The following is a 43,547-nucleotide window of genomic DNA, read 5'->3' on the forward strand; positions in this document are numbered from 1 at the left end:
GTCTGTAGCCGCGGCGAGGCGGGAGCTGCGGGCGCCGCCATGATCGCGGCGGTGGCGACCGGCCTCTATCCGGACATGACGGCCTGCGCGGATGTGTGGGTGCGGCCATATCTTGCGACGCCGCAAACGCCGGACGCGGCATTGGCGTCGCATTATGGACGGCTGTTTCCGGCCTATCTGAATGCCAGGCTCGCGGCGCGGCCGGTTTGGAAGCAACTCGCGGCCGTGCGTGCGGGAGCCGGTCATGCCTAGCAAGATTGCCATCGTCGGGGATCGCTTCATGCTGCCGAAGGTCTTTGCCGAACGGATCACGGCAGCCTGTGGCAACGCCATCGACATCCGCGTTCTGGAGCAGCCATGGCCGGACGAGCCGATGGAGCATGGCTATGCCGGCTCCAAGCTCGACGGACTGAAGGAGTTCATGGGCGATCCCGATGAAGTCGTGAACTTCATCGGCGACGCCGCATTGCTGGTGACGCATCTTGCGCCGGTCTCGCGATCGATGCTGCAGCGCCTGCCGGGCCTCAAATTCATCGCGGTCTCGCGCGGCGGCCCCGTCAATATCGACATGCAGGCCGCGCGCGACTACAGGGTGCTCGTGGTCAACACGCCCGGCCGCAACGCCAGCGCCGTGGCCGAGTTCACCATCGGCGCGATTCTCGCTGAAACGCGCCTGATCCGCAGCGGGCATGAATCCCTGCGCGGCGGCGAATGGCGCGGCGACCTCTATCGCGCCGATCGCACCGGGCGCGAGCTCGGCGAGATGACCGTCGGCATCGTCGGCTATGGCGCGATCGGCACCCGCGTCGTAAAGCTGCTCAAGGCGTTCGGCTGCAAGATCCTGGTGACGGACCCCTACGTCCAGCTCAGCGCTCAGGATCGTAATGACGGCGTCGAGCATGTCGGCCTCGGCGAGCTCCTGGCGCGCGCCGACGTGATCAGCCTGCATGCGCGCGTGACCGCCGAGACCACCGGCTTCATCGATCGCGCGGCGCTGGCGCAGGTCAAGCCCGGCGCCATCTTCATCAATACGGCGCGTGGCCCCCTGGTCGACTACCAGGCGCTGTTCGAGGCGCTGTCTGTCGGACGGCTCGGCGGGGCCATGCTCGACACCTTTGCCGTGGAGCCGGTGCCGGCCGACTGGCCGCTGCTGCAATTGCCCAACGTCACGCTGACGCCCCATATTGCGGGAGCCTCGTTGCGCACCGTCACCATTGCCGCCGATCAGGCGGCGGAAGAGGTTCGCCGCTATCTTGCCGGCGAGCCGCCGCTCAATCCGTGTTGAAGACGAAAGGTATCTTGCCATGACCCGCGAGGAGCGACAGTTGCGCGAGGCGATCATCGCCAAATGTCGGTGGATGAACGCATCGGGCCTCAATCAGGGCACGTCGGGCAACATCTCCGCCCGTTACAAGGACCGGATGCTGATCACGCCGTCCGCGACGCCCTATGACGCGATGAAGCCGGAGATGATCGCCGCGATGCCGCTCGATCGCGACGACGGCTCCTGGGACGGGCCATTAAAGCCGTCGACCGAATGGCGCTTTCATCTCGACATCATGCGCGGCCGTCCCGATGTCGGCGCCGTCGTCCACACCCATTCGACCTATGCGACCGTGCTCGCGATCGCGCGCAAGCCGATCCCGGCCTGCCACTACATGATGGCCGCGTTCGGCGGCAATGACATCCGTTGCGCCGGCTATGCGCGGTACGGCACGGCGGAATTGTCCGAGCTGGCGCTCGTCGCGCTCGAAGGCCGTAACGGCTGCCTGCTGGCCAATCACGGCATGATCGCGGTCGGCGCCAACCTCGACAAGGCGATGTGGCTGGCGGTCGAGCTCGAGACCATCGCGCGCCAATACTATCTCTCGCTTGCATTGGGATCGCCGCACATTCTCAGCGAAGCCGAGATCGCCGACACCGCGAAGGGCTTCTCGACTTACGGTCTCCAGCAGCCCGAAGGTTCCAAGTCCAAGGCTGCCAGGCCGAAGCCGGGCAGGGCGGGCGCATCGGCAAAGGCGGCAGCGCGGCAACGGGTCGAGAAGAAGCGCAGCAGGACGTGATGACCGGGGCTGCGCCGTACGCGGGCAGGGATCACGGTCTGGTCGACATCGCGATCATCGGCGGTGGCATCAACGGGGCCGGCATCGCGCGCGATGCGGCGGGCCGCGGCCTGAAGGTTCTGCTGTGCGAGAAGGGCGATCTTGCCGAGGGCACCTCGTCGCGCTCGGGAAAGCTCGTTCACGGCGGGCTGCGCTACCTCGAATATTACGAGTTTCGCCTGGTGCGCGAAGCCTTGATCGAGCGCGAGGTTCTGCTCGCCTCCGCGCCGCACATCATCTGGCCGATGCGTTTCGTGCTGCCGCACTCACCGGAGCAGCGCCCGGCCTGGCTCATTCGAGCCGGGCTGTTTCTCTACGACCATCTCGGCGGCCGCAAGCATCTGCCGGCGAGCCATGGTCTCGATCTCACGCACGCACCGGCGGGCGCGGCGCTGCGCCCCGAATTTCACCGCGGCTTTGAATATTCGGATTGCTGGGTCGACGACTCCCGGCTCGTGATCCTCAATCTGGTCGATGCCGCGCGCAACGGCGCCGTCGTCCTGCCCCGCACCCGCGCGGTCAGTGCGCGCCGGGAAGGGGACGCATGGCAACTGGAGATGCAGGCGGACGACGGCGGGGTGCGGATCGTCCGGGCGCGCGCGCTGGTCAATGCGGCCGGGCCGTGGGTCCAGGACGTCGTCCAGGACGTCATCGGGCTGAGCGCCTCGCACAATGTGCGCATGGTCAAGGGCAGTCATATCGTGGTGCCGAAATTCTGGAGCGGGCCGCAAGCCTATCTGCTCCAGAACGAGGACCAGCGCGTCATCTTCGTCAACCCTTACGAGAAGGATCTGGCGCTGATCGGCACGACGGACATCCCTTATGACGGCCGTGCGGAGGACGTCGCGATCGACGACGGCGAGGTCGCCTACCTCCTGGGCGTGTTGCGCCGCTATTTTCGAGTCCCGCCGGAGCAGCGCCAGATCGTCCATGCCTTTTCCGGCGTCCGGCCGCTTTACGATGACAATGCCGCCAATCCGTCGGCGGTGACGCGCGATTATGTTTTCGAGGTTCATGGCGCGCCAGGCGTGCCGCCGCTGCTTTCGATCTTCGGCGGCAAGATCACCACCTACCGCCGGCTCGCAGAGCAGGCGTTGCAGCGTCTCACGCCGTGGTTCCCGACCATGGCGCAGGCCTGGACGGCGGGACGGCCGCTGCCGGGTGGCGACTTCGGCCGTGACTTCGATGCCTTCATCGTCCAGCTAGCGCGCGAATATCCCGATCTGCCGCGCAAGCTGGTCCACCACTATGCCCGCCTGTACGGCACGCGGGCGCGCGAGCTGCTGGGTCCCGCCCGCGTGTCGGCCGATCTCGGCCGGCATTTCGGCGGAGACTTCTACGAACGCGAGGCCATGTTTCTTCGCGAGACCGAATGGGCCAAAGGGCCCAGCGATTTCCTGGATCGGCGCACCAAGCACGGCTTGCGCCTGACGGCGGCGCAACGGAACGCATTTGCGAGCTTTATCTAACCGTCGGCGCCATGCCCCTCAACCGTACCGGTGCTGTAGGCGATCTGTGCATGAAAGGCCAATGGAAGTCTTCGCTAGCTCGAGATCGGAAGCTATCCGTCAGGCTGGAGCTGCTTAGATGTCGGAGTAGCTCAATTGGAGTGACTGCCCGCCTTCTCGCGCGTAAAGCTGATCACCATTGACCAGCCTCGATCTTTTTGGCTGAAGCTGGCTCAAATTGGCCCATGATGGCTGGAGCGAGAGTCTAAGTCTTTCAATAGGTTAGAAGGCGGCGTGTGCACGACGTGTGCACTGGGACATCAAGAAAAAGCCTGTCAGAGCCAGCGTGAGCGGACCATTTGAGATGGGGGGGACCATCTCAAATCAGTCGAAAGCATTCCGCAGAATCAGCGGCAGCAGCCCACCAACCTGAAGAATCTCGCACTCCAGATTCGTCTCGATCGCAGCCGTTGCGACGAAGCAGTCCCGCGCGACACCGTCCGTCACAATCCTCACACTCACCGGAGCTCGCGGGGCGATTGTGCCAGGGTCGGCGTCGATCTCCAGATCGTCGCCGGGCCTCAGTCCGAGATCTTGCGGCCGACGATCCCTTGGCAGGCGCAGCGGCAGGATACCCATTCCGATCAGGTTCGAGCGGTGGATCCGCTCGAAGCTCAGCGCGAGAATGGCGCGAATATCGAGCAACGCCACCCCCTTGGCGGCCCAGTCGCGCGAAGAGCCCATGCCGTAGCGCTCACCGGCCACGATGACGAGAGACCGTCCCTCGGCCGCATAACGCTCGGCAGCAAGCCGGAGCGACATGCGTGCGCCGGAATCCGCATGGATGGTCGTGCCGGGCGCTAGATCGCTCGCCAGCAGGTTGCGCACGCTCTTGTTGGTGAAGAGGCCGCGTAGCATCACCTCCCAATTGCCCCGTCGCGAGGCGAAGACGTTGAGATCTTGCGGCGTCTCGCCACGCGCGACGAGGTATTCGCCCGCATCGCTGCTTGCTGGAATGGCCCCCGCCGGCGAGATGTGATCAGTCGTGATATCGTCACCGAGCACAAGCAACGGCGTCGCGGCATAGCGGCCGAGGCGCGTGCCCTTGCCGATGCCAGCAAACGGCGGCCGGCGGATATAGGTCGAGGCTTGGTCCCAAGGGAACAGGGGGGCCTCGGTGGGCGCATCGAGTGCGGCCCACGCGGCGCTGGCTTCTGCGGCATCGTAGGAGATTGCATAGTCGGTCACGTCGCGCGCTTGCGCCAGTGCTGCATCGATTTCGGCGCCGGACGGCCAGAGATCGGAAAGATGAATATCCCGGCCGTCCATGTCGCGCCCGATCGCATCATGCAGAATGTCACGCTCTGCGTCGCCCGCAAGCGCGAAGGCGACGACGAGCGGCGGCGAGGCAAGAAAGCCGTTCTCGACCTGCGTGTGGACGCGGCCAGGAAAATTGCGGTTGCCGGAGAGCACCGCGACCGGCGCGATTTTCCTCGAAGTCATGGCCTCGGCCATCACGGGCGCGAGCGCGCCGGAATTGCCGATGCAGGTGGTGCAACCATAGCCGACGATGCTGAAGCCGAGCGCCTCGAGATCGTCCAGCAGGCCAGCGCGACGCAAATAAGTGTCGGCGGTGGGCGAACCTGGCGCGAGTGACGTTTTCACCCAGGCCGGCGGCTTGAGGCCGAACTGCCGCGCTTTGCGCGCGACGAGGCCGGCCGCGATCAGCAGGCGCGGGTCGGACGTGTTGGTGCAACTCGTAATCGCGGCGATTGCGACCGAGCCATCGCTGGGGCCCTCAGTCGGAGATGCGGCAGCGGCTAGGCCAAGCGCTCCCGCAGTGCAGCTCGCTGCTATGCGATCCTGCGGGCGGCGCGGACCGGCGACGCTGACCTCGACTTCGTCGAGATCGATAGTCAAAGTGTCGGTGTAGCGGGGGACGGCCTGCGGATTGAACCAGAGCTGCTGCCGGCGGGCATAGGCCTCGACCAGCGCGATCTGCTCGACCGAGCGGCCTGTCTGCACGAGATACTCGATCGTCCTTTGGTCGATCGGGAAATAGCCGGAATTGGCGCCGAACTCCGGCGTCATGTTGGCAACCACGGCGCGGTCGCCCGCGGACAGAGTGGAGACGCCAGGGCCGTAGAATTCGACGAAGCGATCGGCCAGATCGATGCGGCGCAGGCGCTCGGTGACCGTGAGCGCAAGATCGGTGGCGAGGACGCCCTCGCGCAAGCAGCCGGTGAGGCGCACACCGATCACATCGGGCACCCGCAGCATCACAGGCATTCCGAACATCACGCTCTCAGCTTCCAGCCCGCCGACGCCCCAGGCAAGCACCCCGATGCCGTTGATCATCGGCGTATGGCTGTCGGTCCCGATCAGCGTGTCCGGCGCTGCCCACGGCGTGCCGTCACGATCGAATCTGGTGACGACGTTCGCCAGGCGTTCGAGATTCAGGGTGTGCATGATACCGGTGCCTGGTGGATGCACGCGGACGCGTGACAGCGCCGACGTCGCCCATTTCATGAAGCGGTAGCGCTCGGCGTTGCGCTTGAGCTCCTGCTGCATGTTCTGCTGGAGCGCGTTCTTGTGCGCGAACACGTCGACGCCGATCGAGTGATCGGTCGAGACATCGACCGGCAACACCGGATTGAGCCGGGCCGGGTCGCCGCCGGCTTCGGCCAGCGAGGCCCGAAGGCCCGCGATGTCGACCAGGGCGGGGCCGCAGGTGGTGTCGTGCATGAGGATGCGCGAGGGCTGGAAGGCGATCTCGCGCTCGCTCGTGCCATTTCGCAGCCAGTCACGTATCGCAGCGACGGCATCGTCGCGTTCCCGCCGGGCATTGCGCAATACGTTTTCGAGCAGGATACGCAGGATCACTGGCAGTCGCACGAGATCGTCGCCCGCGACGCCTGCAATATCGGCGATGCGATAGGTCTTGCCTGCGGCCGAAAGCGTGGTGACGTCGCCCATACCAAAGGTCCTCAAGCGTGCTGCTCGGCCGGCTTGGCGCGCCCGGCAGCAGTGTTTTCCATCCGGGCGAACCAAGTCATCAGGAAGGAGACGAACAGGAGACCGCTGAGGCACAACAAGCCGCCATAGGTGCTGCCGGTCCAGTCCTTGATCGCACCGATCGCATATGGCCCGGCAAAGCCGCCGAGATTGCCGATCGAATTGATCGCGGCGATCGAGACCGCCGCTGTGGAGCGGCTGAGGAACAGACCCGGCAGCGACCAGAACGGCGACTTGAAGGCGTAGATGCCGGCGAGCGCGAGCGAGATCAGCGCCATCGCAACGGCCGGCTGAACGAACAGGCCGGTGAGGGCGAGCGCGACGGCGCCGAGCAAAAGCGGCAGCGCCGAATGTTTCTGCCGCTCGCCCGTGCGGTCGGAATTGCGCGACCACAGCACCATCACAACCGTTGCAAACGCGTAGGGCAGCATGGCGACGAGGCCGATCTCGAAATTGGTCAGCGAGCCCGACATGCCCTTGATGATCTGCGGCATCCACATGCCGATGCCGAGATTGCCGACCTGGTAGACGAAATAGATCACCGAAAGGAATAGCACCTTCGGATTGGTGATCGCGGCGATCACGCCGAGATGCTCGACATTGGGGCGCGTGGCGTGGTCCTTGCGCAGTTCTCCGGTCAGCCAGTCGCGCTCTTCCACGGTCAGCCAGCGCGCCTGCTCCGGCCTGTCGGTCATGATGAAATAGTTGGCGATGCCGGCGATCACGGCGGGGCCGCCCTCGAGCAGCAGCATCCAGCGCCAGCCGCTGAGGCCGAACCCGGAGACGTGATCCATAATCCAGGTGCTGAGCGGCGCGCCCAGGAGATACGACACTGGGATCGCCGCGGTGAACAGCGCGACCGTGGTGGCCTGCTCCTTGGCGCGGAACCAGTAGGTCAGGTAGATGATGATGCCGGGGAAGAAGCCGGCCTCCGCGACGCCGAGCAGGAAGCGCAGCACGTAAAGCTGCGTCGCACTCTGCACGAAGGCGGTCGCGGTCGCGACGATGCCCCAGGTGATCAGGATTCGCGAAATCCAGATGCGCGCGCCGTATTTGTTGAGCGCGACGTTGCTCGGCACCTCGAACAGGAAATAGCCGATGAAGAAGATGCCGGCGGCGAAGCCGAAGGCCTCGCTGGTCAGCGCCAGCTCCTTGTTCATCTGGAGCGCCGCGTAGCCGATATTGGCGCGGTCGAGATAGGAGATCACGTAAAGGACGAAGCAGTAGGGCACGATGCGCCAGAACACCTTGCGCGTTGCGGACTGCTCGACTGATGTCGCGGACATGGCGGCGCTTCCCCGGGCTTGTGGATTTGGCGCGCTTGTCCGTCTCTCCGGCAGCCGCCTTCGGGAAGCGTTATTGCATTTTAAATTATAAAAGACAATAAGCCCAATGTTGCGCTACGCGCGGGGGATCTTGATCAGCCCCGCGCCGGAGATATGGACTCGAAGGAAGTCGGCGGCCTCCTGGCGGAGGCCTTTCTCCAGCAAATCCAGGATGTTGATGTGCTCGCGGCACTGCTGGGGCAGGCGGCTGCGGTCCACTGTGATGCGATATTCGACGAGGCGGCGCAGCCGGTTGACGCGTTTCACCGCGTCGAGGAAGAACGGATTGCCGCTGCACGTCATCAGCATTTCGTGGAAGTCGTTGTTGGCGGCGAAGATTTCCGCGCGGGAGGCACGCTTGTAGGCGCCGTCGAGCAGCCATTGCTGCTTCTCCCGCGCTGCGGCGAAGGCCGTGCGATCGACCTCGAAGCTCGGCAGGGTCAGTGCCTGCGGCTCCAGCGCGATGCGCAGCTGATAGCCTTGCTGGTAGCTCTCGCGCGAGGTCAGCAGCGGCCCAAACTCCCAGCCATTGCCGGGCAGACGCTCGATCCAGCCCTCATCGGAGATCTTCGTGAGAATCTTGAGCAGGCGCGTGCGCGACAAGCCGTAGCGCCGCATCAGCTCGCTTTCGCTGACACGCTCGGGGAGCTTGCCGGACAGCCGGTCTTCCGCGATCGCAAAGTACCATTCATCCTCTTGTTCCTCGGCGGTGTGCGGGATCTGCGGAAGCTCGCGCGCGCTCTTGACCAGGAAGAAGCCACGGTTTGGCTCAGACCGCACGACGTTCATGTCCTCCAATATCTGGAGGGCGGCGTTGATCGGCGCGCGCGAGACGCGGAGCGCATCTGCCAGCACTTGGCTCGGCAAATGATGATCAGCCTCGAGATCGTTGACGCGGATGTAGTCGAGGATCCGCGTGGTCATCTGGGTGGCAAGGTTGGGACGGGGCATGCAAACGACTCAAAGGGCGACTGGAGCATGGATCATTGGCCGACCCGCCCGGTCGGCACAAGCGTAAGGAAGACCGTTGTGCTCGTCACAGAATTGTGTTTTAAGCGATAAAAAGCAATATAGGGAGAGAGCAATGGCGCTTGGGAAACGGCCGCTCGAACTGTCCCGGCGCAGGCTGGCGCATCTTGCGATCGGCGGTGCGTTCGCGGCCGCTGCGCCGTCATTGCGCGCACAGGCGCGCCAAGTTTCATGGGAGCAGACCATGCCGGAAGGATCCACTTCGTACGTCTATGTCGGCGCGCGCACCACAAAGGAACGCAACGCCCGCGGCGACGGCCTGAATGTCTATCGCATGGACAATGCGAGCGGGGAGTGGACCCATCTTCAATTGCTCGGCGATCTCGTCAATCCCTCGTTCCTCGCTTTCGACCGCACCCGGCGTTTCCTCTACACCGTCCATGGCGATCTCAGCGACATCACCGCGATGGCAATTGATCCCGCAGATGGAAAGCTGCGGGTGATTAACCGCCAGAGCACAGAGGGCAAGAACCCCGTGCATCTCGCAATTGATCCGAGCAACCGCTTCGTCGTGGTCGCCAACCACATAACCTCGACATTGGCGCTGTTGCCGCGCAACGACGACGGCTCACTCGGTGCGGTGATCGACCTGGTCAAGCTGGAAGGCAAGATCGGCCCGCACCGCGTCGAGCAGCCGTTTGCGAAGCCGCATCAGGTGGAGTTTGATCCGTCCGGAAAATTCATTGTAGTGCCTGACAAAGGGCTCGACCTCGTCTTCACCTACCGGATCGATGCGGAGAAGAGCAAGCTGGTGCAGGCCGTTCCGCCGGTCCGTTCCCGTGAGGGGGCAGGGCCGCGGCATGTAGCGTTCCATCCCGCCGGTAAGCTGGCCTACGTCGTCAATGAGCTGGATTCCACGGTGACGGCGTATCGTTTCGACCCGGCCAATGGTGCGCTGACGCCGTTGCAGGTGGTCTCGGCCGTGCTGGATACCTACACCGGCGACAGCCGCGCCGCGGAGATCGCAGTCTCGGCCGATGGTCGCTACGTCTATGCGTCAAACCGAGGCAATGACAGCATCGGTATTTTTGCGATCGACGCTGCGAACGGACGGCTCTCGTCGGTGGGCTGGACGCTCAGCGGAGGCAAGACGCCGCGGTTTTTCGCGCTTGCTGTATCGGATAGATATCTGTTCGCGGCCAACGAGGATAGCGACACCGTTGCGATGTTCAATCGTACCGTGGATGGTCGTCTCGTAGCCACCGACAAGGTGGTCAAGGTCGGAAGCCCGGTTTGCATTCTCTTCAGACAGGCTTGAACCAGAGCTAGAACTTCTTCGATCACTGATGTGAGCCAGATGGTCAGAGGCGTCATCTGGACCGGCTCGAGGCTTCATCATCGTGAATGATCTCCCGGGCGCGTGTTCACGGCATAGGGTGCGATTCTTCACGAGGGGACGCTTGCACCCCAAGGCGCGTTCGACCTCGTCGAGCAAATTCGGGCGCTTATGCGGATACTAGACCGAGGCAGAGCAGCGTGCCCTGTGCGTTGATTGGGATCGATGGGCACGAAGACGGCTCCCAGCATCGCACCTGCCACCACGGCTTCGACGAATTCCGGATGGTTGGCCATCATCAGGGCGAAGGCGTCGCCCCGCCGAAGGCCAAGCGCGGCCAGTCGCTTGGCGAGCGCCGCGCCGTTTCTTTCCAACTGCGCGTACGAGCGCTCCTCTGTCCGATACCCACCGTCAGCCGTCACGTCCACGAATGTCAGGGCGGTCTTGGCCGGAGTTTTCTCCGCATGAGCGGCCACGAGGTCGGCAATGGTCTCGAGCGGAGCCGGGATGTTCAAGGGTCTATCCCCCGAAGCCATAATAGTCACGCACCACCGGCTCGCGGAGCTTGCCCGGCTCGAACACCTCGATGACGACGCCGTCCGGCGCGCCGAGCATGAAATAGCCGCCGCCGCCGAGACGGCGAATGGGATTGGGAATATGAAGGTCCGCTGCCTTCATGCGGTCGTAGAGCTCGTCGATGCCGACGACCTGCATGCCCAGGTGGTGGACGGCGTTCTTGCCTTCTCCGCGCGGAAGCTGGTCGTAAAGATGCAGCGCGCCGATACCGACCTTGATGAAGACGTTGCGCGCACCGGCGACATCCCCGTCCCACATCACCTCGGCGTCGAACCACTTCTTGTAAAAATCGATGGTCGCATCGACGTCGGAGGCAAAGAGATGCACGTGCTGGAGGTGGTAGCGCTGCTTGGTGCCGTAGGGATATTGCCACTCGCTCTCGGGTGTCGTCATGGTCGTCCTCGGGTGTTGGAGTCAGGGTCTGATGTCGTGTCAGCGCTTCACGAGCGGGCAGGTGCTCTCGGCCAGCGGAATGGTCACGTCTTGAGCCGGGATTGTCCGGAGAATCTTGTAGAGGTCCCACTCTCCCTTGGACTCCTTCGGGGTTTTGACCTCTGCCAGGTACATGTCGCGAATGACGCGACCGTCCTCGCGGATCGTGGCGCCATGGGTGAAGGCGCTTTCGATCGGCGTTGCGCGCATCTTCGCGATCACCTTGTCCGCGTCGTCCGAACCGGTTGCCTCGATGGCCTGCAAATAGTGACGAACAGCCTCATAGACGCCGATCTGCATGAACGTTGGCCGCTGCCCTTTGCGCCGGGCCGCGAACTTGTCCGACCAGGCGCGGGTCTGTTCATTGAGATCCCAATAGAAGGGGGTCGTGAGGAGCGTGCCCTGTGTCGCCTGCAGGCCGAGCGAGTGGACGTCGGTGAGCAGCAGGAGCATGGCCGCCATTTTCTGCCCGCCCGCCGTCAGGCCGAACTCTTCAGCCTGCTTGATCGTTGCGACGGTATCTCCGGCGGCATTCGCGAGCCCGACGATGCTGGCTTTCGAAGCTTGCGCCTGGAGGAGGAAGGAGGCGAAATCAGTGGTCCCTTGTGGGTGCGCCGAGGCTCCCAGCACCTTGCCTCCGTTGGCTTGAACGACGGTGCTGGCATCCTTCTGAAGCTGATGACCGAAAGCGTAGTCCGCGGTCACGAAGTACCAGGTCTTGCCGCCACCCTCGACCACGGTCTTGGCCGTTCCCCGGGCAAGGGCATAGGTGTCGAACGTCCAGGCGACGCTGGTCGGAGAGCAGAACTGGTTCGTAAGTGCGGTTGTTCCAGGCGAGGAGAACAGCATGACGCGCGACCGTGCCCGGGCGACCTCCTGAACCGCGAGGGCGACGGCCGAGTTCGGAACATCGGCGATGGCGTCAACGCCCTCCTGCTCGAACCATTTGCGGGCGATGCTGGCGCCGACGTCGGGCTTGAGCTGATGGTCCGCGAAGACGATCTGCACGGCCTTGCCGGCGACGCGGTTGCCGAATTCCTCTGCGGCCAGTTGAGCGGCGACGACCGAGCCTTCGCCCGTGGCATCGGAAACGATGCCCGACATGTCGGTCAGCACGCCGATCTTGACAACGTCGCCGGAGATCTGCGCGCCGGCCGGTGCGCTTGCCCCGATTGCCAGTCCAGCAACGAGCATTCCGAGTACCAGCTTCATCGAGCGTTTCCCCGTCATGATTTGATGGCAGGGTCTGTGTCAGAGCCGGTTCAGGCTGGCAAACGAGGTTTTCTCGGTGTGGCTTGAGCGAAACTCAACTCTCAATCGGGAGAACGCTTTCGCGTGGGTGTCTTGGCTGCTGTCTTGCTCGTGCTCTGCTGTTTGCAGATGCCGGACAGCCAATTAGCAAACGCTGCGACCGCAGTGTCGTCCGCCATGCGTTGCTCGTATTCGAGCACGAAGTGACGCCGCGTCGGCCGGACGATGGGATGTGCTCTCACGAGATTGAGGTGGGCAAGATCCGGAGCCAGCAGGCTCTCGATGGCGATGGCGGCGCCTAGCCCGGCCGCCGCGGCTTCGATGGCGAGGCCGAGATTCTCAAAACTGCTTCCGCCGCGGACAGGCACCTTGGTGAGCTGCGCATGGTCGAGCCAGCGACGCCAGTCGTCCGGTCTTGGCCTGTTGTGCAGCAGTGGAACGGTCGTGAAGTCCAGTACGCCGCCCTTTAGCAAGGCAGGCGAGCAGACCGGCACGGTGGCGATCGGTAGCAGAGGCCGCGTGACCAGGCCCGCTCTGGGTTGCCCGTCCGAAACCGCTATGACCGCGTCGTAGCGGCTCGCAAGAAGGTCGACGGGGTTCGCGCTGGTGTGCAGATCGATCTCCAACTCGGGATGCGCGGCCGTGAGGCCGGGCCACATCGGCAGGAGGAAGCGCGATAGGAAGAACCCGTACACGCCGACGGAGAGCCGTCTGAACTGCCGGAGGTGCAGGCCTTCGGCCGCGTCCGCAATGCGGTCCAGCGCTTCGCGCGTGGAATCGGCGAAGGCTTTGCCGGCGGAGGTCAGGACCAGGCCCCGCGATCCCCGCAGGAACAGCGCCGTGCCCATGCGTACCTCGAGTGCGCGGACGTGCCTGCTGACAGCTCCAACCGTGACGTTCAGCTCGTCGGCGGCGCGCGTGATCGACAAATGTCGCGCGGCCGCTTCGAACGCGCGTACGGCATGCAGCGGAGGAAGTCGTCGTGAAGCCATGATCGTGCGCCCCGCGGGATGACCGAGCCTTGACTCTCGCTCAAGGCCCCAGCCCAAGAAGTCGTTTGCGCGAAGCGCTGTCAAGTCATACCCGGAGCCTGGCCGGGTCCGTCCCGGCCCAAGAGCGACAATCTGGAGGGAAGCTCATGACCGCTCATGCCGGTTTGGCTCGTCGCGAAGCGTCGTCTCGACGCTCCGAGGCTTTGGCGCCCACCTGTCGTGGGTTAAATTACTATGCCATCGACCAGAGCGTACGGGACTTGCTTCCCCTGTACTTGGAAGCGCCGCTGCTGGCGCATCTCGAGCCGCATCTTGCTGAGCTCGGCGCGCTCGCTGGAAGCAAGCTTTATGATCTGTCCGATCAGGCCGAGCGCCACCAGCCGGTGTTGCATCCCCGCGACGGCTATGGCCGCGACGAGGAATGGGTCGAATACCACCCGGCTTACCGGGAGCTGGAGCGGATCGCATTTGGCCAATTCGGCATGCACGCGATGTGCAACCGTAGTGGCGTGCTGGGCTGGCCCTCGGCGATGCCGCCGATCGTGAAATACGTGTTTCACTATCTGTTTTCGCAGGCCGAGTTTGGCCTGCTCTGTCCGGTGAACTTGACCGACAGCTCATCCGAGCTGGTTCGCCGCTTCGGCAGCCTCGAGCTTCATGAGCGCTATCTTTCGCGTATGTGGAGCCAGGACCCGGCCACGCTGCTCAAATGCGCGCAGTTCATGACCGAGAAGGCGGGTGGGTCCGATGTCGGTGCGGCCGAACTGACCGCCGTGCGCGATGGCGCGCACTGGAAGCTCTATGGCGAGAAATGGTTCTGCTCCAATGCAGATGCGGAACTAGCTGTCTTGCTTGCGCGACCGGAGGGAGCGCCCGCCGGGGGACGTGGCCTCGGCCTGTTCCTGATGCCGAAGACGCTGCCGGATGGCGGCCGTAATGCCTATCGGATCATGCGGCTCAAGGACAAGCTCGGCAGCCGCACCATGGCGAGCGGCGAGATCGTTTTCGATGGCGCGGTGGCCTACCAGCTCGGTGAGCTAGATCAGGGCCTGAAGCACATGCTGGTGATGGTGAATTCCAGCCGCGTCTCGCATCTGGCACGTGCCGCCGGTATGATGCGGCGCTGCCTCAATGAAGCGCTTCAGGCCTCCCGTCACCGCAACGCCTTCGCTCGCGCGGTGGTCGATCATCCCCTGATGCGCCGGCAACTCGCGAAGCTGATGGTGCCGACCGAGCAGGCGCTGTCCGCGCTGCTCTATTCGGCAACCGCGCCGGAGAAGGTGCTGCGGCTGCTGACGCCGATCGTCAAGTACCGGGCCTGCCGCGACAATGTCACGGTGGCGACCGGTGCGATGGAGGTGCGCGGCGGCAACGGCTACATCGAGGATTGGCCGAACGCGCGGCTGGTGCGCGATGCCCATCTCGGCCTGATCTGGGAGGGTACCAGCAACATCAACGCGCTCGATGCCGTTCAGCGCGCGGTGGGTAAGGTCGGCGCGCATGCCGCCTTGCGCGATGATCTCCTCAGCCGGCTCGGCGACACGCAAGGAGTTCCTGGTCAATTCCGTACCCGTCTCGAGAGTGCAATCAACGGCGCGCTGCGGTTTGCCGAAGAGGTCGCCTCACGCGAGGAGAACGAGCGATTCTGCCGGCTTGCGGCGGGCAAGCTCTATCACGCTGTCACCGCCGCGCTGTTCATCCAGGAGGGCCTGCGCCTGGGCACATCCGGCGGTGATGCCCGCCGCCTTCTGCTCGCCCGCTTTGTGCTGGAGCACCGCTTGCAAGAGCCGAACACGCTGAACCTGGAGAGCCAGCGCTGGGAGGACGAGGCCATCGACTTGCTGCTGGGTGAGGCGCCGGTGCCGCTGTCGCGCGCGGCCGCGCTCCTTGTGAGGTAATCACAATGGACCAGTCGACCCAACGCGAACTTGCCGGCCTCCTTGCCGGAAGGGCAGCGCTGCTATCGCGCTGGACCATCCGATCGTGCCGGTGACATGGCTCGCCAACGAACTCTCGCGGACCGGCATCGGCCTGAAGGCGGGGCAGATGATTAGCACCGGCACGGTGACGGGAATGTTGAGACCGAAAGCCGGCGAGACGTTCGTCGCTGATTTCGGGCGGACAGCTTCCTGGAACAATAAGTCGGACGTGCTGCACGACAGGATCGCCAGACTCAACCGGCGAGGAGTTGGAAAACGGCATGGCGTCAGCCTTGCGGGGAGGGGAGGAGCCTATGGAGTTCATCGGTCTTTGCCGCAAATTACTTCTTGCGTCGTCCATTGCGTTGTCCATGCCCGCGATAGCGTGGGCGGAATTTCCCGAGCGGTCGATCAAATTCATCGTACCATTTGCGGCCGGCGGACCGACGGACGCATTGGCGCGGTCTCTGGCCGAGGGCGTCAGAACCAAGCTTGGCCAACCCGTCATTGTCGAAAACCGTGCCGGTGCCGGCGCCAACGTCGGAGCAGACTTTGTCGCCAAGTCGCCGGCCGATGGATATACCCTCCTGTTCGGAACATCGGGCCCGCTCGCCATCAATGTGAGCCTGTACACGAAGCTCAGCTACGATCCGATCAAAAGCTTCGATCCGGTCATCATGATCGGAAAAATGCCAAACGTGCTCTCGGTACATCCCTCAGTACCGGCGCAGAATGTGCAGGAATTGATCGCGTATGCGAAAGCGAATGCGGGAAAGTTGAGCTTCTCCTCGTCCGGCAATGGCGCATCCACTCACCTCGCGGGTGTCATGTTCAACGCCATCGCCGGCACCGACATCCTGCATGTGCCCTATCGTGGCGGCGCGCCTGCGATCAACGATCTCATCGGCGGCCAGGTTCAGATGAGCTTCGCTGACATTTTCGTTTCCGCCCCTCACATCAAGGCGGGCGTACTTCGTGCGCTCGGCGTGACGACGATCGAGCGGACGCCGGTGCTGCCCGACGTGCCGACCTTCGATGAGCAGGGACTCAAGGGATTCGACGTCAGCGTCTTTTTCGGCGTCGTTGCACCGAAGGGCGTACCAGCGCCGATCGTTGAGAAGCTCAATGCGGCGTTCGTGGCCGCCATGAACGACAGTTCCATCAAGCCAATTCTCGATGCACAAGGGATTATTCCGGCGCCGTCGAATAGTCCCGCATATCTGGCGAACTTCATGGCACGGGAAATTCCCAAATGGCGAGACCTTATCAACTCGATCGGATTGCGAATTGAATGAGCCCAAGGCGTTAAACCAGCAACCCTGGCGCGACGATTAGGGCTTTTCGCGAGTTCAAGTTCGTGGCTGACTTGCTCCAAAGGCTCCGCGCTCCGCGCGGCCCACCGGCGCCGAGATAATGCGGGCAGAACTTCTTTCCCGACGCAGGATGTCGCGGGCGATGCTCGCGCAAGCCGACAGCCCGCCCCATTTGGCGATGTCGGGCTGGACGACATCGAGCACCGGCTCACGCAGCACCTCGGCAAAGCCGGCGTGGCTTGCGATGTTCTCGCCGGCTGCGAGCGGAAAGCGAATGGCCTCGCGCAGCTGCGTCCATTCCTGCCGCGGGCGATCCGCGCGGATCGGCTCCTCGAGCCAGGCGAGACCGAAGCGATCGAGCTGCGGTGCAAGTTCCAGCGCCTGCGCAATGGCTCCGCCGAGCAGCTTCCAGAGCGCAGTCCGGCGACGATGGCGACAAGCACAAGGCCGGTCTCGCGATTGCGCACGAAATTGCGCAGGAACAACGGCAGCGGGCGAATGCCAGGAGCCGTGGCCGGCTTCGCGGGATGGGATGCCTGCGCCATCCTATGCCGGATCCCGCAGCGGCTCGAAGCGTACGACCCGGAAACCAATATTGCTGGATGAGGAGTCGGGCGTGTTGGAGCTTCGCGCCGCGACGCGGTAGCGGTTACAGTAGGACTCGTGGCAGAGGAAGGATCCCCCGCGCATCGATCGGTTGGGCGCCGGCTCGCCGTTCAGAGGATCTTGCGATGGCGTGAGGCGGTGATAGCTCGGCGAGAAATAGTCCTCGCACCATTCCCAGACATTTCCGGCGGCATTGTGCAGGCCATATCCGTTGGGCGCAAAGCTGTGAACGGGCGCCGTACCGAAATAGCCGTCATCCATGGTGTTGCGGTCGGGAAAGTTGCCCTGCCAGATATTGCAGCGATGCTCGCCGCCGGGCTGCAGCTCGTTGCCCCAGGGGTAGGTGGCCTGGTCCAACCCGCCGCGCGCGGCCATCTCCCATTCCGCTTCGGTCGGAAGGCGCGTGCCGGACCATTGGCAGTAAGCTTGTGCGTCGTTCCAGGAGACGTGGACGACGGGATGATCGAGCCTGTCGAGAATGCTGCTCGACGGTCCTTCCGGCTGCGCCCAATAGGCGTGCAGCACGGGAATCCACCATGGTGTTTCCTGAGCACGGGTCGTGCGGGCGTTGCGCGTCGCTCCCGGCAACAGCCCGTCGAAGACAAAGCTCCAGCCGTAGCGTTCTGCGTCCGTCGTGTAGCCCGTGGCACGGACGAAGTCGCCGAATTGCAGATTGCTCACGGCGTGGCAGGCAATGGCAAACGGCGACAGCGTCACCAGCCTCACCGGGCCTTCGCCGTCTTCGACGAAGCCGATGTCGGCCGATCCCATGCGAAACGTTCCGCCGATCAGCGAGCTCCAGCGGCGCGGGATCGGGGTTGGACTGGGAAGAATCGCTGCTTGCGCATCCGCGCCCGTCGCCGGCCCGCCGTCGGCGGCGCGCTGGGTGCAACAGTGTGAGCGACCTTTCGTCATGTCCTATATCTGCTTCTCTTCCTCCCAGAAGGCCGTGCCGCCTTCCGACTTCATCAGCTCGAGAATCTTTTCGCGCGGGATCACGCCGCAGCGATTGGCCCATTGCTGATACTGCGCCGTCATCTCGCGGACGCGATCCGGATGCTGCGCGGCGAGATCGTTCATTTCGGTGCGATCGGTTTCCATGTCGTAGAGTTCCCAAGGCCCGGGATATTTGCGCACCAGCTTCCACTTGCCGGCGCGCACGGCCGCGTTGCCTTCGTGCTCCCAGAACAGCGGGCCGCGATTGCCATAGGCGGCCGCGAATGACGGCACGAGGCTCTCTCCCTCGCAGGGAAGGATGGCGTTGCCGTTGTACTCTTTTGGATAGGTGGCCCCGGTGACGTCGAGGATGGTCGCCATCACGTCGGTGAGCTGGCTCGGATTGTGCCGCAGGCCGCCTTTTTCGGAGATGCCGCGCGGCCAGTGCACGATGAACGGGGTCGCGATGCCGCCTTCGTGGATCCAGTGCTTGTAGAGCCGGAACGGGGTGTTGGAGAGGTTTGCCCAGGCGGTGCCGTAGCTCTGATAGGTGTCCTCGGCGCCAGGCATCAGGGTCGGATCATTGCCGAAGCGCACCGGCCTGCCGTCTCGTGTTGTGGCTTTGGCGATCATGAGCTGGTCGACCAGCTCCTTTGCCGTGACGCCTTCCGGAATGTCCTCGGCGCAGGCGCCGTTGTCGGAGAGGAAGATGATCAGCGTGTTGTCCATCTGGCCGGTCTCTTCCAGCGCCTTCAGGATCCGGCCGATGCCCTGGTCCATGCGGTCGATCTGGGCTGCGTAGACCTCCATACAGCGCAGCGTCCATTCGCGCTGCTCCGCGTCGGTCCACGGCGGCTGGGTCGGATCGCGATCGGTCAGGCGCCAGTTCGGATGGATGATGCCGTCGTCGACAAGCCGCTTGAGGCGCTCCTCGCGCAGCCTGTCCCACCCCGCATCGAAGCGGCCCTTGTACTTGGCGATATCCTCGTCATGGGCATGGAGCGGCCAGTGCGGCGCCGTATAGGCGACGTACTGGAAGAACGGCGCATCGGGCTTCTGCGCCTTGTGCTGGCGGATGAAGGCGGCGGCCTGATCGCTGATCGCGTCGGTGTAGAAGAACGAGGGATCCTTCTCCGCCTCGTGCTCGATATTGTCGTTGCCACGGGTGAGCGTGTTGGGATGGTAAAAGCTGCCGGCGCCGATGATGGTGCCATAGAAGTGGTCGAAGCCACGCTGCATCGGCCATGCGTCGGTCGGCTCCGTCAGGCTGCTGGCGATGTGCCACTTGCCGCTGAGGTAGGACGTGTAGTTCTTGCTCTTCAGAGCCTCGGCGATCGTCACGCAGCTCTTGTTCAGATTGCCGGCATAGCCCTCAGGGCCGTTGCTGTAGGTGAGAATGCCGATGCCGGTCTGGTGCGGATGCAGGCCGGTGAGCAGCGAGGCGCGCGAGGGGCTGCAGCGGGCGGTGTTGTAGAATTGCGAATAGCGCAAGCCATTGGCCGCAAGGCGATCGAGGTTCGGCGTCTGGATCTCGCCGCCGTAACAGCCAATGTCCGAAAAGCCCATGTCGTCGTTGAGGATGAGCAGGATGTTGGGGCTATCGGGGGTCTTTGCGCCATTCGGCATGTTTGTGTCCTCGTTCTTGACGTGTGGCGTTGCTAGTGGCGGCGCGTCAGGCTGATGCTGAGGCGGAAATATTTCGGCAGATAAACGGCGCGCAGCAGCTCAAGCGCCCGTCCGTCCTTGCCGAAGGTGACGCGCTCGATGGAGAGAAGGGGCGAGCCGACCTTCACTCCCAGCAGCTTGGCGCTCCCGGCATCGGCGAGGTCGGCGCTGATGGTCTGCTGGGCGTGCTTGATGGCGAGGCCAAGCTCGTCCTCGAAGACGCGGTACATGATGATCGAGACCAGATCGCGCTTCTCGAGCTCGAGACCGATATCCGGGGGATAGAAGGCGTGCTCGATGGCGATCGGCGTGTCGTCCGCGAGCCGCAAGCGGCGGAGCTGCCAGACGGCGCGCTCGCGCAGTTGCTCGCGAACGGCGGCGTCGTGCCGGTTGGTCATGCCCTGCTGCAGGATCGTGGCGCCGGCCTGGTAGCCTGCGTCGCGGATGGTTTCCGAGAAGCCCATGAGGTGGCCGACCCAGTTCTCGGGCTGGTTCGAGCGCAGGAAGGTGCCACGGCCGCGCGAGCGGTCGAACATGCCTTCGTTCACCAGGGGCGCGATGGCGTTGCGGATGGTGATGCGGCTGACGCCGAAATGACGGCCGAGCTCGGCCTCGGTCATCAGGCGGCCGGCCTCGTCGATCAGCTTGCCGTTGCGCACCTGGCTGCGAATCGATTCGCGGATCTGGATATGCAGGGGCGTGGAGCCCTCCGCGGTCACGTCGCTGCCGAGCGGCGCGGCTTTTTTCTTGCGTGTTTGAACAGCCATGGTGTCAGAACCGCATGCGTGTTGCTGGATCGAACAGGTGAATGTCTTGCGGCCGGGCTGTGATCGAGATCGTGTCGCCCTCGCCGGGAATGTTGCCGTCGGCGACGCGCATGCGGATCGTGGTGCCGGCACAGTCGAGATCGAGCACGGCGGTATCGCCGAGATCCTCGATCAGATCGACGCGCGCACCGAGCCCACCCTCCGTCATGCGCAGGGCGCCGGGCCGAAGCCCGACCACCACATCGCGCTCACCCGGGGTCGTGGCCGTCGTCTTGAGGCGATGGCCGGCGATGACGACGTCGCCATCCACGTAACGGGCGAGGACGAGGTTCATCGGGGGATTGCCGATGAAGCCGGCAATGTCGATCGAGTTCGGGCGGGCGAACACCTCCGCGGGCGTGCCGACCTGCTGGATCTCGCCCGCCATGAACACCGCCATGCGGTCCGCGAGCGTCATGGCCTCTTCCTGGTCGTGGGTGACGTAGACGGCGGTGACGCCGAGGGAGCGCTGCAGCTTCTTCAACTCTGCGCGGGTTTCCAGCCGCAGCTTTGCGTCGAGGTTGGAGAGCGGCTCGTCGAGCAGGAACAGGCGTGCCTTGCGCACGATGGCGCGAGCCAGCGCGCAGCGCTGCTGCTGGCCGCCCGAGAGCTGGCCCGGCTTGCGATCGAGCAGATGGTCGATCTTCACCTTGCGCGCCGCGTCCTTCACGGCGGGCGCGATCTCGGACTTCGGCAGCTTGGCCATTTCCAGCGGAAAAGCGATGTTCTCGGCCACCGTCATGTGTGGGTAGAGCGCGTAGCTCTGAAACACCATGGCGATGTCACGGTCACGCGCATCCGTCGAGGTGACGTCCTTCTCGTCGATCAGCACGCGGCCGGCGGTCGGCGCATCCAAGCCGGCGAGGATGCGCAGCGTCGTGCTCTTGCCCGAGCCGGACGGGCCGAGCAGGGCAAAGAACTCGCCCGGCTTGATGTCGAAATTCACGTTCTTCAGCGCGGCGAACTCGCCGTGCATCTTGACGATGTTGCGAAAACTGACCTGACCTTGGCCGCTCATCGGCGCCCTCCGCCCTTGACTGCACCGACCGTCAGGCCCTTCACGATATGCTTCTGCGCGACCACGCCGAGGACGACGACAGGCAGCATGGCGAGAACCGAGACCGCGGCGAGCTTGGCCCACAGTGTCTGCTCGACGGAGACGAAATTGAACATGGCAACCGTGACCGGACGCACCGTGTTGCCGCTGAGCACGACGGCGAACAGGAATTCGTTCCACGCATTGAGGAACACGAACACGATCGTCACGGCGATGCCGCCACGGACCTGCGGAATGATGATCCGCCACAATGTCTTCAATCGGCTGGCGCCGTCGAGATAGGCGGCTTCCTCCATCTCGAAAGGAATGTCCTCGAAATAGGAGACCAGCAGCCAGATCGCGAATGGCAGGGAGAACGACAGATAGATCAGTATGATGCCCTGATAAGTGTCGATCCAGCCGATGTTCCGCAGCACCAGGAAGTAGGGGATGATGATGCCGACCGGCGGCAGCATCTGCGTGGCCAGCACGTAGAAGCCCGCGAACTTCTTGCCGCGAAAGCGCAGGCGCGCCAGCGCGTAGGCCGCCGGCACCGCCATCAGCATGGTGACGATGGTGGTGCCGACCGAGATGACGACGCTGGAGAGCAGGTTCGGCAGGATCGATCCCGAGCCGAACAGCACGTCGCGATAGGCTTCCAGCGTCGGCGCGAACACTAGCTTGGGCGGATAGGCCAGTACGTCGGAATCGGTCTTGAGCGAGTTCAGCACGCTCCAGACGATCGGAAACGCCCAGGCCAGCAGAAAGACAATGGAGATCGCGAGCAGGGCGATGATGCGGAGGCGCTTGGCCGTCATTTCGCCCTCCGCATCGCAAACAGGATGCCGGAGATGATGATGGTCACGATCATCAGCGCGACTGCGAGCGCCGAGCCGTAGCCGATCGACAGTTCGGTGAAGGACTTGCGGTAGGCATAGAGATTGAGGATCTCGGTCGCCGTGCCGGGGCCGCCGGCGGTGACGGTGAAGATCGCCGCGAACGCGGTCAGCGCCACCATGGTCCGCATGATGATGACCATGACGATCGCGGGACGCAGCAAGGGCAGGGTGATGCGGCGAAAGCGTTGCCAGGCGGAAGCACGGTCGAGCCGCGCCGCCTCGTAGATGTCCTCGGGCAGCGAGGCGAGCGAGGCCAGCAGCACCATGAACGCAAAGGGCGTCCACTGCCAGGTATGGATCGCAATCACCGAAACCATCGCGAGCGTGGGATCGCCGAGCCAGTTCTTGCTGCCGAGGCCGGCGTTGATGGCGAGGAAGTCGACGATGCCGAACTCCGGCGCCAGCATGAAGGTGCGCCAGATCATGCCGACCACCGCCGGCGACAGCACCACGGGCAGGATGGCGATGACCCTGAACCAGCCCTGGCCACGCTTCATGTCCATGACCAGCAGGGCGAGCGCCAGGCCGATGATGACCTGCAGCGCGACGGTCGAGCCGGTATAGACGAGGCTCACCAGCAGCGAGGTCCAGAAGCGCTCGTCGGAGAGCAGCACCTGGTAGTTCTCGAATCCGACAAAGCCGTTGGTGAACGGCATCGCCAGATCCATCCGGAATGCGCTGGTGTAGACCAGGAAGAGCAGCGGAAACGTCGTCGTGGCGAGCAGCGCAAGAAAGGCCGGTGCAAGCAGGGCCGCCGCAAACCGGCGCTCGCGCTGCGCCAGGACGCGTCCGAAATCGCTGCGAGGCGCCTCGCTCGCGATCCCGGCCGATATCTCCGCTGTCGTCGCCATGACTCAGCCGCGCATCATCGGTTCGATGCGGCGCTGCGCGTCGTCCAGTGCAGCCTTGATCGTAGCCTGGCCGGACAGGGCCGACTGGATCGCGGTCGCCATGGTGTCGCCGATCGCCGGCCATTGCGGCACGCGCGGACGCCAGTCGACGTCCGTGTCCTCCTGCAGAGCGCCCATCGTGGCCTCGACGAAGTTCTCGCCAAAGCCGTTCATCAGCTTGATGTAATCCGGATCCTTCCACACCGAGGTGCGGTTGACGCCCGAGCGTTTGGTGGGACCGGTGAACTTGTGCGCGGTCCGCGCCTGGGTCTCGGCGCTGGCGGCCCATTGGATGAAAAGCCAGGTCGCCTTGCGCTTCTTCTCCGGTAGCGCGGAATTGATTGGGAAGCCCCAGTTCCAGATCGACGTGGTGCGCTTGCCCGAGGGGCCCTTCGGCCAGCGCGCGTAGGCGACCTTGCCAACCACCTTGGATTTTTCCGGGTTGTTGATGACCGAGGCCGACGAATGCGCGTCGATGTAGCTGGCGACGGTGCCTTGCGAGAAGGCGTCGGCGATATCGGGCCAGTTCCAGTTGGCCGCCGCTGTCGGCGCGTACTTCTTCATGATGTCGACGTACCAGGCGAGCGCCGCCTCAGCCTCGGGGCCGTTGACGGTGAGCTTGCCGCCCTTCATCCAGTCGCCGCCGAACTCGCGGAAGATCGACGGATAAATGTACATGTTCTGGCCGGCACCGGCGACGCCGCGCAGCGCTGCGCCCCAGACGCGATCGTTCGGCGTGTTCAACGCCGCGGCGTTGGACATGTAGGCCTCCAGCGTGTCGGCCGGCTTCAGGCCCTTCGCGTCATAGAGGTCCTTGCGATAGACCTGAATGGTGACTTCGCCGTCATAGGGCATGCCGTAGAGCTTGCCGTCGATGCCGTTGGCGCTGCGCCAGGCCGGAATGATGTCGTCGAGCTTGAACCAGGCCGGATCGGTCAGCGACTTGTCGGCGAGGTAAGTGTCGAGCGGCTCGACCCATTTGTTGGCGGCATAGAGCGCGTAATACATGGGATCGGCGGCGTGGGTCGCATAGGTGCCGGTCTTCGAGGTCAGATCGATGACGCACTTCTGCCGGATCTGCGCCGGCGGAATCTTCTCGAAGCGGACGTCGATGCCGGTGAGCGCCTTGAACTGCGGCGCGAGCGTGATGAGGTTTTCGAAATAGCTCGCCGGGATCACGGCGACCGTGATGGTCTCGCCGGAGACCTGCTGCCAGTCGATCTGAGCGGATTTGTAAGGCGCGAGGTCGGCGTCCTGCGCGGCAGCTTGCCGGAGAAAGGCCGGACCAAACGTCGCGAAAGCGGCGGCTGCAGTTCCGGTCTTGAGTAGCGTTCGTCGCGTCGGCGTGAATGACGGCATGCGATCCTCCCGAAAATCCGGATTTTTATTTCCGATTAGTTAGGACATTTGCCGAAATGTTATAACAGGTCAATCGTGACAGGTTGGATCGTCCCCCGGCCCTTCGGCGCGGAGGGTGAATAGATGTCGCACCTCGCCTCCGGGGAGGCGCGATCGGACCGAGCAGCGACGATGTGCAGGTACCGGCTAGGTATTGCCGAGGCGCTCGAAATCTGCGCGAGCGTCGCCGGCGGTATGGATCTGGCCGCTATATCTTTGCGCAATCAGTTCAAATGCTGCCGGCAATCGGTCGTCGATGACGAGATGGTGGCACTCGTCGAGGTGGCCGCCACGAACTGTCGCATTGCGCCCGAATTTGGTGATGTCGGCCACGAGCACGGACGTTCGTGAATTGGCGGCGATGGATTGGCGTGCCTTGACTTCCTCGACATGGAAGTCGAGCAACGTGCCGTCCGGATCGACGCCGCCGACGCCGAAGATCCCGAAGTCGGCGCGAAATCTCGAGAAGAAGCGCACGGCGGCCTCACCAATGATGTCACGGTCGAGCGGCCGCAGCGTGCCGCCGGCGATGGTGATCTCCACGTCCGGATTATGCGAGAAGGCTGCAGCCACGTTCAGGCTGTTGGTGATCACCCGCAGATCCCGTCGGCGGGAGAGTGCCTGCGCGACATATTCGGGCGTCGTGCCGAGCCCGATCATCAGCGACGTCCCGTCGGGAATGAGTTTGGCGGTCGCATGCGCGATGCGCCGCTTGGCTTCGGCGTTCAGCCTGTGTCTGCTGCTGTAGGCGAGGTTCTGATTCTGGACGGGGAGGCTGACCCCGCCATGCACGCGTCGAAGCAGTCCCTGGTCGCAGAGCGCATTCACAAGGCGGCGGACGGTCTGCTGGGTCACCTCGAAACGCACCGCAAGCTGCTCGATGGAAGCGAAGCTTTGCTCGCGCACGATCTCCAGTATGTGGACCTGACGTGTGATGGCGCTCCTGGGCATAAGCCCTCCGTTCCCGACAAAAGTATCATTTGAACGGCTGAGACGCAATTTTGTGTTTCATATGGTGTCACATTATGTTCATATGAACATAATAGTCGCTACGCCGATGAATGCGCGTGGCTCGAGGGAGGAGGCATGGACCGGTCTGGGCCGGCATTGCCGCTGCTCCGTTGGATCGAGCCGCCATCAGCGTAGCTGCATCATGCTGAGAGCGAACCGGCCATGTCGGCGATTACGCTGAATCATGTCTCCAAGTCGTGGGGCGCGATGCGCGCCGTCGACGACATCAGTCTGACGGCGGAGGAGGGCTCGCTGCTGGTGCTGCTGGGACCGTCCGGCTGCGGCAAGTCGACCACGCTGCGGCTGATCGCCGGTCTCGAGGAGGCCGATGCCGGCACGATCGCCATCGGCGGCGTCGACGTGACCCGCCTGTCGCCGGCGGACCGGAAGATCTCCATGGTGTTCCAGTCCTATGCGCTGTTTCCGCATTTGAGCGTGGCCGAGAACATCATCTTCGGGCTGCGCGTGCGGCGCGTGTCGCGCGCCGAGCGTGACGCCCGGCTTCGTCGCGTCGCCGACATCGTTGGTTTGACGCATCTGCTCGACCGCAAGCCGTCGCAAATGTCGGGAGGGCAGCGCCAGCGCGTCGCGCTGGGGCGCGCCATCATTGCCGAGGCGCGGGTCTGTCTCATGGACGAGCCGCTGTCCAACCTGGACGCCAAGTTGCGACACGAGATGCGAACGGAGATCCGCGCGTTGCAGCAACGTCTCGGCGTGACGATGGTCTACGTCACCCACGATCAGACCGAAGCCATGACCATGGCGGACCGCGTCGTCCTGATGCGCGATGGCCGCATCGAGCAGAACGGCTCGCCGGAAGAGCTCTACAACCGGCCGGCGACGGCGTTCACGGCGCGGTTCATCGGTACACCGCCGATGAATCTGGTCCGTCAGGACGATCGTCTCATCGGCATTCGGCCGGAGCACATCCGCATTGTGGCCGGTGGGGATCATGCTGCGCGGGTCAAGGCCGTCGAGCATCTCGGGGCCGACAGTATCGTGCTGTGCGACATCGACGGTCAGCCGATCTCGGTTCGACTCGAAGGGTTCAGCAAGGTTCAGCCCGGCGAGGATATCCGGCTGGCCTGGGAGGCCGGTCACGAGCATCGGTTCGATCCAGCTTCGGAATGTCGATTGGAGACTTCAGCCAGGGAGGGCCGGCTGGCGACCTCCGCTGGATAGCAGCGGTGGTTTCAGGCGCTCGGCGGATTACAGAGGGAGAGAGAGATGTTTGCGCGACGAACGATGTTGATGGCAGCCGCACTTACCCTGCTCTCGATAGGGGCGCGTCCCGCTGCCGCGGTGGATCTGACCATGTACTATCCGGTCGCGGTCGGCGGTCCCGTCACCAAGATCATCGACGACATGGTCTCGCGCTTCGAGAAAGACAATCCGGACGTCAAGGTGACGGCAGTCTATGCCGGCAACTACACGGATACGATGACCAAGGCGATGACCGCCATGAAGGGTGGGCAGCCGCCGCAACTGTCAGTGTTGCTGTCGACCGACGTGTTCACGCTGCTGGACGAGAACGCGATCGTGCCGTTTGACGACCTCGTCAGCGACAAGGCCTGGTTCAAGGAGTTCTATCCCGCGTTCATGGCCAACGGCCAGGTCGACGGCAAGACCTGGAGCATCCCGTTCCAGCGTTCGACCATCGTTCTGTACTGGAACAAGGACGCGTTCAAGGAAGCGGGCCTCGATCCGGAGAAGGCGCCGGCGTCCTGGGACGAAATGGTCGAGATGTCGAAGAAGCTGGTCAAGAAGGATGGCGCAAACACGACGCGTTGGGGCGTCGAGATCCCGACGACCGGCTACGGCTACTGGATGCTGCAGGCGCTCGCCATCGAGAACGGCCAGAAGATGATGAACGAGACCGGCACCGAGGTGTACCTCACCGCGCCGAAGACGGTCGGCGCGCTCGATTACTGGGTCGACCTGTCGCGCAAGCACAACGTCATGCCGACCGGCAGCATCGACTGGGCGACGCTTCGCACCGACTTCCTCGAAGGCAAGACGGCGATGATGTGGCACACGACGGGTAACCTCACAGCCGTCAAGGACGCCGCAAAATTCCAGTTCGGCGTGGCCATGCTGCCGGCCAAGGAGCGGCGGGGATCGCCGACCGGCGGCGGCAGCTTCTACATCTTCAAGAGCGCTTCGCCCGAGCAGCAGAAGGCCGCCGTCAAGTTCATCCAGTGGATGACGGCACCCGAGCGTGCGGCGGAGTGGAGCATGAAGACCGGCTACGTCGCGGTGTCGCCGGCCGCCTACAAGACCAAGGCGATAGAAGACTACGCCAAGGGTTTTCCGCAGGCGACCGTCGCGCGCGATCAGCTCGAGCATGCCGTGCCGGAGCTCTCCGTCCACGAAAACGGCCGTATCTACAAGTTTGTGAACGATGCTGTGCAGGCCGCGGTCACGGGCTCGCAGAAACCGCAGGAAGCGCTGGCCGCCGCGCAGGCGCAGTCCGACCGCGTGCTGCGCGCCGCCAAGTAAGCGCAAAGGAAGGGACATGGCGGGGGGGTGGTTCGCCGCCATCCCGCCGGCTCCAAAATGACCGATCTCGCCGCCTCATCGCCAATCCCCGAACGCCGCGCTCGGTCGCAGGCGTGGTGGAATGCCGTGAATGCGTGGCTGCTGCTGTTGCCGGCGGCGGTGCTGCTGGTGGCGTTCACGCATTGGCCGATCCTGGCAACGCTCCGGCATTCGCTGTTCATCACCAAGCGGAACGGCAACGAGGTCTTCGTCGGGGCGGACAGCTACCAGGCCATGGCGGCCGATCCGATCTTCTGGAAGGCGCTGATCAATAATTTCTGGTTTGCGCTCGGCACCATCCCGACCTCGATCGCGTTGGCTCTGATCATGGCGGTCTGGGTCAATCGCAACATGCGCGGCCGCGGCTTTCTGCGACTGGCGTACTTCACGCCGACCGTGCTGCCGATGATCGCCGTCGCCAACATCTGGCTGTTCTTCTACACGCCGGGTTACGGCGCGCTCGATCAGCTGCGCGGGCTGTTCGGCCTCGGCGGCTGGAACTGGCTCGGCGATCCCTCAACGGTGATGGGCTGCCTGATCGTCATGGTGATCTGGAAGGAAGCCGGCTTCTTCATGATCTTCTATCTGGCGGCGCTGCAACAGCTCTCGCCGGACCTCGATGAAGCCGCCTCCATCGAAGGCGCGAGCCGGTGGTACACGTTCCGCCGCATCACGTTCCCGCTGCTGATGCCGACCACGCTGTTCGTGGCCATCAATGCCGTCATCAACTCGTTCAAGCTGGTGGACCATCTGGTCATCATGACCAAGGGCGGTCCGAACAACGCCAGCACGCTGCTGCTCTATTACATCTATGAGGTCGCCTTCACGTTCCAGGATTCCTCCTACGCGGCAACGCTGACGGTCGTGCTTCTCATGTTGCTCAGCGCGATTGCGCTGTTGAAGTTCGGTTATCTCGATCGCAGGATCCACTACCAATGAGAGGCCGGACACACCCCGTCGAGGCCGTCGCGGCATGGCTCCTGGCTTTGATCTGGCTCGCTCCGCTGGCCTATGCCTTCTGGAGCGCGCTGCATCCGGCGGCCTACGCCACATCGTTCAGCCTGTCCGCGCCCTGGACGCTGGAGAATTTCGCCCGGGCCTGGAAGCAGGCGCCGTTCGCCCGGTACTATCTCAACACGGTCGTGCTGGTGACGTTCATCCTGGTCGGCCAGCTCATCCTGTCCACGCTGGCCGCCTATGCCTTTGCGCGCTTCAGGTTCAAGGGCAGCGGCATTGCCTTCGCGCTCGTGCTGCTCCAGCTCATGATCATGCCCGACGTCCTCATCGTCGAGAACTACCGCGCGATCGCCAGGCTGGGATTGCTCGATACGATTCCTGCCATCGCGCTGCCTTATCTGGCGAGCGCCTTTGGTATCTTCCTGTTGCGGCAGACCTTCAAGAGCGTGCCTCAGGAGCTGGTCGAAGCCGCCCGGGTCGAGGGAGCAGGCCCACTGGTCATCCTTTGGCGGGTCTATGTGCCGTTGGCACGCCCCACTTATGTCGCCTTCGGCCTCGTCTCCGTCAGCTATCACTGGAACAACTTCCTATGGCCGCTGATCGTGACGAATTCGGTGGAAGCGCGGCCGCTCACGGTGGGTCTTGCCGTGTTCGGCGCGCCTGAGACCGGCGTCGATTGGTCGGTGATCACGGCGGCGACGGTTATGACGATGGCGCCGCTGCTGATCGCGTTCCTGCTGTTCCAGCGCCAGTTCGTTCAGTCATTCATGCGCGCGGGTATCCGGTAATGCGACTTCTCACCTGGAACATTCAGTGCGGCAAGGGGTGCGACGGCGTCACCGATCTCTCCAGGATCGTTGCAGTGGCCAGGCGGACGCTTGATGCGGACGTGTTCTGCTTCCAGGAATTGAGCGTGAATTTTTCGAGATTCGGCGATGGTGCGGACCAGAGTGCGCAGCTCGCAGAGCTGCTGCCGGGCTATTCCGCGATCTTCCGGCCGGCGATTGAGACGATGGATCGCGCGGGCAGCATCCACTGCTTCGGCAACATGACGCTGTCGCGGTTGCCGGTGGTGCAGATCGCCAATCACCTGTTGCCGTTTCCGGGCGCGGGTGGGGTGCGCAGCATGCGCCGTCACGCCCTGGAGGTGACGGTTCAGGCGACGTTCGGCGCGGTTCGGATCGTCAACACGCATCTCGAGTTTCATTCGGCCGATCAGCGTTACGCGCAGATCACGCGGCTGCTGGATCTGCAGCAGGACGCGTCGGAGAGCCCCAGGCAGGCGAGCTCCCGGCACGATGAGCCATATGGAAGCCAGACCGTCGCTGCCTCGAGCCTGATGTGCGGCGATTTCAATTTCGACGTCGCCGATCCCCAGCATGCCCTGATCGACCGGGCCAGCCGGCCGGGTCTGAATTATCGGGACGCGTGGACCGCCAATCGTCCCGGCTGCCCGCGGCCGCCAACGTGCGGCATCTACGACCGCGCGCAATGGGTCGACGGGCCGGACTGTCGCGACTTCATCTTCGTCACGGAGGATCTGGTCAGTCGCGTGCGCAGCATCGAGGTCAACGAAGCAACCGATGCTTCGGACCACCAACCTCTCGCGATCGAGCTGGCGGACTAGCGAATGGCGACGTCATCAAAGCTTGTCGTTCCAAGGAAGGGTAGGGTGCTCCTGGTCAGGCGGCGGCGCGACAAGCGCTGGATTTTCCGGGCGGCCGCAGGCGGGCCGGCGAGAGCGAGAGAAAATGCCTCCATCGCGAGATCATGGAGGAGCTGCCCAAGCTCCAGGCTTGGCGAGTTGAGGCTGTGGAAGGAAGTCAACGGCAAGAACCGCAGGTCCGGCCGAAGGATGAGCGATGCGATCCTCCTGAGCAAGAAGGCCTCGGGCCCCCTCAAGATCGGCGACAAGAAGGAGCTCGACCGGGTGGAATGGCGAAAGCCGCGCGGGCTGAAATTGACCCCAACCTCGCGCTACATTCGCGACAAGCTGTTTCCGAAATAGGCAAGGTGCCTAGCCGCGCCCTGTGCGGAGTAGAATAGGGGTCGGATGCTTCATTGCAAAGCGTGCTAAGCGAACCTCTTCGGCCGAGAGCTCAATGCCGTGAACGGCTGCAGCGTGCGTAGTCACGGTTCTGATAAAGGAAAAATCGATCGCCAACGTGGCCGGACCAGCGCCTTCCTTCGCGCGCTTGCGTCCAAATTCGATAAGTCGCTCGCGATTGAGCTTAGACAGTTTCACTGTTCCCAGCGCTTCCTTCAGTGCTTCCAACACGGCGGCCTTTGAGCGGCGGGGAGGGCGCCCGACTTCATGCATATCCTCGACGTGAAGGTCGATGATGTCGCCGAATGTACGCGCCTGGACAGCAGCGCGTGGTTTTGGTGATCCACTGCGGTCGATATTGCGTTCCATATCGAGCGCCCAATCCTCACCGTCCTTGCGCCGGCGGAAGGTCTCTGACACGTAGCGGTTCTTGCGGCGGACCTGGACGCGCCAGTTCCCGGAAGGCAAATGCGTGAAGCTGGCCACGGCCGTGTGCACTCCCCAATTCGTGTGCGCTACGTGTGCACTGAGAGGTCAAAACAGGTACAAACGTGTGCAAATTCGGCTAGTTGGAGTGCACACGTTCGTGTTTCATCCTATTGAGATGATAAGGTAAATCATTGAAATCGCAAGACTATCGCTTTTCCGTGGCACCCATGATGGACTGGAGCGAGAGTTTAGGTCTTTCAAATGGTTAGAAGGCGGCGTGTGCACGACGTGTGCAGGGGGAAATCCAAGAAAAGCTTGCCACGACCAACGTGAGCAGACTTGCTGAAAACTGGCGTGGGCCGTCGGCGAACGAGCATAGCCAATCCTTCGGAGGACCTTCGAACTACCAAGCGTTGATCAGCAGGTTCAGTTGCGGAGGCCCAAAGTCATCCCTTGCGGCGCATCGCGCTGCGTCGTTGATCAGGTAAGAGCGAGGAGCTTCTTCGAAAGGCAGGCTCAGACTTCGAACAGTTCGCCAAAACGAAAGACCGACAATTATCTCGTCATAGCGACCGGTACTTATGCCCTGCTGCCTTCCTGAGTCGCCTGCCGCGACGAAGTGCAGAGAGTTGAGCCATTAGTGGCGCTTATGTCGCAAATTTTTACTTCCAATTTTACTTCGCAAAATTCCGACCCTAGCCTCACGCGCAACCGATCACATCTGCAGTCGGTCAATGGCGACCGGTGCGGGCGTTCATCGTAACCAACGAGGGTTGCCATGTCTGATGAGGGTAAGGGGACATTCACTTCCGATCCGGCGGGAACGGAGGCGAGGCCTGCGAAAAAGCTGAGCCGCCGCACGTTGTTGAAGGGCGCGGCGGCAGTTGCTGGCGCTACAGTGGGGGCGGATGCGATCCGCGGTTTCCCGACCATCTGGGCGCAGGAGATCAAGGACATCGAGCTGCGACATGTCGGCGTGTCCTATTCGGTGGTGAAAGCGATCGGCGACCAGGCGGCCAAGGATCTCGGTTTCAAGGTGACGATGCAAAACCTCGACACCTCCGCCGCCATCAACCGCTTCATAAGCCAGCCTAATACGGTCGATATTGCCGATCTCGAGGGCTGGCAGGCCAAGCTCGCCGCCAAGCGCGCCGTGATCCAGGGCATCGAGGTCAAGAAGATCAAGGAGTTCGACAACATCCTGCCGATCTTCACCAAAGGCGAGATCGACGGTCACAAGATCCCGCGCCAGGGCATCTCGCCCTATGAGGCCATGTACATCGCCAAGCCCGATGCGACCGATCTCAATGACGGCGTCACTGAATGGGCGACCTTCCTGCCGCAGGTCTACAACGCCGATTCCATCGGCTATCGCCCCGACCTCGTCGGCCATGAGGTGACCGAGTGGAAGGACCTGATCGATCCTAAGTTCAAGGGCAAGGCCGCGATCCTCGACGTGCCCGCGATCGGCATCATGGACGCCGCGCTCTGCTTCGAGAGTGCCGGGCTGATCAAGTACGGCAACAAGGGCAACATGACCAAGGAGGAGATCGACTTCACCTGCAACAAGCTGATCGAGCTGAAGAAGCAGGGCCAGTTCCGCGCGACCTGGACCACCTTCGACCAGTCGGTGCAGCTGATGGCGGCGGGCGAGGTGGTCATCCAGTCGATGTGGTCGCCCGCGGTCGCGGCTGTCCGCGTCAAGGAAATTCCCTGCGTCTACGCGCCTGTCAACGTCAAGAACGGCAAGGAAGGCTACCGCGGCTGGTGCAACGGCATGGGCCTGATGAAGCATCTCTCCGGCAAGAAACTCGATGCTGCCTATGAATATCTGAATTGGTACCTCTCGGGCTGGCAGGGCGGCTTCGTCGCGCGCTACGGCTATTACAGCCCCGTGCCCTCGACCGCGAAGAAATTCCTCACGCGGGCCGAATGGGCCTTCTGGTACGAGGGCCAGCCCGCGCCGGAGGTGGTCAACGATCCCTACGGCGTTGCCATGGAGAAGGCCGGCACCAAGCGTGACGGCGGCTCGTTCCTCGACCGCGTCAAGAACATCTCCTGTTGGAACACGCTGATGGACGAGGCCGCCTACATGAACAAGCGCTGGAACGACTTCAAGGTGGCCTGAAACCTGCTTTTCCCTGACGAAAGGCGCCGGCGCGGCGACGCGCCGGCGGGTGAAGATCGACGTCGAGGCGTTCGCTGACATGCAGCCAAATCCAATTCAAAGTCCAACTCCATCGCGATCCAATCTGGCCGGCTGGCTCTACGTCTCGCCGCTGGTCCTGGTGCTGGTGCCGTTCTTTGCGGCGCCGATCCTGGTCGTGCTCGGTGCGAGCTTCTTCGCCACCGACGGCTTTGGCGGGCTCACCCCCGGCTTCACGCTCGCAAGCTATGTCGAGGTGCTGCACTCGGCGCTGACACTGAAGCTCTATCTGGCGACGATCAAGTTCACGGTCCTGGCCTGGATCTTCACGCTGATCATCGGCTTCTTCGTTGCCTATTTCCTGGTGTTTCACGTCCGCAACCAGTTGCTGGCGATCGGCCTGTTCCTGCTCTGCACCGTTCCGTTCTGGACCTCGAACATCATCCGGATGATTTCCTGGATTCCGCTGCTCGGCAAGGAAGGCTTGATCAACCAGGCGCTGCTAGGAGCGGGCGTGATCCGCCAGCCGCTCGAGGTGCTGTTGTTCTCCGACCTTGCGGTGGTCATCGCCTATGTCCACCAGCTCACGATCTTCATGATCGTGCCGATCTTCAACTCCATGGCGAGGATCGACAAGAAGCTGATCGAGGCTGCGATCGACGCCGGCGCCAGCCGCTTCGACATCATGCGCCTGATCGTGGTGCCGATGTCCAAGAGCGGCATCGCGCTCGGCACCATCTTCGTGGTCTCGATCGTGATGGGCGACTTCTTCGTGGTCAAGGTGATGTCCGGCGGCGGCTCGGCCTCGGTGGTGAGTGCGTTTTACGAGGATGTCGGCGTGCTGCAATATCCGACCGCGGCGGCGAGCGCCGTGCTGCTGACACTGGTGCTGGTCGCCATCGTCTCGTTGATCCTGCGTACCGTCGATATGAGGCAGGAGATCACGCGATGAGCGCGGTTCTCGCCGACATGCCCAAAACCGATATCTCCAAGCCGGCAGCGGCCGCGACGATCAAGGCAATCGCGCCGAGCAAGGACGGCAGGCCGTGGACGTTCTACGTGTTGGCGGCGTTGTTTACGTCTTACGTCATCGCGCTCTACGGCCCGATGTTCTGCATCTACGTCCTGTCGTTCCAGGATATCCGTGGCGGGCTCGTATTCCCGATGAAGGGGCAGTCGCTGCACTGGTTCGTCGACCTCTTCACCCAGGTGCGTACCGGCGACGTCAAGGGCTCGTTCGACCGTTCGATCAAGCTCGCGGCCATCGTCACCGTCATCACGGTGGTGGTCTCGTTCCTCGCCGGCCTCGGCTTCCGCAGGCGCTTCCGGGGCGACACCTTCGTCTTCTACATGATGATCGGCAGCCTGGTCGCGCCCGGTCTCGTGCTCGGCCTCGGCACGGGGCTTCTGTTCCAGGCGCTCGGGCTTAACGCGAGCTGGTACACCTCGGCACTCGGCGCGCAGCTGTCCTGGACGTTGCCATTCGGCGTGCTCGTGATGTTCGCGGTGATGTCGCGCTTCGATCACGCCTGGGAAGAGGCGGCTTACGATCTCGGCGCGAGCCGGTGGCAGTCGATCGGGCTGGTGATGATCCCGGTGCTGGCGCCCGGCCTGATCGCGGTCGCGCTGTTCGGTTTCACGCTGTCCTATGACGAGTTTGCGCGCAGTCTACAGACCGCGGGCTCGCTCAATACGTTGCCGCTGGAGATATGGAGCATGACGCTGAACGTCACCTCGCCCTCGCTCTACGCGCTGGGAACGGTGACCACTATCGTCTCCTTCGTCGTCATTGGCGCCAGCCTCGGCACCATCGTGCTGATCCAGAAGAAGCGCGGCAGCCGGGCAAAGGGCTAGGAATGAAAAACGATCGCGGCGATATCGAACTGGCGGGTGTCTGCAAGAGCTTCGACGGCGTCACCAACGTGGTTGACGGCGTTAATTTGAAGATCGCGGACGGCGCCTATTGCTGCTTCATCGGCCCTTCCGGCTGCGGCAAGACGACGATCCTGCGCATGATTGCAGGCCATGAGGATCCGACGGCGGGCGAGATCGTCATTGGCGGCCAGAACGTCGTCGGCCTCGCGCCGGTGCAGCGGCGCACGGCGATGATGTTCCAGTCCTATGCGCTGTTCCCGCATCTCACCGTGCGCGAGAACGTCGCCTTCGCCCTGCGGGTGCGCGGCATGTCCAAGGCCGATCGTCTGCGCGCGGCCGACGCCATGATCGAGAAAGTGCGGCTGACGCAATTCTCCGACCGCCTGCCGGCCCAGCTCTCCGGCGGCCAGCAACAGCGGGTGGCGCTGGCGCGTGCTGCGATCACCGAGCCGCGCGTGCTGCTGCTCGACGAGCCGCTATCGGCACTCGATGAGCAGCTCCGCGTCCAGATGCGGCAGGAGCTCAGGCGGATGCAGCAGGAACTCGGCATCACCTTCATCCACGTCACCCATACCCAGCTGGAGGCGATCGCACTCGCCGACCTCGTCGTGGTGATGGAGCAGGGCCAGATCAAGCAGGCCGGGCCGGCGCGCGATGTCTACGCTCATCCGCACGACCGTTATGTCGCCCAGTTCATGGGCGGGCAGAATGTGCTGTCGGGGCACGTCGAGAAGGTCAACGGCGCCAGCTTCACGCTTGCGCAGGCGGGGCCCTCAGGCATCGAGGTGCCGCTTCAGGCTCGCCCGAGCGTCAACGTCGGCGACAAGGTCGATATCGCGGTGCGCCGCGACGATGTCGCGCTGGTTCGGCCGGGCAGGGACCTGCCGCCGGGCTGCACCACATCGTTGCCGAGCCGGGTGCTCGCGATCGAATACCAGGGCTATTTCGTCAAGGTGATGCTCGACACCGTGCCGGACGACGAGTTCGTGGCCTATGTGCCGGAAAAGACCTTCTTCGCAGATCCCTTCACCGTCGGCGACGTCGTGATGGCCACATGGGCCACCGGCAGCGCGCTTCCACTTGCCTAAAGACCCGTCGCGCAAAGGAGCATGACCGTGCAGATATCCTTCACACTCAACGGACGGCCAACCACTGTCGAGGTCGAGCCGGCAACGCTCGTCGCCGAGCTCTTGCGCGAGCAACTCAACCTCACCGGCACCCATATCGGCTGCGATACCAGTCAGTGCGGCGCCTGCGTGGTTCATCTCGACGGCCTGCCGGTGAAGAGCTGCACGCTGCTGGCTCCAGCGCTCGACGGCAAGACGCTACTCACCATCGAAGGCCTGCAAGGCGCGGCGGGCTCGAACCTGATGCATCCGATGCAAGAGGCGTTTCGCGAGCATCACGGCCTGCAATGCGGTTTCTGCACGCCCGGCATGCTGATGACCGCTGTCGCGCTCGCGACCGAGAAGCCGGACCTGACGGAGGCCGATGTCCGTCATGGCCTCGAAGGCAACATCTGCCGCTGCACCGGCTACCAGAACATCGTCGTCTCGGTCATGGCCGGCGCTGCCGCCATGAACGCCGCCAAGGGGGAGTGACCATGGGAAATGTGATCGGCATCGGCGCCGCACCGAAGCGGAAGGAGGACCAGCGCTTTCTCACCGGCCGCGGCAACTACGTCTCCGACATCAAGCGGCCGGGCATGACGGCGGGCGTGTTCGTACGCTCGCCGCATGGCCATGCGGCGTTGCGCGGCATCGACAGGAGCGCAGCGCTGGCCTCGCCCGGCGTCATAGCGGTGCTGACCGGCGACGATGTCGCCGACGATGCACTGGGATCGCTGCCCTGCGGTTGGGGTATCACGGACGCCAAAGGCGTGCCGATGAAGGAGCCGCCGTTTCCGATGTTGGCCCAGGACAAGGTGCGCTTCGTCGGCGACATGGTCGCTTTCGTCGTCGCGGAGACGCCGGAGCAGGCCAATGCGGCGGCCGAACTCTTGAAGGTCGACTACGAGGTGCTGCCCTCCGTGGTCGGCGTGCTCGAAGCTATCAGGCCGGACGCGCCGCAATTGTTCGACGACGTGCCGAACAACATCTGCTGCGATTGGGAGCTCGGCGACAAGGGCGCGGTCGAGGCCGCATTCAAGAAGGCGGCGCATGTCGCCAAGCTGAGCCTTGTCAACAATCGCCTGATCGGCAATCCCATGGAGCCGCGCGCGGCGATCGCCGAATACGAGCCGGGCACCGATCGCTACACGCTGTGGACCACGAGCCAGTTCCCGCACGTCGTGCGTTTCCTGATGGGCGCGCTGGTGCTGAACATCCCTCAGCACAAGCTGCGCGTCGTCGCGCCTGATGTCGGCGGCGGGTTCGGCGTCAAGCAGTTCCACTACGGCGAGGAGGCGGTCATTACCTGGGCCGCCAAGCGCGTGAGGCGGCCGATAAAATGGGTCGCGAGCCGCTCGGAGGGCTACGTCTCCGATCGTCATGGCCGCGATCACGTCACGGAGGCCGAGCTCGCGCTCGACGAGACCGGCAAATTCCTCGCCTTCCGCGTCAACACGCTCGCCAATATGGGCGGCTACCTCTCGACCTTCGGACCGAACATCCCGACCAATCTCTACGGGCCGCTGCTCGGCGGCGTCTACACCACGCCCGCGATCTACTGCAACGTGAAGGTGGTGTTCACCAACACGGTGCCGGTCGATGCCTATCGCGGCGCGGGCCGGCCCGAAGCGACTTTTGTGCTGGAGCGCATTGTCGACGTCGCTGCGAGCGAGATGGGAATCGACCGCGTCGAGATCCGCCGCCGCAACATGATCCCGAAGGAGGCCTATCCGTATCAGACACCGGTGCTGGTGCAGTACGATTCCGGCGATCCCATAGGCTGTCTCGACGGCGCGCTGGTCGCAGCCGACGTCAAGAACTTTGGCGTGCGCAAGGCGGCTTCTGCCCGCAAAGGCAAGTTCCGCGGTCTCGGTTACTCCACCTACGTCGAGGCTTGCGGCCTTGCGCCATCGCGCTTTGCCGGACGGCTCGGTGCACGCGGCGGTCTCTACGAGAGCGCCACGGTGCGCGTGCATCCGACCGGGCAGGTGACGGTCATGATCGGCACGCATAATCACGGGCAGGGCCACGAGACGACCTTCGCCCAGATCGTCTCTGACAAGCTTGGCGTCGCATTCGACAACGTCGACATCGTGTTTGGTGATACCGACCGCGTCCAGTTCGGCATGGGGACCTATGGCTCGCGCTCGCTAGTCGTCGGAGGCGCCGCGCTGTCGAAGGCGACGGACAAGGTGATCGTCAAAGGCAAGAAGATCGCCGCGCATCTGCTCGAAGCGTCCGAGGCCGACATCCAGTTCGGGGCCGGCAAGTTTTCCGTCGCCGGTACGGACCGCATCAAGACGTTCGAGGAGATCGCGGGGGCCGCGTATGTCCCGCACGATTATCCGCTCGAGGTGCTTGAGCCGGGGCTGGAGGAGCAGGCCTATTACGACCCCATCAACTTCACCTATCCCGGCGGCTGCCACATCGCCGAGGTCGAGGTCGATCCCGAAACGGGCACGGTCACCCTCGTGAACTACACCGCGGTCGATGATGTCGGCACGGTAATCAACCCGATGATCGTCGAGGGCCAGCTGCATGGCGGCATCGTGCAGGGCGTCGGCCAGGCGCTGTTTGAGAACGCGGTCTATGACGAGGGGTCCGGCCAGTTGCTGTCGGGCTCGCTGATGGATTACTGCATGCCGCGCGCCGATCATCTGCCGATGATGAAGGTTGCGACCCACTCGACGCTTTGCACCCACACGCCGATGGGTGTGAAGGGCTGCGGCGAGGTCGGCACCATCGGCTCGCCGGCCGCCGTCATCAATGCGGTGGTGGACGCGCTTTCGCACCTCGGCGTCACGCATGTCGACATGCCGGCGACCCCGAACCGGATCTGGCGCCTGCTGCAAAACGCGTCGCTGCCGGTCGCGGCGGAATAGGGAGGACTACAATGAAACCATTTGCCTATCACCAGCCCGACCAGATTCCGGATGCGGCCAAGCTCCTGACCTCGATCGAGGACAGTAAGCCGGTTGCCGGGGGCATGACGCTGATCCCGACGCTGAAGCAACGGCTGGCCAATCCGCCGGCGCTGGTCGACCTGTCGAAGCTCGCAAACCTCAAGGGTATCACCGACGGCGGCACCACCATCACCATCGGCGCGATGACGCCGCATGCGATGGTGGCGGGCTCGAAGCTGGTGCAGACCAAAATCCCCGGCCTCGCGGCGCTGGCTTCGATGATCGGCGATCCCGCTGTGCGCAGTCGCGGCACCATCGGCGGCTCGGTCGCGAACAACGATCCGGCTGCTGATTATCCCGCCGGCGTGCTCGGCCTTGGCGCCACCGTCGTCACCAGTAAGCGCGAGATCGCGGCCGACAAGTTCTTCCGCGGCTTGTTCGAAACCCCGTTGGAGCCGGGCGAGATCATCACTGCGATCCGCTTCCCCGTGCCGGTCAAGGCCGGCTACGCAAAATTCAAGGCTCCGGCCTCGCGCTATGCGCTGGTTGGCGTGTTCGTCGCGCAGTTCGCCGATGGCGTTCGCGTCGCCGTCACCGGTGCTGGGCCCGGCGTGTTCCGCGTGCCGCCGATGGAGGCGGCGCTGTCGGGCAATTTCGATCCGTCCGCGATTGCGGCGATCAGGATCGACACCGAGGGCCTCACCTCCGACATCCATGCCGAAGCCGATTACCGGGCGCATCTCGTTACTGTGATGGCCAAGCGCGCCGTCGACGCGGCGCTCAGCTAGCTCCTGGGTTTGATGATGACTGATGGTTCCGGCCGAACGGCCTTTCCGCCGGCGCCGACTGGCCTTGGCGCGCTTTCTGCAACCGACATCATGGCCGGCTACCGGCGCAAGGCCTTCACGCCGCGCGATGTCGTCGACGAGACCATCGCCGCGCTTCAGGCGACGAACGAGGCCTGCAACGGGGTTGTGACGCCCATGTACGAGCAGGCGAGGGCAGAGGCCGACCGTCTCACGAAGGAGATGCGCGCCGGTGAGGCCAAGGGGCCGCTCGCCGGCGTGCCGGTGACGATCAAGGACCTCGTCTTCGTCGCGGGCGTGCCGGCCTATGCCGGCTCGCCGATGAACAAAGGCTTTGTGCCCGGGGACGATGCCGCGGTTGTGTCGGCGCTGAAGGCGGCCGGCGCGATCATTACCTGCAAGACCACGACCTGCGAGTCCGGCTATAAGTTGACGGCGGATAGCCCTGTCACAGGTATCACGCGCAATCCCTGGAATCCTGGTCGCACCAGTGGGGGGTCGAGCGGCGGCGCGGCGGCAGGCGTTGCCGCCGGCTGCGGTCCGATCGCGATTGGCACTGACGGTGTCGGCTCGATCCGTGTGCCGTCCTCCTTCTGCGGCGTGTTCGGCTTGAAGCCGACCTTCGGCCTCGTGCCGCGCTCGCCGGGCTTCTCGCCGCCGTCCTGGGCTTCGCTTGCCCATACCGGGCCGATCACGCGCACCGTTTCGGACGCTGCGCTGACGCTCGGGATCATCGCCGGCTACGATGTGCGTGATGCCGCGAGTCTTCCGGTGTCCACGCGCTGCTTCGATGCGAATGCTGGGCGCCTGGATGGTGTTCGTATCGGCGCCAGCGCCGATCTCGGCTATGCCGCCGTCAGCCCGGACGTGTGCGCAGCGTTTGACAAGGCGCTCGCCATTCTCGATTCCTGTGGCGCGCGGGTCACTATGGATGGGCCGGATCTCGATCCCGGAATTCTCGAGCATACGCTGAAGCCGATCGCACTCACCGAACAGGCTGCGGCGGTCGCGACCAAATCCGCAGCCGACCTCGCAAGCTCTGAGACGGACTACCAAGCCGTTGTCAGTGCCGGCCGTGACTACAGCGGCACGGACTACATCGCAGCGAGCTACCGCCGTGGCCAGGCGCGCAGCGCTTTCGTGAAGCTGTTCGAACGCGTCGATGCGCTCGTGACGCCGACTGTTGCAGTCACTGCATTCCAGGCTGGCCAGATCGGCGTCGACACCATCGATGGCAGGAAGGTCGATCCGCATCTTGGCTGGTCGCCCTTTACCTGGCCGATCAATCTTGCCGGTCTTCCTGCGGCGACGCTGCCCTGCGGCTTCGATCGTGATGGCATGCCGATCGGGCTTCAGATCATCGCGCCCTGGCTCGACGAGCCCACGATCTTCCGTATCGCGGCGGCGTTCGAGCAGGTGCAGCCCTGGGCGAAGTTCTGGCCGCCGGTGGCGCTACGTGAGGGCAGTGGAGGGCCCGTGAAGGGGTCTTAATGCAATCGTGCAGGTGTTTTGCCCGACGTGTCAACTCAAGTACCGAACGAAAAGACGGCGCGGCTCTGCGAGAAGCAGCACGCGAAAATCCCTTTGCGAACAAGGGCCGCTCTACTGTGCATGGGGTTGTTTTCGAGTTTTTTAGCGGCCTAGCCCAGCTCGATCGGCGCGCCGCGGCCGCTGAGCTCTTCGTCGAGGCGGAGGTAGTGCGCGAGATAATCGTGCAGCGCGGTCGCCGCCTTCGAGGTTGCGCCGCTGGATTTGTAGAGCAGCAGCTCGATCTTCGGCAGCGGCGGCAGGCCCTCGTTGGCCCCGATCTCGCGCATCGCCGGCACCAGCGCGCTGCGGCCGAGCACGGTGACGGCCATGCCGGCGAAGGCCGCGGCCTGTAGTCCCCCGACGCTTTCGCTGACGCAGGCGATGCGCCAGCGCAGGTTGGCGCGTTCCAGCGTATCGATGGCGTAATCGCGGTAGATGTTGCCCGGCGGCAGCAGCGCTAGCGGGATCGGGCGCTCCTGATGCGCGGCGGATTGCTCGCCCGTCATCCACACCAGCTGCTCGCGACGCACCACCTGGCCGCCGGTGAAGTCGTTCATGCGGGTCACGAGGGCAATGTCGACATCGCCGCGTTTGACGAGGCCGACCAGCGGGGTGGACAATGCACAATTCAGCTCGACCTGAACGCGCGGGAAGGATTTTCGGAACACGCTCAGAATCTGCGGCAGCATGAACGCCGCATAGAGGTCGGGCGTACCGAGCACGACCTGGCCTTCGATCTCCTGCGAAGCCAGCTGCGAAATCAGCTCGTCATGCAACCTCAGGATGGACTTGGCGTAGGTGAGGACGGTGGTGCCGTCGTCGGTCAAGGTCAGCCTGCGGCCACCATGCTCGAACAGCTGCTTGCCGGTAAGCTCCTCCAGCCGCTGCAATTGCAGCGTGATCGCTGGTTGAGTGCGGCCCAGCCGTCGCGCGGTCTCAGTGATGCTGCCGGTCTCGACCACGGAGATCAGCGAGCGGAGCATGCGGATGTCGAGGCTGATGAGGTTCATGAGGGCACTCGTTTCACCCGGTATTATGCAAAATTTGTGCTCAGTGCCTCTCAACGATGACCGGGCGCTGGATCAGGCCGCGGGCCGGCACTCAGTTCAGTAAACAGCTTGCTTGCCGCACTTCGCTCAAGAAGGCCTTGGCGAGGCGCGACAGGGGTTCTGCTTCCGACCATAGCATATAGGCCACCGCCTGCGTCGCCGGCGCGAAGGGCCGCACGACCAGGCCGTTGCCGCCGTTTTGCCGCGGCGAGAAGGGGTCGACCACGGCGACG

Annotated in this window: 37 protein-coding genes and 3 pseudogenes; 21 read left to right on the top strand and 19 right to left on the bottom strand. The window is 63.8% G+C overall.

Going from position 1 to position 43,547, the window contains the following annotated elements; genetic code table 11:
- The 4 genes and pseudogenes from MOV74_RS04440 to MOV74_RS04455 all read left to right on the top strand — a co-directional run.
- A pseudogene (locus MOV74_RS04440) lies at positions 1-252 on the top strand (carbohydrate kinase); the annotation flags it as partial.
- Positions 245-1,285, top strand: coding sequence for a 2-hydroxyacid dehydrogenase (locus MOV74_RS04445; protein WP_246918285.1), 1,041 nt, complete (start codon positions 245-247; stop codon positions 1,283-1,285). The pseudogene MOV74_RS04440 and the gene MOV74_RS04445, both read left to right, overlap by 8 nt.
- A gap of 19 nt (positions 1,286-1,304) precedes the next feature.
- A complete protein-coding gene (locus tag MOV74_RS04450) occupies positions 1,305-2,063 on the top strand; it encodes a class II aldolase/adducin family protein (protein ID WP_246918289.1) in 759 nt (252 codons plus the stop codon).
- Complete coding sequence (locus MOV74_RS04455) at positions 2,063-3,571, top strand: glycerol-3-phosphate dehydrogenase (RefSeq protein ID WP_246918291.1); 1,509 nt, start codon at positions 2,063-2,065, stop codon at positions 3,569-3,571. The genes MOV74_RS04450 and MOV74_RS04455 overlap by 1 nt, the downstream gene beginning before the upstream one ends.
- Before the next feature lie 363 nt (positions 3,572-3,934).
- Here MOV74_RS04455 and acnA read toward each other — a convergent pair whose 3' ends face one another.
- From acnA to MOV74_RS04470, 3 genes are all read right to left on the bottom strand, one after another.
- Positions 3,935-6,526 (bottom strand): aconitate hydratase AcnA, encoded by a 2,592-nt coding sequence (acnA, locus tag MOV74_RS04460; RefSeq protein WP_246918293.1) that lies wholly within the window; start codon positions 6,524-6,526, stop codon positions 3,935-3,937.
- An 11-nt stretch (positions 6,527-6,537) separates the two neighbouring features.
- On the bottom strand, positions 6,538-7,851 hold the full coding sequence (locus tag MOV74_RS04465; protein WP_246918295.1) for an MFS transporter: 1,314 nt from the start codon (positions 7,849-7,851) through the stop codon (positions 6,538-6,540).
- Between the two features lie 114 nt (positions 7,852-7,965).
- Positions 7,966-8,841 carry a GntR family transcriptional regulator gene (locus MOV74_RS04470; protein WP_246918297.1) on the bottom strand — a complete coding sequence of 292 codons (876 nt, stop codon included), beginning with the start codon at positions 8,839-8,841 and terminating at the stop codon, positions 7,966-7,968.
- Between the two features lie 76 nt (positions 8,842-8,917).
- On the opposite strand from MOV74_RS04470, the gene MOV74_RS04475 reads away from it, so the two are divergent.
- Positions 8,918-10,177 (top strand): lactonase family protein, encoded by a 1,260-nt coding sequence (locus MOV74_RS04475; RefSeq protein ID WP_246918300.1) that lies wholly within the window; start codon positions 8,918-8,920, stop codon positions 10,175-10,177.
- 128 nt (positions 10,178-10,305) lie between these two features.
- Here MOV74_RS04475 and MOV74_RS04480 read toward each other — a convergent pair whose 3' ends face one another.
- The 4 genes from MOV74_RS04480 to MOV74_RS04495 form a co-directional block, all read right to left on the bottom strand.
- Positions 10,306-10,710, bottom strand: a complete 405-nt coding sequence (locus tag MOV74_RS04480; protein WP_246918301.1) for an AMP-binding protein — start codon at positions 10,708-10,710, stop codon at positions 10,306-10,308.
- Positions 10,711-10,714: 4 nt separating this feature from the next.
- The gene (locus MOV74_RS04485; RefSeq protein WP_246918303.1) at positions 10,715-11,164 is read right to left on the bottom strand and encodes a VOC family protein; all 450 of its coding nucleotides are present in this window, start codon (positions 11,162-11,164) and stop codon (positions 10,715-10,717) included.
- Positions 11,165-11,203: 39 nt separating this feature from the next.
- Positions 11,204-12,415 (bottom strand): ABC transporter substrate-binding protein, encoded by a 1,212-nt coding sequence (locus MOV74_RS04490; protein WP_246918304.1) that lies wholly within the window; start codon positions 12,413-12,415, stop codon positions 11,204-11,206.
- Positions 12,416-12,516: 101 nt separating this feature from the next.
- A complete protein-coding gene (locus MOV74_RS04495; RefSeq protein WP_258719504.1) occupies positions 12,517-13,446 on the bottom strand; it encodes a LysR substrate-binding domain-containing protein in 930 nt (309 codons plus the stop codon).
- Between the two features lie 146 nt (positions 13,447-13,592).
- Here MOV74_RS04495 and MOV74_RS04500 point away from each other — a divergent pair, with 146 nt between their 5' ends.
- Both MOV74_RS04500 and MOV74_RS04505 read left to right on the top strand, forming a co-directional pair.
- Positions 13,593-15,344, top strand: a complete 1,752-nt coding sequence (locus tag MOV74_RS04500) for an acyl-CoA dehydrogenase family protein (protein ID WP_258719505.1) — start codon at positions 13,593-13,595, stop codon at positions 15,342-15,344.
- 335 nt (positions 15,345-15,679) lie between these two features.
- On the top strand, positions 15,680-16,660 hold the full coding sequence (locus MOV74_RS04505) for a tripartite tricarboxylate transporter substrate binding protein (RefSeq protein ID WP_246918307.1): 981 nt from the start codon (positions 15,680-15,682) through the stop codon (positions 16,658-16,660).
- Positions 16,661-16,714: 54 nt separating this feature from the next.
- On the opposite strand, the gene MOV74_RS41245 is transcribed toward MOV74_RS04505, so the two are convergent.
- The 9 genes from MOV74_RS41245 to MOV74_RS04550 form a co-directional block, all read right to left on the bottom strand.
- Complete coding sequence (locus MOV74_RS41245; protein WP_404979114.1) at positions 16,715-17,212, bottom strand: enolase C-terminal domain-like protein; 498 nt, start codon at positions 17,210-17,212, stop codon at positions 16,715-16,717.
- A gap of 12 nt (positions 17,213-17,224) precedes the next feature.
- Positions 17,225-18,199: a formylglycine-generating enzyme family protein gene (locus tag MOV74_RS04515; RefSeq protein ID WP_246918309.1), complete on the bottom strand. Its 975-nt coding sequence runs from the start codon at positions 18,197-18,199 to the stop codon at positions 17,225-17,227.
- A 3-nt stretch (positions 18,200-18,202) separates the two neighbouring features.
- Positions 18,203-19,846: an arylsulfatase gene (locus MOV74_RS04520; protein ID WP_246918311.1), complete on the bottom strand. Its 1,644-nt coding sequence runs from the start codon at positions 19,844-19,846 to the stop codon at positions 18,203-18,205.
- A gap of 32 nt (positions 19,847-19,878) precedes the next feature.
- Positions 19,879-20,652, bottom strand: coding sequence for a GntR family transcriptional regulator (locus tag MOV74_RS04525; protein WP_246918313.1), 774 nt, complete (start codon positions 20,650-20,652; stop codon positions 19,879-19,881).
- A 4-nt stretch (positions 20,653-20,656) separates the two neighbouring features.
- Positions 20,657-21,709 carry an ABC transporter ATP-binding protein gene (locus tag MOV74_RS04530; RefSeq protein WP_246918315.1) on the bottom strand — a complete coding sequence of 351 codons (1,053 nt, stop codon included), beginning with the start codon at positions 21,707-21,709 and terminating at the stop codon, positions 20,657-20,659.
- Positions 21,706-22,545 carry a carbohydrate ABC transporter permease gene (locus tag MOV74_RS04535; protein WP_246918316.1) on the bottom strand — a complete coding sequence of 280 codons (840 nt, stop codon included), beginning with the start codon at positions 22,543-22,545 and terminating at the stop codon, positions 21,706-21,708. The genes MOV74_RS04530 and MOV74_RS04535 overlap by 4 nt, the downstream gene beginning before the upstream one ends.
- Positions 22,542-23,477 carry a carbohydrate ABC transporter permease gene (locus MOV74_RS04540; RefSeq protein WP_246918319.1) on the bottom strand — a complete coding sequence of 312 codons (936 nt, stop codon included), beginning with the start codon at positions 23,475-23,477 and terminating at the stop codon, positions 22,542-22,544. The genes MOV74_RS04535 and MOV74_RS04540 overlap by 4 nt, the downstream gene beginning before the upstream one ends.
- A 3-nt stretch (positions 23,478-23,480) precedes the next feature.
- On the bottom strand, positions 23,481-24,875 hold the full coding sequence (locus tag MOV74_RS04545; RefSeq protein ID WP_246918320.1) for a sugar ABC transporter substrate-binding protein: 1,395 nt from the start codon (positions 24,873-24,875) through the stop codon (positions 23,481-23,483).
- Between the two features lie 186 nt (positions 24,876-25,061).
- On the bottom strand, positions 25,062-25,865 hold the full coding sequence (locus MOV74_RS04550; RefSeq protein ID WP_246918321.1) for a DeoR/GlpR family DNA-binding transcription regulator: 804 nt from the start codon (positions 25,863-25,865) through the stop codon (positions 25,062-25,064).
- Between the two features lie 222 nt (positions 25,866-26,087).
- On the opposite strand from MOV74_RS04550, the gene MOV74_RS04555 reads away from it, so the two are divergent.
- The 6 genes and pseudogenes from MOV74_RS04555 to MOV74_RS04580 all read left to right on the top strand — a co-directional run bounded on the left by MOV74_RS04555 (position 26,088) and on the right by MOV74_RS04580 (position 31,428).
- Positions 26,088-27,107, top strand: a complete 1,020-nt coding sequence (locus MOV74_RS04555; RefSeq protein WP_246918322.1) for an ABC transporter ATP-binding protein — start codon at positions 26,088-26,090, stop codon at positions 27,105-27,107.
- Positions 27,108-27,170: 63 nt separating this feature from the next.
- Positions 27,171-28,424, top strand: a complete 1,254-nt coding sequence (locus tag MOV74_RS04560; protein ID WP_246918369.1) for an ABC transporter substrate-binding protein — start codon at positions 27,171-27,173, stop codon at positions 28,422-28,424.
- Between the two features lie 57 nt (positions 28,425-28,481).
- Positions 28,482-29,402 (top strand): carbohydrate ABC transporter permease, encoded by a 921-nt coding sequence (locus MOV74_RS04565; protein ID WP_246918330.1) that lies wholly within the window; start codon positions 28,482-28,484, stop codon positions 29,400-29,402.
- The gene (locus MOV74_RS04570) at positions 29,399-30,208 is read left to right on the top strand and encodes a carbohydrate ABC transporter permease (RefSeq protein WP_246918338.1); all 810 of its coding nucleotides are present in this window, start codon (positions 29,399-29,401) and stop codon (positions 30,206-30,208) included. The genes MOV74_RS04565 and MOV74_RS04570 overlap by 4 nt, the downstream gene beginning before the upstream one ends.
- Positions 30,208-31,047 (top strand): endonuclease/exonuclease/phosphatase family protein, encoded by an 840-nt coding sequence (locus MOV74_RS04575; protein WP_246918340.1) that lies wholly within the window; start codon positions 30,208-30,210, stop codon positions 31,045-31,047. The genes MOV74_RS04570 and MOV74_RS04575 overlap by 1 nt, the downstream gene beginning before the upstream one ends.
- A 3-nt stretch (positions 31,048-31,050) precedes the next feature.
- Positions 31,051-31,428, top strand: a pseudogene (locus MOV74_RS04580) (NUDIX hydrolase).
- 9 nt (positions 31,429-31,437) lie between these two features.
- Here MOV74_RS04580 and MOV74_RS04585 read toward each other — a convergent pair.
- Entirely contained in the window at positions 31,438-31,953 is a 516-nt protein-coding gene (locus MOV74_RS04585) for a hypothetical protein (RefSeq protein ID WP_246918347.1), read from the bottom strand.
- A 721-nt stretch (positions 31,954-32,674) separates the two neighbouring features.
- On the opposite strand from MOV74_RS04585, the gene MOV74_RS04590 reads away from it, so the two are divergent.
- From MOV74_RS04590 to MOV74_RS04625, 8 genes are all read left to right on the top strand, one after another.
- On the top strand, positions 32,675-34,024 hold the full coding sequence (locus tag MOV74_RS04590; protein ID WP_246918349.1) for a PotD/PotF family extracellular solute-binding protein: 1,350 nt from the start codon (positions 32,675-32,677) through the stop codon (positions 34,022-34,024).
- A 79-nt stretch (positions 34,025-34,103) separates the two neighbouring features.
- Complete coding sequence (locus MOV74_RS04595; RefSeq protein WP_246918371.1) at positions 34,104-34,994, top strand: ABC transporter permease; 891 nt, start codon at positions 34,104-34,106, stop codon at positions 34,992-34,994.
- Positions 34,991-35,896 carry an ABC transporter permease gene (locus MOV74_RS04600; protein WP_246918351.1) on the top strand — a complete coding sequence of 302 codons (906 nt, stop codon included), beginning with the start codon at positions 34,991-34,993 and terminating at the stop codon, positions 35,894-35,896. Before MOV74_RS04595 ends, MOV74_RS04600 begins: the two co-directional genes overlap by 4 nt.
- Before the next feature lie 2 nt (positions 35,897-35,898).
- Positions 35,899-37,005 carry an ABC transporter ATP-binding protein gene (locus MOV74_RS04605; protein WP_246918353.1) on the top strand — a complete coding sequence of 369 codons (1,107 nt, stop codon included), beginning with the start codon at positions 35,899-35,901 and terminating at the stop codon, positions 37,003-37,005.
- Positions 37,006-37,026: 21 nt separating this feature from the next.
- Complete coding sequence (locus MOV74_RS04610) at positions 37,027-37,518, top strand: (2Fe-2S)-binding protein (protein WP_246918355.1); 492 nt, start codon at positions 37,027-37,029, stop codon at positions 37,516-37,518.
- A 2-nt stretch (positions 37,519-37,520) separates the two neighbouring features.
- Entirely contained in the window at positions 37,521-39,908 is a 2,388-nt protein-coding gene (locus MOV74_RS04615; RefSeq protein WP_246918357.1) for a xanthine dehydrogenase family protein molybdopterin-binding subunit, read from the top strand.
- 11 nt (positions 39,909-39,919) lie between these two features.
- Positions 39,920-40,717, top strand: a complete 798-nt coding sequence (locus MOV74_RS04620; RefSeq protein WP_246918359.1) for a xanthine dehydrogenase family protein subunit M — start codon at positions 39,920-39,922, stop codon at positions 40,715-40,717.
- Between the two features lie 15 nt (positions 40,718-40,732).
- Positions 40,733-42,226 (top strand): amidase, encoded by a 1,494-nt coding sequence (locus MOV74_RS04625; protein ID WP_246918361.1) that lies wholly within the window; start codon positions 40,733-40,735, stop codon positions 42,224-42,226.
- Between the two features lie 149 nt (positions 42,227-42,375).
- Here MOV74_RS04625 and MOV74_RS04630 read toward each other — a convergent pair whose 3' ends face one another.
- Both MOV74_RS04630 and MOV74_RS04635 read right to left on the bottom strand, forming a co-directional pair.
- Positions 42,376-43,275 (bottom strand): LysR substrate-binding domain-containing protein, encoded by a 900-nt coding sequence (locus MOV74_RS04630; protein WP_246918367.1) that lies wholly within the window; start codon positions 43,273-43,275, stop codon positions 42,376-42,378.
- A 91-nt stretch (positions 43,276-43,366) separates the two neighbouring features.
- Positions 43,367-43,547, bottom strand: a pseudogene (locus tag MOV74_RS04635) (LysR family transcriptional regulator); the annotation flags it as partial.

Source organism: Bradyrhizobium sp. SHOUNA76 (assembly GCF_023006445.1).
Taxonomy (GTDB): domain Bacteria; phylum Pseudomonadota; class Alphaproteobacteria; order Rhizobiales; family Xanthobacteraceae; genus Bradyrhizobium.

Bases quoted from the DNA above. Each gene is read 5' to 3' on its own strand.
- MOV74_RS04495 (WP_258719504.1), bottom strand. From the start codon at position 13,446: ATGGCTTCACGACGACTTCCTCCGCTGCATGCCGTACGCGCGTTCGAA.
- MOV74_RS04605 (WP_246918353.1), top strand. From the start codon at position 35,899: ATGAAAAACGATCGCGGCGATATCGAACTGGCGGGTGTCTGCAAGAGC.
- MOV74_RS04535 (WP_246918316.1), bottom strand. From the start codon at position 22,545: ATGACGGCCAAGCGCCTCCGCATCATCGCCCTGCTCGCGATCTCCATT.
- MOV74_RS04470 (WP_246918297.1), bottom strand. From the start codon at position 8,841: ATGCCCCGTCCCAACCTTGCCACCCAGATGACCACGCGGATCCTCGAC.
- MOV74_RS04610 (WP_246918355.1), top strand. From the start codon at position 37,027: ATGACCGTGCAGATATCCTTCACACTCAACGGACGGCCAACCACTGTC.
- MOV74_RS04615 (WP_246918357.1), top strand. From the start codon at position 37,521: ATGGGAAATGTGATCGGCATCGGCGCCGCACCGAAGCGGAAGGAGGAC.
- MOV74_RS04545 (WP_246918320.1), bottom strand. From the start codon at position 24,875: ATGCCGTCATTCACGCCGACGCGACGAACGCTACTCAAGACCGGAACT.
- MOV74_RS04575 (WP_246918340.1), top strand. From the start codon at position 30,208: ATGCGACTTCTCACCTGGAACATTCAGTGCGGCAAGGGGTGCGACGGC.
- MOV74_RS04620 (WP_246918359.1), top strand. From the start codon at position 39,920: ATGAAACCATTTGCCTATCACCAGCCCGACCAGATTCCGGATGCGGCC.
- acnA (WP_246918293.1), bottom strand. From the start codon at position 6,526: ATGGGCGACGTCACCACGCTTTCGGCCGCAGGCAAGACCTATCGCATC.
- MOV74_RS04525 (WP_246918313.1), bottom strand. From the start codon at position 20,652: ATGGCTGTTCAAACACGCAAGAAAAAAGCCGCGCCGCTCGGCAGCGAC.
- MOV74_RS04520 (WP_246918311.1), bottom strand. From the start codon at position 19,846: ATGCCGAATGGCGCAAAGACCCCCGATAGCCCCAACATCCTGCTCATC.
- MOV74_RS04540 (WP_246918319.1), bottom strand. From the start codon at position 23,477: ATGGCGACGACAGCGGAGATATCGGCCGGGATCGCGAGCGAGGCGCCT.
- MOV74_RS04530 (WP_246918315.1), bottom strand. From the start codon at position 21,709: ATGAGCGGCCAAGGTCAGGTCAGTTTTCGCAACATCGTCAAGATGCAC.
- MOV74_RS04455 (WP_246918291.1), top strand. From the start codon at position 2,063: ATGACCGGGGCTGCGCCGTACGCGGGCAGGGATCACGGTCTGGTCGAC.
- MOV74_RS04505 (WP_246918307.1), top strand. From the start codon at position 15,680: ATGGAGTTCATCGGTCTTTGCCGCAAATTACTTCTTGCGTCGTCCATT.
- MOV74_RS04550 (WP_246918321.1), bottom strand. From the start codon at position 25,865: ATGCCCAGGAGCGCCATCACACGTCAGGTCCACATACTGGAGATCGTG.
- MOV74_RS04465 (WP_246918295.1), bottom strand. From the start codon at position 7,851: ATGTCCGCGACATCAGTCGAGCAGTCCGCAACGCGCAAGGTGTTCTGG.
- MOV74_RS04595 (WP_246918371.1), top strand. From the start codon at position 34,104: ATGCAGCCAAATCCAATTCAAAGTCCAACTCCATCGCGATCCAATCTG.
- MOV74_RS04590 (WP_246918349.1), top strand. From the start codon at position 32,675: ATGTCTGATGAGGGTAAGGGGACATTCACTTCCGATCCGGCGGGAACG.
- MOV74_RS04555 (WP_246918322.1), top strand. From the start codon at position 26,088: ATGTCGGCGATTACGCTGAATCATGTCTCCAAGTCGTGGGGCGCGATG.
- MOV74_RS04450 (WP_246918289.1), top strand. From the start codon at position 1,305: ATGACCCGCGAGGAGCGACAGTTGCGCGAGGCGATCATCGCCAAATGT.
- MOV74_RS04485 (WP_246918303.1), bottom strand. From the start codon at position 11,164: ATGACGACACCCGAGAGCGAGTGGCAATATCCCTACGGCACCAAGCAG.
- MOV74_RS04490 (WP_246918304.1), bottom strand. From the start codon at position 12,415: ATGAAGCTGGTACTCGGAATGCTCGTTGCTGGACTGGCAATCGGGGCA.
- MOV74_RS04625 (WP_246918361.1), top strand. From the start codon at position 40,733: ATGACTGATGGTTCCGGCCGAACGGCCTTTCCGCCGGCGCCGACTGGC.
- MOV74_RS04630 (WP_246918367.1), bottom strand. From the start codon at position 43,275: ATGAACCTCATCAGCCTCGACATCCGCATGCTCCGCTCGCTGATCTCC.
- MOV74_RS04560 (WP_246918369.1), top strand. From the start codon at position 27,171: ATGTTGATGGCAGCCGCACTTACCCTGCTCTCGATAGGGGCGCGTCCC.
- MOV74_RS04500 (WP_258719505.1), top strand. From the start codon at position 13,593: ATGACCGCTCATGCCGGTTTGGCTCGTCGCGAAGCGTCGTCTCGACGC.
- MOV74_RS04570 (WP_246918338.1), top strand. From the start codon at position 29,399: ATGAGAGGCCGGACACACCCCGTCGAGGCCGTCGCGGCATGGCTCCTG.
- MOV74_RS04565 (WP_246918330.1), top strand. From the start codon at position 28,482: ATGACCGATCTCGCCGCCTCATCGCCAATCCCCGAACGCCGCGCTCGG.
- MOV74_RS04445 (WP_246918285.1), top strand. From the start codon at position 245: ATGCCTAGCAAGATTGCCATCGTCGGGGATCGCTTCATGCTGCCGAAG.
- MOV74_RS04600 (WP_246918351.1), top strand. From the start codon at position 34,991: ATGAGCGCGGTTCTCGCCGACATGCCCAAAACCGATATCTCCAAGCCG.
- MOV74_RS04515 (WP_246918309.1), bottom strand. From the start codon at position 18,199: ATGACGAAAGGTCGCTCACACTGTTGCACCCAGCGCGCCGCCGACGGC.